This is a genomic window from Nonomuraea sp. NPDC049725, assembly GCF_040674795.1.
GTDB lineage: Bacteria > Actinomycetota > Actinomycetes > Streptosporangiales > Streptosporangiaceae > Nonomuraea > Nonomuraea ceibae.
The window spans coordinates 365300-420971 of sequence record NZ_JBFANJ010000009.1 but is presented as its reverse complement, the minus strand read 5'-3'; the positions used below and the strand labels follow the sequence as shown (position 1 = coordinate 420971).

Annotated in this window: 53 protein-coding genes and 1 tRNA gene (2 of these 54 cut by a window edge); 21 read left to right on the top strand and 33 right to left on the bottom strand. The window is 72.7% G+C overall.

Annotated elements, in window-relative coordinates:
* The 4 genes from AB0J53_RS25345 to AB0J53_RS25330 all read right to left on the bottom strand — a co-directional run.
* Window positions 1-351 carry the start of a type II CAAX endopeptidase family protein gene (locus tag AB0J53_RS25345; protein ID WP_364176438.1) on the bottom strand. Its footprint begins 531 nt before the window's first position, so the window shows 351 of its 882 coding nt (coding positions 1-351); it begins with the start codon at window positions 349-351; its stop codon lies off the left edge, out of view.
* Between the two features lie 89 nt (window positions 352-440).
* A complete protein-coding gene (locus tag AB0J53_RS25340) occupies window positions 441-3410 on the bottom strand; it encodes a LuxR C-terminal-related transcriptional regulator (protein ID WP_364176435.1) in 2970 nt (989 codons plus the stop codon).
* Between the two features lie 979 nt (window positions 3411-4389).
* A complete protein-coding gene (locus AB0J53_RS25335) occupies window positions 4390-5010 on the bottom strand; it encodes a hypothetical protein (RefSeq protein WP_364176432.1) in 621 nt (206 codons plus the stop codon).
* A 118-nt stretch (window positions 5011-5128) separates the two neighbouring features.
* Window positions 5129-5449 carry a hypothetical protein gene (locus tag AB0J53_RS25330; RefSeq protein WP_364176429.1) on the bottom strand — a complete coding sequence of 107 codons (321 nt, stop codon included), beginning with the start codon at window positions 5447-5449 and terminating at the stop codon, window positions 5129-5131.
* Between the two features lie 85 nt (window positions 5450-5534).
* On the opposite strand from AB0J53_RS25330, the gene AB0J53_RS25325 reads away from it, so the two are divergent.
* The gene (locus AB0J53_RS25325) at window positions 5535-5948 is read left to right on the top strand and encodes a hypothetical protein (RefSeq protein ID WP_219503115.1); all 414 of its coding nucleotides are present in this window, start codon (window positions 5535-5537) and stop codon (window positions 5946-5948) included.
* Here AB0J53_RS25325 and AB0J53_RS25320 read toward each other — a convergent pair.
* Both AB0J53_RS25320 and AB0J53_RS25315 read right to left on the bottom strand, forming a co-directional pair.
* Window positions 5935-6201, bottom strand: a complete 267-nt coding sequence (locus tag AB0J53_RS25320) for a hypothetical protein (protein ID WP_364176426.1) — start codon at window positions 6199-6201, stop codon at window positions 5935-5937. The genes AB0J53_RS25325 and AB0J53_RS25320 overlap by 14 nt on opposite strands.
* Window positions 6202-6711: 510 nt before the next feature.
* A tRNA-Lys gene (locus AB0J53_RS25315) sits at window positions 6712-6785 on the bottom strand.
* Between the two features lie 103 nt (window positions 6786-6888).
* On the opposite strand from AB0J53_RS25315, the gene AB0J53_RS25310 reads away from it, so the two are divergent.
* From AB0J53_RS25310 to AB0J53_RS25300, 3 genes are all read left to right on the top strand, one after another.
* Window positions 6889-7728, top strand: a complete 840-nt coding sequence (locus AB0J53_RS25310; protein WP_219515108.1) for a MoxR family ATPase — start codon at window positions 6889-6891, stop codon at window positions 7726-7728.
* The gene (locus AB0J53_RS25305; RefSeq protein ID WP_364176423.1) at window positions 7725-9092 is read left to right on the top strand and encodes a VWA domain-containing protein; all 1368 of its coding nucleotides are present in this window, start codon (window positions 7725-7727) and stop codon (window positions 9090-9092) included. The genes AB0J53_RS25310 and AB0J53_RS25305 overlap by 4 nt, the downstream gene beginning before the upstream one ends.
* A gap of 102 nt (window positions 9093-9194) precedes the next feature.
* Window positions 9195-10214 (top strand): hypothetical protein, encoded by a 1020-nt coding sequence (locus AB0J53_RS25300; protein ID WP_364176420.1) that lies wholly within the window; start codon window positions 9195-9197, stop codon window positions 10212-10214.
* Window positions 10215-10243: 29 nt separating this feature from the next.
* Here the strand turns inward: AB0J53_RS25300 and AB0J53_RS25295 are convergent, their stop codons facing one another.
* Both AB0J53_RS25295 and AB0J53_RS25290 read right to left on the bottom strand, forming a co-directional pair.
* The gene (locus AB0J53_RS25295; RefSeq protein WP_364176417.1) at window positions 10244-10618 is read right to left on the bottom strand and encodes a hypothetical protein; all 375 of its coding nucleotides are present in this window, start codon (window positions 10616-10618) and stop codon (window positions 10244-10246) included.
* 81 nt (window positions 10619-10699) lie between these two features.
* Window positions 10700-11464 (bottom strand): nuclease-related domain-containing protein, encoded by a 765-nt coding sequence (locus tag AB0J53_RS25290; protein WP_364176414.1) that lies wholly within the window; start codon window positions 11462-11464, stop codon window positions 10700-10702.
* A 170-nt stretch (window positions 11465-11634) separates the two neighbouring features.
* On the opposite strand from AB0J53_RS25290, the gene AB0J53_RS25285 reads away from it, so the two are divergent.
* Window positions 11635-12225, top strand: a complete 591-nt coding sequence (locus AB0J53_RS25285; protein WP_219515151.1) for a TetR/AcrR family transcriptional regulator — start codon at window positions 11635-11637, stop codon at window positions 12223-12225.
* On the opposite strand, the gene AB0J53_RS25280 is transcribed toward AB0J53_RS25285, so the two are convergent.
* The 3 genes from AB0J53_RS25280 to AB0J53_RS25270 are packed head-to-tail and all read right to left on the bottom strand — an operon-like array spanning window position 12184 to window position 15625.
* Window positions 12184-13245 (bottom strand): acyl-CoA dehydrogenase family protein, encoded by a 1062-nt coding sequence (locus AB0J53_RS25280; protein WP_364176411.1) that lies wholly within the window; start codon window positions 13243-13245, stop codon window positions 12184-12186. The two genes, AB0J53_RS25285 and AB0J53_RS25280, sit on opposite strands and share 42 nt — an antisense overlap.
* Window positions 13242-14423, bottom strand: a complete 1182-nt coding sequence (locus tag AB0J53_RS25275; RefSeq protein WP_357593692.1) for an acyl-CoA dehydrogenase family protein — start codon at window positions 14421-14423, stop codon at window positions 13242-13244. The genes AB0J53_RS25280 and AB0J53_RS25275 overlap by 4 nt, the downstream gene beginning before the upstream one ends.
* Complete coding sequence (locus AB0J53_RS25270; protein WP_219515066.1) at window positions 14423-15625, bottom strand: acyl-CoA dehydrogenase family protein; 1203 nt, start codon at window positions 15623-15625, stop codon at window positions 14423-14425. Before AB0J53_RS25270 ends, AB0J53_RS25275 begins: the two co-directional genes overlap by 1 nt.
* Before the next feature lie 106 nt (window positions 15626-15731).
* On the opposite strand from AB0J53_RS25270, the gene AB0J53_RS25265 reads away from it, so the two are divergent.
* Window positions 15732-16310, top strand: a complete 579-nt coding sequence (locus AB0J53_RS25265; RefSeq protein WP_364176406.1) for a GNAT family protein — start codon at window positions 15732-15734, stop codon at window positions 16308-16310.
* Window positions 16311-16334: 24 nt separating this feature from the next.
* Entirely contained in the window at window positions 16335-18704 is a 2370-nt protein-coding gene (locus AB0J53_RS25260; protein ID WP_364176403.1) for a hypothetical protein, read from the top strand.
* Here the strand turns inward: AB0J53_RS25260 and AB0J53_RS25255 are convergent.
* The gene (locus AB0J53_RS25255; RefSeq protein ID WP_364176400.1) at window positions 18686-19276 is read right to left on the bottom strand and encodes a TetR/AcrR family transcriptional regulator; all 591 of its coding nucleotides are present in this window, start codon (window positions 19274-19276) and stop codon (window positions 18686-18688) included. The two genes, AB0J53_RS25260 and AB0J53_RS25255, sit on opposite strands and share 19 nt — an antisense overlap.
* A 76-nt stretch (window positions 19277-19352) precedes the next feature.
* Between AB0J53_RS25255 and AB0J53_RS25250 the strand changes: the two genes are divergently transcribed.
* On the top strand, window positions 19353-20510 hold the full coding sequence (locus AB0J53_RS25250) for an FAD-dependent monooxygenase (RefSeq protein ID WP_219519686.1): 1158 nt from the start codon (window positions 19353-19355) through the stop codon (window positions 20508-20510).
* Here AB0J53_RS25250 and AB0J53_RS25245 read toward each other — a convergent pair.
* The 6 genes from AB0J53_RS25245 to AB0J53_RS25220 form a co-directional block, all read right to left on the bottom strand.
* Complete coding sequence (locus tag AB0J53_RS25245) at window positions 20413-21297, bottom strand: DMT family transporter (protein ID WP_364176396.1); 885 nt, start codon at window positions 21295-21297, stop codon at window positions 20413-20415. The genes AB0J53_RS25250 and AB0J53_RS25245 overlap by 98 nt on opposite strands.
* Window positions 21298-21397: 100 nt before the next feature.
* On the bottom strand, window positions 21398-21769 hold the full coding sequence (locus AB0J53_RS25240) for a VOC family protein (protein ID WP_364176393.1): 372 nt from the start codon (window positions 21767-21769) through the stop codon (window positions 21398-21400).
* Window positions 21770-21805: 36 nt separating this feature from the next.
* Window positions 21806-23995 (bottom strand): accessory Sec system translocase SecA2, encoded by a 2190-nt coding sequence (secA2, locus tag AB0J53_RS25235; RefSeq protein WP_219519705.1) that lies wholly within the window; start codon window positions 23993-23995, stop codon window positions 21806-21808.
* A 140-nt stretch (window positions 23996-24135) separates the two neighbouring features.
* Complete coding sequence (locus tag AB0J53_RS25230) at window positions 24136-25017, bottom strand: EamA family transporter (RefSeq protein ID WP_364176390.1); 882 nt, start codon at window positions 25015-25017, stop codon at window positions 24136-24138.
* Window positions 25018-25208: 191 nt separating this feature from the next.
* Complete coding sequence (locus AB0J53_RS25225) at window positions 25209-26024, bottom strand: SAM-dependent methyltransferase (protein ID WP_364176387.1); 816 nt, start codon at window positions 26022-26024, stop codon at window positions 25209-25211.
* Between the two features lie 49 nt (window positions 26025-26073).
* On the bottom strand, window positions 26074-26670 hold the full coding sequence (locus AB0J53_RS25220; protein ID WP_364176384.1) for a nucleotidyltransferase: 597 nt from the start codon (window positions 26668-26670) through the stop codon (window positions 26074-26076).
* Between the two features lie 68 nt (window positions 26671-26738).
* Here AB0J53_RS25220 and AB0J53_RS25215 point away from each other — a divergent pair, with 68 nt between their 5' ends.
* Window positions 26739-27224, top strand: coding sequence for a DUF1360 domain-containing protein (locus AB0J53_RS25215; protein WP_364176381.1), 486 nt, complete (start codon window positions 26739-26741; stop codon window positions 27222-27224).
* Here AB0J53_RS25215 and AB0J53_RS25210 read toward each other — a convergent pair.
* The gene (locus AB0J53_RS25210) at window positions 27221-28177 is read right to left on the bottom strand and encodes a TIGR03557 family F420-dependent LLM class oxidoreductase (RefSeq protein WP_364176378.1); all 957 of its coding nucleotides are present in this window, start codon (window positions 28175-28177) and stop codon (window positions 27221-27223) included. The two genes, AB0J53_RS25215 and AB0J53_RS25210, sit on opposite strands and share 4 nt — an antisense overlap.
* A 70-nt stretch (window positions 28178-28247) precedes the next feature.
* Between AB0J53_RS25210 and AB0J53_RS25205 the strand changes: the two genes are divergently transcribed.
* Window positions 28248-28397, top strand: coding sequence for a GPGG-motif small membrane protein (locus AB0J53_RS25205; protein ID WP_020543887.1), 150 nt, complete (start codon window positions 28248-28250; stop codon window positions 28395-28397).
* 183 nt (window positions 28398-28580) lie between these two features.
* Window positions 28581-30305, top strand: coding sequence for a SpoIIE family protein phosphatase (locus AB0J53_RS25200; RefSeq protein WP_364176375.1), 1725 nt, complete (start codon window positions 28581-28583; stop codon window positions 30303-30305).
* Between the two features lie 11 nt (window positions 30306-30316).
* Here AB0J53_RS25200 and AB0J53_RS25195 read toward each other — a convergent pair whose 3' ends face one another.
* From AB0J53_RS25195 to AB0J53_RS25185, 3 genes are read right to left on the bottom strand one after another with little or no spacing between them, the layout of a single operon-like run.
* Complete coding sequence (locus AB0J53_RS25195; protein WP_219517975.1) at window positions 30317-31039, bottom strand: metallophosphoesterase; 723 nt, start codon at window positions 31037-31039, stop codon at window positions 30317-30319.
* Window positions 31032-31280: a BON domain-containing protein gene (locus AB0J53_RS25190; protein WP_219517977.1), complete on the bottom strand. Its 249-nt coding sequence runs from the start codon at window positions 31278-31280 to the stop codon at window positions 31032-31034. Before AB0J53_RS25190 ends, AB0J53_RS25195 begins: the two co-directional genes overlap by 8 nt.
* 44 nt (window positions 31281-31324) lie before the next feature.
* Entirely contained in the window at window positions 31325-32326 is a 1002-nt protein-coding gene (locus tag AB0J53_RS25185; RefSeq protein WP_364176371.1) for a DNA topoisomerase IB, read from the bottom strand.
* Window positions 32327-32381: 55 nt separating this feature from the next.
* Here AB0J53_RS25185 and AB0J53_RS25180 point away from each other — a divergent pair, with 55 nt between their 5' ends.
* From AB0J53_RS25180 to AB0J53_RS25170, 3 genes are read left to right on the top strand one after another with little or no spacing between them, the layout of a single operon-like run.
* Window positions 32382-32639: a hypothetical protein gene (locus tag AB0J53_RS25180; protein WP_364176368.1), complete on the top strand. Its 258-nt coding sequence runs from the start codon at window positions 32382-32384 to the stop codon at window positions 32637-32639.
* Between the two features lie 8 nt (window positions 32640-32647).
* Window positions 32648-33655, top strand: coding sequence for an SDR family oxidoreductase (locus AB0J53_RS25175; RefSeq protein ID WP_219517982.1), 1008 nt, complete (start codon window positions 32648-32650; stop codon window positions 33653-33655).
* Between the two features lie 45 nt (window positions 33656-33700).
* On the top strand, window positions 33701-35527 hold the full coding sequence (locus tag AB0J53_RS25170; RefSeq protein WP_364176365.1) for a transketolase: 1827 nt from the start codon (window positions 33701-33703) through the stop codon (window positions 35525-35527).
* 72 nt (window positions 35528-35599) lie between these two features.
* On the opposite strand, the gene AB0J53_RS25165 is transcribed toward AB0J53_RS25170, so the two are convergent.
* Window positions 35600-35983 (bottom strand): ChaB family protein, encoded by a 384-nt coding sequence (locus tag AB0J53_RS25165; protein ID WP_219517985.1) that lies wholly within the window; start codon window positions 35981-35983, stop codon window positions 35600-35602.
* A gap of 13 nt (window positions 35984-35996) precedes the next feature.
* Window positions 35997-36278, bottom strand: a complete 282-nt coding sequence (locus AB0J53_RS25160) for a hypothetical protein (protein ID WP_219517986.1) — start codon at window positions 36276-36278, stop codon at window positions 35997-35999.
* Window positions 36279-36337: 59 nt separating this feature from the next.
* Between AB0J53_RS25160 and AB0J53_RS25155 the strand changes: the two genes are divergently transcribed.
* The 3 genes from AB0J53_RS25155 (at window position 36338) to AB0J53_RS25145 (ending at window position 40027) form a co-directional block, all read left to right on the top strand.
* A complete protein-coding gene (locus AB0J53_RS25155; RefSeq protein ID WP_364176361.1) occupies window positions 36338-36826 on the top strand; it encodes a shikimate kinase in 489 nt (162 codons plus the stop codon).
* A gap of 12 nt (window positions 36827-36838) precedes the next feature.
* A complete protein-coding gene (locus AB0J53_RS25150) occupies window positions 36839-37393 on the top strand; it encodes a GNAT family protein (protein WP_364176358.1) in 555 nt (184 codons plus the stop codon).
* Window positions 37394-37501: 108 nt separating this feature from the next.
* Window positions 37502-40027 (top strand): protein kinase, encoded by a 2526-nt coding sequence (locus tag AB0J53_RS25145; RefSeq protein ID WP_364176355.1) that lies wholly within the window; start codon window positions 37502-37504, stop codon window positions 40025-40027.
* On the opposite strand, the gene AB0J53_RS25140 is transcribed toward AB0J53_RS25145, so the two are convergent.
* The gene (locus tag AB0J53_RS25140) at window positions 39993-40901 is read right to left on the bottom strand and encodes a hypothetical protein (protein WP_364176352.1); all 909 of its coding nucleotides are present in this window, start codon (window positions 40899-40901) and stop codon (window positions 39993-39995) included. The two genes, AB0J53_RS25145 and AB0J53_RS25140, sit on opposite strands and share 35 nt — an antisense overlap.
* 110 nt (window positions 40902-41011) lie before the next feature.
* Here AB0J53_RS25140 and AB0J53_RS25135 point away from each other — a divergent pair, with 110 nt between their 5' ends.
* A complete protein-coding gene (locus AB0J53_RS25135) occupies window positions 41012-41668 on the top strand; it encodes a hemerythrin domain-containing protein (RefSeq protein ID WP_364176349.1) in 657 nt (218 codons plus the stop codon).
* Between the two features lies 1 nt (window position 41669).
* On the opposite strand, the gene AB0J53_RS25130 is transcribed toward AB0J53_RS25135, so the two are convergent.
* Complete coding sequence (locus tag AB0J53_RS25130) at window positions 41670-45131, bottom strand: BTAD domain-containing putative transcriptional regulator (protein ID WP_364176346.1); 3462 nt, start codon at window positions 45129-45131, stop codon at window positions 41670-41672.
* A 159-nt stretch (window positions 45132-45290) separates the two neighbouring features.
* On the opposite strand from AB0J53_RS25130, the gene AB0J53_RS25125 reads away from it, so the two are divergent.
* Window positions 45291-46391 (top strand): winged helix DNA-binding domain-containing protein, encoded by a 1101-nt coding sequence (locus AB0J53_RS25125; RefSeq protein ID WP_364176344.1) that lies wholly within the window; start codon window positions 45291-45293, stop codon window positions 46389-46391.
* Here the strand turns inward: AB0J53_RS25125 and AB0J53_RS25120 are convergent.
* The 3 genes from AB0J53_RS25120 to AB0J53_RS25110 are packed head-to-tail and all read right to left on the bottom strand — an operon-like array spanning window position 46362 to window position 49285.
* Window positions 46362-47174: a carbohydrate ABC transporter permease gene (locus tag AB0J53_RS25120; RefSeq protein ID WP_219510542.1), complete on the bottom strand. Its 813-nt coding sequence runs from the start codon at window positions 47172-47174 to the stop codon at window positions 46362-46364. The two genes, AB0J53_RS25125 and AB0J53_RS25120, sit on opposite strands and share 30 nt — an antisense overlap.
* Window positions 47175-48047, bottom strand: a complete 873-nt coding sequence (locus AB0J53_RS25115; protein ID WP_219510543.1) for a sugar ABC transporter permease — start codon at window positions 48045-48047, stop codon at window positions 47175-47177.
* A complete protein-coding gene (locus AB0J53_RS25110) occupies window positions 48044-49285 on the bottom strand; it encodes an extracellular solute-binding protein (RefSeq protein WP_357592823.1) in 1242 nt (413 codons plus the stop codon). The genes AB0J53_RS25115 and AB0J53_RS25110 overlap by 4 nt, the downstream gene beginning before the upstream one ends.
* A gap of 119 nt (window positions 49286-49404) precedes the next feature.
* Between AB0J53_RS25110 and AB0J53_RS25105 the strand changes: the two genes are divergently transcribed.
* Both AB0J53_RS25105 and AB0J53_RS25100 read left to right on the top strand, forming a co-directional pair.
* On the top strand, window positions 49405-50166 hold the full coding sequence (locus AB0J53_RS25105) for an IclR family transcriptional regulator (RefSeq protein WP_357592821.1): 762 nt from the start codon (window positions 49405-49407) through the stop codon (window positions 50164-50166).
* Window positions 50163-51116 (top strand): sugar kinase, encoded by a 954-nt coding sequence (locus AB0J53_RS25100; protein ID WP_364176339.1) that lies wholly within the window; start codon window positions 50163-50165, stop codon window positions 51114-51116. The genes AB0J53_RS25105 and AB0J53_RS25100 overlap by 4 nt, the downstream gene beginning before the upstream one ends.
* Before the next feature lie 3 nt (window positions 51117-51119).
* On the opposite strand, the gene AB0J53_RS25095 is transcribed toward AB0J53_RS25100, so the two are convergent.
* The 4 genes in view from AB0J53_RS25095 to AB0J53_RS25080 are tightly spaced (each overlapping or abutting the next) and all read right to left on the bottom strand, a layout consistent with a single transcriptional unit that may run on beyond the window.
* Window positions 51120-52028, bottom strand: a complete 909-nt coding sequence (locus AB0J53_RS25095) for a dihydrodipicolinate synthase family protein (protein ID WP_219510545.1) — start codon at window positions 52026-52028, stop codon at window positions 51120-51122.
* The gene (locus AB0J53_RS25090) at window positions 52025-53014 is read right to left on the bottom strand and encodes an ABC transporter ATP-binding protein (RefSeq protein ID WP_219510546.1); all 990 of its coding nucleotides are present in this window, start codon (window positions 53012-53014) and stop codon (window positions 52025-52027) included. The genes AB0J53_RS25095 and AB0J53_RS25090 overlap by 4 nt, the downstream gene beginning before the upstream one ends.
* The gene (locus AB0J53_RS25085; protein ID WP_219510547.1) at window positions 53007-54956 is read right to left on the bottom strand and encodes a dipeptide/oligopeptide/nickel ABC transporter permease/ATP-binding protein; all 1950 of its coding nucleotides are present in this window, start codon (window positions 54954-54956) and stop codon (window positions 53007-53009) included. Before AB0J53_RS25085 ends, AB0J53_RS25090 begins: the two co-directional genes overlap by 8 nt.
* Window positions 54953-55672, bottom strand: the 3' portion of a protein-coding gene (locus tag AB0J53_RS25080) for an ABC transporter permease (RefSeq protein ID WP_364176335.1). Its footprint extends 240 nt past the window's final position; 720 of the gene's 960 nt are visible here — the last part of the coding sequence; its start codon lies off the right edge, out of view — the gene reads right to left on this strand; it ends in the stop codon at window positions 54953-54955. The genes AB0J53_RS25085 and AB0J53_RS25080 overlap by 4 nt, the downstream gene beginning before the upstream one ends.

Genomic DNA, 55672 nt, shown 5'->3' with positions numbered 1-55672 from the left:
GATCACCGGCACCGCGAGGACGCCGCCGATCACCAGGACGTACCAGCGCGCCGGCAACCGCCAGGATCGCAGCCCCCGCAGCAGGCTCCGCACCGCGCCCCGGCCCGCGGTGGTGCGCAGCGTCACCAGGGCCGCGACCAGCGGGCCGAACGAGCCCGCGATCACACAGACGTCCAGCAGCCAGCTGTCCTTGCCGATCGGCAGGAGGCCCAGTCCATCGTCGGAGAGCACGATCGGCAGGTAGAGCAGCCAGCTGAAGGCGAAGGCGAGGGCGAAGAACATCCACAGCGCATGCGGTGGCTCGGTGCGTGTGTCGGTGCCATGGGAGGTGGGCGATGGGTTCGAAGTCACCGGAGACAAGGTAGGGATGTGACCAGTGTGCTGCCTCCGGCGATTGCCCTAATACCGCCCGGTAGCCGGCGGGCCGAACATCGGCGCTCCTACCTAACGGGTCCGGGGAGCAGACCCAGGCGGATGGCGCGGGCCACCGCCTGTGGACCGGTGTGGGCGCCGAGTTTGGCATAGACGCGTTCCAGGTGGGACCGCACCGTGCTGGGCGCCAGGCCCAGGCGCTCGCCCACCTGCGGTGCGGACAGTCCTTCGGTCAGCAGGCTCAGCACCTCGATCTCGCGGCTGGTCAGCTCCGGTGCCCCGGGCTTGGCGCCTACGGCGCCGGTGCAGGCCAGGTAGGCCTGGCGGGTGAAGCGTTCCTGGACGGCGAGCTGCCGCGCCTTGCCTGCCGCCTCGGCGAGCAGGGGGGCCAGGTCATCGCCATGCTCGGCGAACGATCTGAGGTACGCGCCCGGCGCCGCCTGCGCGAGCGCTCCGGCGAGGGCCGCCAGTGCCCGGCGCCGATCGCCGGCTGCCTGCCGAGCCAGCGCCGCAACCACCCGCAGCCGCAGGTGGGAGGCGGCGCAGACGACGTCGGCGTGCCGCGTCATCGCCTGGGAGGCGATCGCGTCCGCGGTGGCCCAGTCGCGTCCGGCCAGCGCGATCTGGGCGGCGATCAGTTCCTCGTAGAGGCGCAGCCCCGCCGGAGGTTCGCCGCCGGCCACGGTGATGGCTCGGGCCTGAGTGAGCGTGTGCTCGGCCGCGGCCAGGTGTCCGAACGTCAGCAGCGCGTACGCTCTCCGGGCCGTCGCCGACCGGCGCGCGGCGGCGCCGAAGCCGGGATTGTCCAGGCCCGGCGTTCCAGCGATGTAGTCCGCCATCGCGTCGAATGCGCGGAGCGTTCCCGGCTCATCGCCGCGGGCCAGGCAGAGGTCGGCCGCGGCCCGGTATCCGTGCAGCCGTACTCCGGGATCGTGGTGGTCTGTCGCGGCCTGGAGGTCGGGGGCGTGTGCCATGGCCTCGCCGATCCGGTGACCCTCCAACAGTGCCTCCACCATCACCAGCGGGGCCGCGGCCAGGTGCTCATCGGGCTCGACGCGCCGAGCCGCCGCCAGCGCGGCGGACTCCCGGCAGCTCGCCATCGCCCGCCGTAGGTCGCCGCGGCACAGATGCGCCTGCGCGAGCACCAGCAGTGCGTCCAGGCGGTGCGTCACGTCGTGTTCGGACCGGCTCAGACGGGCGCACTCCTGCTGGGCGCGCCGGACAGGACCTTCCTGGACCCCGTGGCCCAGCGGGTCGGTCAGCCGGAGCACCGTCTGGAGACGCATGCCCGGCTCGGTCAGGTACGGCTCGTTGAGGGCCGCCTGCGCGGCGTCGATCGCCGCCGCGGGTGATCCGTCGAGGAAGAGGCAGTGCGCGAGGATCGTGGCATGGAGGGCGCGCGCCTTCGGCGGCAGGCGGGCGGCGTCCACCCGCGCCAGCCAAGCGGCGGGATCGTCCGTCGCGTACGGATGGGAGCATGCCCCCTCCCGGAGCGACCCGTGGATGAGGGTGAAAGAGACGAGCAGGCACAGCACCGGGTTGTCGGCCGGCGTCGGCTCGGGCAGCCTGCCCAGCCAACGGCTGAGCCGGGCGTGCTCCAGCCAGAGTCCGCCGTCGTGCTCGGCCAGCCTGGCCAGCAGCCGGGCCGCAGCGTGCGGATCGTCTCCGGCAAGGGCGTGCTCGACCGCTTCGCGCAGGTCCCCAGCCGACCCGTGCCAGTCGGCCGCGCGCCGATGCAACTCCGGGAGCAGCTCGGGACGCCGCCGGACCAGGTACCGCCGCACGGCCGCGGCGAACAGCTGGTGGTAGCGGTACCAGTTGCCGCTCGCGTCAAGTGGGACCAGGAACAGGCCGCTGCCGGCGAGCGCGGGCAGGGCTTGAGCGCCGTCGGTCCGGCCGGTCAGCGCGTCACACAATGCGGGAGTCAACCTGGACAGGACACAGGTGGCCAGGACGAACCGCCGGGTTTCGTCAGGCAGTCCGTCCAGCACCTCGGTGACCAGGTAGTCGTCCAGGTCTCCGGTGGCGGCGGCGATCTCGTGCCCGGCGGGCACGCCCCGCCCCAGGGCCAGCGCGGCCAGTTGCAGACCGGCGGGCCAGCCTTCGGTCCGCGCGTGCAGGTCGGCGACGGTCCGGGCGCCGAGGCGCAGGCCCATCGTCTCGCCCAGGAACGCCGCTGTCTCCGTGGTGGTGAAGCGCAAGCGTGCGGCGTCCAGATCGCACATCCGGTGCTTGGCCCGCCAGGCCGCCAACGGCAGGGGTGGAGGGTAGCGGGTCGCGATGATCAGATGAATGCGTGGCGGCAGGCGCTCGACGAGGTGGGCGACGGCATCGTGCAGGTCGGCCGAGCCGATGAGGTGATAGTCGTCCAGCACCAGGACCAGGTCGCCGGGCCGGCCGGCCAGTTCGTTGATCAGGCCGGCGAAGCGGCGGCGCAGGGCCGGGCGGGAGTGGATGGCGGTGGCCGGCATCGTGACGTCGAGCGCGGCGGCGAGTCCCCGGCAGAACGTCACGGGATCGTTGTCGTCGCGGTCCAGGGACAGCCAGGCCACGCGTGCCGACGTGGTCGCCGCCCAGGCCGCCAGCGTCGTCGTCTTCCCGGACCCGGCGGGCGCGCAGACGAGCGCCAGCGGCAGCCTGGCCGCACGGTCCAAGGCGGCGTAGAGCTGTGGCCGGGCCACCGCGCCCGTACGCGCCGGCGGAACACCGACCTTGGTGGCCTCGATCGGCTCGCTGTACGACGCCGCGGCGAGCGCGTGGCCCGCGGCGTCCAGCGCTTTCGCGGTCACCTGATGCGAACCGCCCAGGTAGACCCGCCGCCGGACGCCCAGGACGCGTCGATGGGCCCGCCAGTAGCCCGTGCCGCGTCCATTGCCGGACGTCTCCCGGCGCACGGTGAAGCCTCCCGCCGGATGCTCGACGGCGAACGCGGTGGCTTCGGCCAGCCAGGCGCGCCATTGCGGGGTTCCGACCGCGATCCCGGGCCGGCCTGGCGCGATGCCGAGCAGCCCGTCCCGGATCACCGGCAACTCCGCCATCGCCCACCTTCCGACTCATCGGAACAGTCGTTCCAGGCGCCGTGCCGGTGACTCGAACAGCGGGCCGCCGACAGCGAAATGACTGACGCTGACCAGAACGCCGTCATCACGGAGCACGTGGGTGATCTCAGGGAACAGCAGCGGCCGCGTGAGAGCGTCTGCGTCCCTCTCGACCGGTCAGACACTCCCCCGTTCTCCAACCAGACAAGAGGACGGTGAAATCCGCGGCGTCCGAGGCGCAAGCACCTGTTCGGCCACAGTACCGCGGTCACCGCTGCCGAACATGGCCTACCGGAACCGGTCTCCCCCAACGGGTTCCCGGGGAGCCGAACGAGGACCCGCAGCCGCCAGACCCTCCGCCTCGCTGATCCCGGCAAGCCGGAGGGGCCGGTCAAAGCCGTGCAGCAGGTAACACGGAGGCTACCGGCCGACCGCGTCGACACCCCGTCCTGGTGCTCGGCCGTTACCCGGGCTCTGGTCCGGAACCAGCTCGGTGCCGCCCTGCTCGGCGACCTTGCCGTGCTGCCACCCGGGCACCGTGACCACTCCCGCCGCGGCACCGGCTGCGTGTGGACACCACCCCGCCCATCCTGCCGGTCTCCTCGCTCAACGACTCCCGCCACCTATCGGGTGTTCCCGCTGCAGTTCACGATGGCCGGACAGCGGGTTGCGGGTGGCGACCTCGTGGGCCGGCAGGAAGCCGTACCAGGACCGCACAACGGCCGGATCGCGGGCGACGGTGGCCGTCCCGCCAACGCAGGTAGCTGTTCAGGCCGACCGGCCTGCGTCCCTGCCGTGCTTGCGTCATGCGAGCCACGCCCAAGATCGGCTGACCCGCCACGGCACCCTGCGGAGCTCGATCTTGACGACGATTCGATGACGCCACTGTCCGCCCTGGTCGACGGCCAGAACGTTCCTGCCCGTACTTCGGATCTACAACCTCGACGACTCGGTCGACCGGGCCCGCCACCCCGCTCGCTCAGCGGCACACGTTCCGCAGCTCGCACACCTTCTTCGCCATCCGCTTCGCCCGGCCCGTGACCAGCTTGCCCGGATTGGTGGTGTAAGCCTGATCGGCACTGTAAACGAACAAGGCCGCACCCCGACGCCCGACCGCCCACGAATAGACGGGCTCCCGATCCCGCTTGCCCCTGTAGTAGTCGTACCTCCCCACGAACATGCCCTCGTCCCCGATGCGCACTGTCCTGGCGATCAGGCGGAGGTCCTTTCCAGGGCACCGCTTCACCTCGGCCCGCAGGCCGAGGAAGGTCGCGCGGGCGGCCTTCGCACTCCGATAGAGCACGAGCTGCTCGCCGTCCGACGACGGGGCGCTGGTCAGATGCGTGATCGTCCGCATCGCGACCCGGCCGTCGCGGACAGTGCGCGCCCCTCGGCAAGGGGCGAGCAGGGGACGGTTGGACAGCTTGTCGCTGATCTTCCACCAGTACTCGATGGAGTCCGCCTCATCCCGCGGTGCCCTCGCCTCCTTCTCACTCAGCAGGAAATTCTTCGGAATCCTGCTCGCCTCGGCGTCGGCCACGCCCGTTCCCGCCAATACGGAGCCAACCACCAGGGCGGCAACCATCGCTTTTCTGATCACACATGCATGAGATGTACGGTGCGCCATGGAAGTTGTGCACCGTTTTCGGTCTCAGCTGCCGGCCACCACGACCACGCGGCAGCACCCCTTGCCCTCCCGGGCCGGGTCCCCGGGTGATTCATAGCTGGTCTGGCCCGGCACTGATGAGGCCCAGGCGCACCCGACAGTGGCTGCCCACAGGCAGGTGGATTCCGATTCGGCTCTCGTCATCCGCCGGTCTGCGCGTCGGTGCGGGCGCGGTGGCGGCGGCCTCGTTGTCTGCGAGCAGCAGATCGGTCAGGCGGCCACCGGCCAGGCCGACACCGAACTCGACCACGAGCTGACCACCGCCGTACTGAAGGCGTGCGACGGAAGTACCTAAGCACGGCGGATTCCCCGCCGCCGCCGTCTCCGTATCTTCGTGATCGCCCAGGAACCTGATCACGAAGAAGACGGGCACCCCGATCCACCCCCGGGGGAGCTGCCGAGACAACAGGCTCACCCCCTCCGGCCCCTTACGGCCGGAACTTTGACAGGAGATTTTCATGAAGAAGAAATTGGCCATCACCGCCCTTACCGCCCTTGCCGTCACCACGATGCTGAGCAGCGCCGCCCACGCCGGGACACCGGCGAACGTCTGGGTGAACGGCGAGGCGATCGGCTCAGAGGTCTACGCCGTCGGCGTCGGCGCGGAAGGCCCGGTGGACCGGGTGAAGGTCAACTTCCAGGTGTCCAAGGGCCAGGTCATCACCGGCGTGCGAAACGGCACCGCCCACTGCCAGATCGCCACCTTCGCGGCGACCTGCGAACTGATGTCCGGCTCGTACCCGCAGTTCTTCGAGGTGACGGTACGACGGTACGAGGCCGGGCCCGGACCGTTCAACCTGACGGTCAACGCCATCTCCTCGGCACGCGAGTGGGACTACGCCGACAACTCCACCGTCATCAGAAGCTACTGACGCGACCACCGCTCGCCGCCACGAGCACCCGCGGCGGTGAGCGGCACTCCATGAGGAAGTAGTAGCCCGCCTGACGGAACCGACGCTGCGCTCGGTAGCCAGGTCGGCGTAGCGGCGGCAGCGGCGGATGAAACGGTGAGCGCATTCGGGCAGCTTCGGGCTGCTTGCCCTTGAGCTCGCCGTTCTTCTTCGCGAGGACCATCCTTCCACGGGTGCGCTGGTGCCCGATGTTCGCTTCGAACTCGGCGACCATCGCGAGAGTCTGGGGTGCGTTTGGTTCGGACAAAGCAGAGGCCCAGGACGATGTGAGGAGACACGTCGGTGCAGGGAGTCGACGTGGTGGTGATAGTCGCCGAGTACGGCGCCCCGCCGACCGTCCATCAACTCCTGGAGGGTCGTGGCCGCGAAGATGCCGTACGGCAGGCCGGTCCAGAGGTGCTGACTGAGCGTGGTGGCCGCCATGTGCAGCCAGGCCGGCGCAGGTGGAAGCGGTAGCCCGGAGTGCAGGGCACGTCCCGGTGCCCGCCGGCGCGCGGGCCGGGTCGCAGAGCTGGATGACTGCCCGCCACGAATATGGGTCCGCCTACGTGGCGACACCTGAGCGAGTCGGTCGAGCCGTCCCAGCGACGCAGCCGAGGCCCGTACCCCCACGCACTATGCAGCCATGCGCCGGAACCGTGTCGACGAGCAACCACCGGCGCGACCCGGCCGCCAAAACCAAGAAACCCCAGCTCAGCGAACTGAACCGGGGTTTCTGTCAGGGTGCGCCGCCAGGGACTCGAACCCCGGACCCGCTGATTAAGAGTCAGCTGCTCTAACCAACTGAGCTAGCGGCGCGCCGTGCACGAAGGAATATACCGGCACCAAGCACCCAGGTCGAATCGGCCGAAGCGGCGCCCGTACCGCTAGAATAAAGTTCGGCCTGCAGACAGGAGCATCGATGTTCGACTCGCCCGCCGACGTGACCGAGCGGCTCGCCGCCGTGGACTATCTCTCCGACGACGCCATCTCCACCTCGGTCTTCCTCGCCGCCGCGCTGGGCAAGCCGCTGCTGGTCGAGGGGCCGGCGGGGGTGGGCAAGACGCAGCTCGCCAAGGCCGTGGCGCTGACCACCGACGCCGAGCTGATCCGGCTGCAGTGCTACGAGGGCCTGGACGAGGCGCGGGCGCTGTACGAGTGGAACTACAAGAAGCAGCTCCTGCGCATCCAGGCGACGAGCGCCGACGACGACATCTTCGGCGAGGAGTTCCTGCTGGAGCGGCCGCTGCTCAAGGCGATCCGGTCCGCCGGGCCGGCGGTGCTGCTGATCGACGAGACGGACAAGGCGGACGTGGAGGTCGAGGGGCTGCTGCTGGAGCTGCTGTCCGACTTCCAGGTGACGATTCCGGAGCTGGGCACGATCGAGGCGGTGCGCCGCCCGTTCGTGGTGCTGACGTCGAACGCGACGCGCGAGCTGTCGGAGGCGCTCAAGCGGCGCTGCCTCTACCTGCACATCGAGTATCCGACCCCGGAACGCGAGCGTGACATCGTGCTCAGCCAGGTGCCGACGCTCCGCGCCGATCTGGCCGAGCAGCTGGCCAGGACGGTGGCGACGCTGCGGTCGCTGGAGCTGAAGAAGGCGCCGTCGGTGGCGGAGACCGTCGACTGGGCCAACACGCTGCTGGCGCTGGGCCGCGACGAGCTGGACGAGGCGACGGTCGCGGGCACCCTGGGCGTGGTGCTCAAGCACGCCTCCGACCACGCCCGCGCGGTCAAGGAGCTCGGGCTGGCGACGCCGTGACGCACGCGCCGCACAGCTCGCTCGTCGACAGGCACGTCGGCTTCGTGCACGCGCTGCGCGAGGCCGGGCTGCCCGTGTCGCTGGCGGAAGGGCTCGACGCGGCGCGGGCGCTGCGGGTGATCGAGCTGGCCGACCGCGAGTCGCTGCGCGCCGCCTACGCGGCGACGCTGGTGAAGAAGCCCGCGTACCGGCCGGGCTTCGACGTGCTGTTCGACCTGTGGTTCCCGAGGGCGACGACCGGCTTGTACGGGCCGCGCCCGGATCTGGAGTCGGCGCCGCTGGAGGAGGTGCGCGGCTACCTGGCGGGGCTGCTCACGCAGAGCACGGACGCCGAGATACGGGAGTTCGCCCGGGTCATGGTGGAGCGGTTCGGGCGGCAGGAGGCGGCGGAGGGCCGGCAGAACTGGTTCTCCTACAGCGTCATGCGGGCCCTGTCGCCTGACACGCTGATGGCCCGGATCCTGAACGAGGTCCTGGCCGGGCAGGAGCGCGGCGGGCTGGCCGAGAAGACGGCGCGTCAGCGGGTCGCGGCCAACACGCGGCGGCTGGAGGAGGCGGTGTCGGCGGACGTGCGCCGCCGCATCGCCGAGGACTCCGGCATCGACAAGATCGCGCGCTCGGCGGTGCGCCCGCCGCTCGACCACATCGACTTCCTGCGCATCACCAAGGCCGACCTGGCCAGGCTGCGCCGCGAGGTGCACCCGCTGGCCCGGCGGCTGGCCGCGCGGCTGACGATCAAGCACAGGAAGGGCAGGCGCGGGCGGCTCGACTTCCGCAGGACCATGCGGGCGTCGTTGCAGAGCGGCGGCGTGCCGCTGACCACGCATTTCAAGCCGCCCCGGCCGCACAAGCCGGAGCTCGTCATCCTCTGCGACACCAGCGACTCGGTCTCGTCGTTCGCGCATTTCACGCTGCTGCTCACGTACGCGCTGAGGGAGCAGTTCACCAAGGTGCGGGCGTTCGGGTTCGTGGACACGGTGGACGAGATCACCCGGTTCTTCGTGCCCGGCGCCGACGTGGTGGAGGCCATGACGCGGCTGGCGAACGAGGCCGACATGGTGCGGTTCGGCCGGACCAACTACGGCCACGCGCTGGAGGGGTTCGCCGAGCGCTACGGTGACGCGATCGGGCCGAAGACGTCGCTGCTGATCCTCGGCGACGCCCGCTCCAACTACCAGCAGCCCGCGCTCGACACGCTGAAGTCGCTGACCCGGCGCGCCCGGCACGCGTACTGGCTGAACCCGGAGCCGCGGCAGCAGTGGGACACCGGCGACTCGGTGGCGACCGAGTACGGGACGGTCGTCCCCATGTACGAATGCCGAAATGTCGCCCAGTTGACCGCGTTCATCGAGAGCATCGCCTAGGGCGGTTTCTCGTGGATTGCCGTGCCTGCCGGGAAGGACGGCGTGCGGCCTCCCGCCGATCTACGGTGGCAACCAGCCATCCGATTCCGCGGGAGGAACGCCGTGACATCGAACCGACTCGGCTGCGTGGTCGCGGGGACCGTGCTGTTACTCGCCTCGATCACGGCGATCCCGGCCGCCTCCGCCGCCGACTGTGCCTGGACGCGCGCCCCGCTGCCCGTGCCCGCCGGCACCCGGCAGGCCGAGGTCACCGCGACCGACCACCAGGGCGGCTTCTCCGGCCGCGCCGTGCTCGCCGACGGCGCCTGGCACGGGGTCTCCTGGCGCGGCGGGCAGTTCGTCGACCACGGCACCAAGGTCGACGGTGAGCCGATCGCGGGCCTGCCGGACGAGACCCGCTCGGGCGCCCTGCTGGTGTGGACCGCGATCGCCGCCCCGCCCTACTACGGGCCCAGCCACGCGGTGCTGCTCAGGAACGGCCAGGCGGACCGGCTCGCCCGGCCCGCCGACGGGTTCCTGCGGCCGTTCGCCGTCAACGAGAAGGGCGACGTCACCGGCCGGAACATGGTGTGGACCGGCAGCCGGTACGTGCACCGCCTGCTGCGCTGGCCCGCCGATCGGCCCGGGCAGGTGATCGAGACGGCTCTGCCGGACGGGTACGAGCCCGAGGACGCGGACGAGGACGGCACGGTGCTGCTGCGCACGCCGGACGGCCCGGCCCTGTGGCGGAACGGCGTGATCACGCCCCTGGCCAAAATCGCGGGGGCGGCCGGCACGTTCGCCACCGGGATCTCCAACGGGCGGGTGATCGGCCGGATCAGCTACACCTCGCCCTACCGGACGTACGGGGTGCTGTGGGACACCGACGGCGTGCCGCGCGTGCTGCCGAAGAGCGCCGACACCCGGGCCGTCAACCGTGACGGCCTGATCACCGGCACCACGGACGAGGCCACCGGGGGCGGCGAGGGCGTCTGGCGCCTCGACCACTTCGTCCACGCCCTGCCGAAGTCGCCCACGCACAGCATGTGGCTCACGGTGGCCTCGGACGACGGCGCGGTGGCCGGCAGCACCTACGACGTGAGCGACGGCACGGGCGAGCCGTTCGTCGTGCGCTGCCTCTGAGGCCGGAGTGCCTGGTGACCCGCGCGCGGCTACGGGCAGCTGATCTTCCTGGTGAGGCCGGTCCTGCTGCTGGTGTTGCTGGAGTCGAACCAGATCCGCCATTCGTGCGTGCCGTCGCACGACACCCGCAGCGAGGCGCGCTTGCTGCTGCTGGTGGCCGAGTCCCACGAGTCGTCGACCATGTCCTGCCAGCCGTACCACCGCGACCGCTGCAGCTTCATGGTCATCCGGCCGCAGGAGGAGCCGGTCCACGTGACCACGCCCGCGATCACCTTGTAGCCGTCCTTGTACGGGGTGCCCGGCGAGAGGCTGCACGCGGTATGCACTCCGGCGGCGGCGGGCTGGGCGCCGGTGAGGAGTCCGGCGGCGAGGGCGAGGGCGACGATTCCGCTGGATCTGCGCATGTTCTTTACCGCTCCATCCCTGGTTCTGGCCTGTCGCGAAAGGACGCTAGTGGCCAGCGGTATATCGCAGGTATATCGCCGTCAGGCGCGCTGGAGCTCGCGGGCCGCGGTGCGGGTGAGGAGCTCGATCTGGGCGGCGTCGAGGTGCCCGTTCGCCGTCGACCGGATGCGCCTGGCGACCAGGCGCGGCTTGAGCAGCGTGATGCCCTCGGCCTCCAGCAGCCCGCGGCGCGGCAGCATGCCGCAGTGCACGGCCAGCAGCGGGGTGATCGTGACCTCGATGCCGGTCTCGCGGGTGAGCAGGTCGGCGAACGCCTGGGCGGCGTCGGCCAGCGGCTTGGCGACCTTGGTGCCGTACTTCTCGCCGAAGAAAAGCCGGCCGCCGTAGGTGGCGATCTCGGTGTCGGGGCTCCAGGACTCGTTGTCGACGATCCAGACGCCGCCCGGACCGATCACGAGGTGGTCGATGGACGCCTTGTCCTTGATCGCCCGGCCGTCGAGCACCTGGTAGCCGCGCCTGCCGAGCGAGCGGCGCAGCAGGCGGCCGGTGATGGCCTCGCCGTGCCTGCGCCCGCGCCAGACGGCCGTGGCCTGGAAGCGGCGCCAGTCGAGCCACCAGTCGCCGGCGGCGACGAGCCCGGCCACGACGAGCGCGTAGAAGGCCGTGTAGGTGACGTCGAAGCGGACGCCGAGCGCGAAACCGGCGGCGAACCCGGCCGCCGCCTTGAGGATGCGCGCCCTGCGCCTGCTCTGGGCCTCCTCACGCCAGAACTTCTCGTACCACCACTGGGGGGACGACCCCGTGTACTTCTCGTCCTGCTGCACGTAGATAGAGCCACCGGGCACGGCAAACTCCCCGAATGAGTGTGTCGTCAACAGGATCTGCCACGCCGAAGATCCCTCGCCGGTTAAAGAGATACCCCATCCGAAACCAAGGTGAGCCTAAGGTGACGGAATTGGTACCCCTAGGAGAAGCATCACGCCTCAACCGACCAGTCGGTATGCTGTGATCCGTGATGAAAGAGGAACCGGTACGCCAGAGGCTGCTCGCCGAGGCCACCCGGCTGTTCGCCGAACAGGGCTTCGAGAGCACCTCCGTCCAGGAGATCGTGATGGCCGCCGGCGTCACCAAAGGCGCCATGTATCACTACTTCGACTCCAAGGACGACCTGCTGCACGAGATCTACGGCAGGGTCCTGCGCATGCAGATGGACCGGCTGACGCAGATCGCCGACAGTCCCGGCACGGTCGTCGAGCGGCTGCACCGAGCCGCCGCCGACGTGATCGAGACCACCACCGACAACCTCGACGACTCCAAGATCTTCTTCCGCTCGATGCACCTGCTCGCTCCCGAGACCCGCAAGAGTGTACGGGCCGAGCGCCGGCGCTATCACGAGCGCTTCCGCGACCTGGTGCTGGAGGGCCAGCGCGACGGCGTGTTCAGCGACCGGGTGCCGGCCGACCTGGTCGTCGACTACTTCTTCGGCTCGGTGCACCACCTGGGCACCTGGTTCCACACGGACGGGCCGCTGACCGGCGCCCAGGTGGGCAAGCACTTCGCCGACCTACTGCTGGCCTCCCTCGGGGCCGGGCACCTCGGCGAGTGAGGCGAGCGCCTCGCGATGGTCGCCGGGGGTGCCGAGAGCGATCTCGGTGGCCTTGGCGCGCTTGAGATAGAGATGCACCGGGTGCTCCCAGGTCATCCCGATCCCGCCGTGGAGCTGCACCGCCTCCTCGGCCACGTGCACGGCCACGCCGGCGTTCCACGCCTGGGCCACGGCCGCCGACAGGGGCGAGTCGTCGGCCACCGCGCCCCGCGCCGCCGCCCTGGCCCTGACCACGTCGAGCCACAGGTCGGCCAGCCGGTGCTTGATCGCCTGGAACGACCCGATCGGCCGGGCGAACTGGTGCCGCTCCTTGACGTAGGCGAGCGTCGTGTCGAGGCACCACTGGGCGACCCCGTACTGCTCGGAGGCCAGCAGCCCGGCCCCGTACCGCAGCACGCCCGCCACGTCCACCTCGCCGAGCCGGGTGGCCTCGGCGCCGTCCAGCGTGACGGTGGCGACCGGCCGGGTCAGGTCCAGCGACGGCACGGCGGCGACCTGGGCGCCCTCGACGCGGTAGAGGACGCCCTCGACCGGCACCAGCAGCACGTCCGCGACGTCGGCCCCGGCCACGCCGGTGACCGTGCCCGACAGCCGCCCGTCCGCGAGCCGTACGGAGGAGCCGCGCGACGGGTGGTAGGGCGAGGCCGCGAACGACACCGCGAGCGCGGCGGTCGAGCGGCCGTCGGCGAGCCGTTCGAGCAGGCCGGCGGCCCCGGCCTGGACGAGCGCCCGGGTGGCGAGCACCGCGCTGGTGAAGAACGGCACCGGCGCGACGCCCCGGCCCAGTTCCTCCAGCACGACCGCGACCTCGCTGGCCGTCGCCCCGGCCCCGCCGTGCTCCTCGGGGATGAGCAGTCCGGCCACCCCGATCTCCCCGGCCAGCGTCTTCCACAGGTCCAGGTCGTACGGGTCCGACTCGGCGCGCTTGAGCACGGCGGCGGGCGGGCAGCGGTCGGCGAGCAGGTCGCGCACGGCGGCGCGCAGCTCCTCCTCGACCTCCGAATACAGCAGGCTCGTCATCGCGGCAGGTCCTTCCAGGGCACGTCCTTGTCGACGCGGGGCTCTGAGGGCAGGCCGAGCACCCGCTCGGCGATGATGTTGCGCAGAATCTCGGAGGTGCCGCCCTCGATCGAGTTGCCCTTGGCGCGCAGGTAGCGGTAGCCGGGGCCGCGGCCGTAGAAGTCGACGGTCTCGGAGCGGCGGAAGGTCCAGTCGTCGTAGCCGAGGTCGCGCCGCAGCTCGACGTCCAGGCCGGACAGCGCCTGGTTGAGCCGGGCGAACGACAGCTTCATGCCCGAGCCCTCGGGGCCCGGCTGCCCGGCGGCGAGCTGCTCGCGCAGCCGCGCCCCCGACAGGCGGGTCACCTCGGCCTCCACCCAGAGCGAGAGCAGCCGCTGGTGCAGGTCGTGGGTGCGCAGCTCGGGGTGCTCGCGCCAGTGCTCCAGCACCGCGCCGACCATGCCGCCGCCGCGCCGCACCGGCGCGCCGCCGATGGCGACGCGCTCGTTCATCAGCGTGGTCTGGGCGACCCGCCAGCCGTCGCCGACCGCGCCGAGCCGCAGGTCGTCGGGGAGCCGCACGCCGGTGAGGAACACCTCGTTGAACTCGGCCTCGCCGGTGATCTGCCGCAGCGGGCGCACGTCCACGCCGGGGGCGTGCATGTCGCAGATGAAGTACGTCATGCCGCGGTGCTTGGGCACGTCCGGGTCGGTACGGGTGACGAGGATCGCCCAGCGGGCGTGGTGGGCCCCGGACGTCCACACCTTCTGGCCGTCGACGACCCACTCGTCGCCGTCGCGGACCGCGCGGGTGCCGAGCGTGGCCAGGTCGGACCCGGCGCCGGGCTCGCTGAAGAGCTGGCACCAGATCTCCTCGCCCGTCCACAGCGGGCGCAGGAAGCGGCGCTTCTGCTCCTCGGTGCCGAACGCCAGGATCGTGGGCGCGGCCATGCCGAGCCCGATGCCCTGCACGCCGCCGTCGAGCTGCGGCGTGTGGGCCAGCTCCCGCTCGACCACCTGCTGCAGCTCGCGCGAGACGCCCAGCCCGCCGAGCCCCTCGGGGAACCACACCCAGGCCAGGCCCGCGTCGAACCTGGCCCGCAGGAACTCCAGCCGGTCGCCGTCCGGATCGTTCTCGCTCAGGAACGCGGCGACGCGCTCCTTGAGCCGTGCTTCGTCCACTCCAGCTCCTGTCGTCATCACATGTGCTTCTTCAGCTCGCGGTAGGCCAGGGACCGCTTGTGCACCTCGTCCGGCCCGTCGGCCAGGCGCAGCGAGCGGGCCGCGGCCCAGAGCCCGGCCAGCGGGAAGTCCTGGGAGACGCCGCCGGCGCCGTGCACCTGGATGGCCTTGTCGAGGATCCACTCCACGGTGATCGGGGTGGAGATCTTGATGGCCTGGATCTCGGTGTGGGCGCCCTGGTTGCCGACGGTGTCCATCAGCCAGGCGGTCTTGAGCACGAGCAGCCGCAACTGCTCGATCCTGATGCGGGACTCGGCGATCCAGTCCTGGACCACGCCCTGCTGGGCGACCGGCTTACCGAACGCGGTGCGGGCCAGAGCCCGCTCGCACATCAGCTCGACCGCGCGCTCGGCCATGCCGATCAGGCGCATGCAGTGGTGGATGCGGCCGGGGCCGAGGCGGGCCTGGGCGATGGCGAAGCCGCCGCCCTCCTCGCCGATCAGGTTGTCGGCCGGGACGCGGACGTCCTCGAACAGGATCTCGGCGTGGCCGCCGTGGTCGGCGTCGCTGTAGCCGAAGACGTGCATGCCGCGCTTGATCGTCATGCCGGGGGTGTCGCGCGGCACCAGGATCATGCTCTGCTGGCGGTGCTTGGGCGCGTCCGGGTTCGTCTTGCCCATGACGATGAAGATCTTGCAGTCGGGGTTCATCGCGCCGGAGATGAACCACTTGCGGCCGTTGATGACGTACTCGTCGCCGTCGCGGACGATCGAGGTGGCGATGTTCGTGGCGTCGGAGGAGGCCACGTCGGGCTCGGTCATCGCGAACGCCGAGCGGATCTCGCCGTCGAGCAGCGGCGTCAGCCACTCCTTGCGCTGCCATTCGCTGCCGAACATCGACAGCACTTCCATGTTGCCCGTGTCGGGCGCGGCGCAGTTGGTGGCGACCGGCGCCAGGCTCGGGCTGCGGCCCATGATCTCCGCCAGTGGCGCGTACTGGAGGTTCGTCAGCCCGGCGCCGTGCTCGCCGGGCAGGAACAGGTTCCACAGGCCGCGCTGCCTGGCCTCGTCCTTCAGGTCGTTGACGAGCGGCGGGGCGCTCCAGCCGCTGGTGCGGGCCTGCTCCTCGAAGGCGGACTCGGCGGGATAGACGCATTCGTCCATGAACAGCAGCAGGCGCCGCCGCAGGTCCTCGGTGACGGTGTCGAAGGCGAAGTCCATGCCGCGAGCCTACCGACCGGCCGGTATGAGTGTCGACAGGTGGTTCCCCGCAAAATCGGTCAGGTGGCCCTCAGCGCGCCCGCGAGCCCTGCCTAAGCTGACCGCCATGACCGCGACCTTGCCGGCGCCCGTGGTGCTGGAGAACGACGACGTCCGCCTTGAGCCGCTCACCCTGGCGCACGTGCCCGACCTGTTCGCCGCCGGCGGCGGGGACGACGAGCTGTGGCGGTGGCTGCCCGTGGCGACGCCGCGCACCGAGGAGGAGCTGGCGGCGGTCGCCCGCACGCTGATCGAGGACGACAAGCACGTCCCGCACGCGGTGATCGTGAAGGCGACCGGCAGGGCCGTGGGCTGGACCGCCTACTGCGACGTGCCCGGCTTCGACGAGAGCATCGAGATCGGCTGGACCTGGTACGGCCGGGCCTACTGGCGCTCGGCCGTCAACACCGCGTGCAAGCTGCTGCTGATCGACCACGCCTTCGACAAGCTGGGCCACAACCGGGTGCTGCTCAAGACCGACTGCCTGAACGAGCGGTCCCAGAACGCCATCAGGCGCATCGGCGGCGTCCACGAGGGCACGCTGCGCCGCCACCGCCGCCGCTCCGACGGCACCTGGCGCGACACCGTTTGTTTCGGCATCCTCGTAGAGGAATGGCCGGACCACAGGGCCCGCCTGAACCGCTGACCGGAAGGCGGCATCCAACCTCGCATGGGTGATCGGCTGGGAGGCTACTGGTTGGGCGACCGGCTCGGAGGCGGTGTCCGCGAGGCCTACGACGAGTCGGGGGTCCGCCATGCCCTGCGGGTCCTGCCGCCTGCCGCCGATCCGGAGGCGCTGGCCGCCTGGGTGACGGCGGTCGGCCGGGTCAGCTCGTTACGGGTGGCCCGGCTGGTGGACCACCGGCTCGACGCCGACCCGCCGTACCTCGTCGGGGAGTACGTCGAGGGGGTGAGCGTGCGGGCCGCCGTCGAGCGGCACGGGCCGTACGAGCCGGGCGACCTCTACCGGCTGGCCGCCACCACCGCCACCGCCCTGGCCGCCTTCCACGAGGCGGGCGCCGCGCACGGCGGGCTCGGCCCCGGCACCGTCCTGCTCACGGCCGACGGGCCCCGCCTCACCGCCCCGCGCCCCGGCGGCACCCCGGCCGCCGACGTCCACGCCTGGGGCCGCCTGCTCCGCTTCGCCGCCCACGGCGCCGACGAGCCGGGCAGGCCGGTGCGGGGCACGCCCTCGCCGATGGACCGCCGATTACGCGACCTGGTCGCCGCGGCGCTGCACGACGATCCCGCGCACCGCCCCGGCGCCCGCCAGCTCCTCATGTCGTTGCTCGACGCCCCCCAGTCCCAGCAGGGCCGCCTCTCGCCCCCCGAGCCCGTCGACGACCCGCCGCTCGGCGCCCGGGCCGAGGACGTCTACCAGCGGCTCGCCGTTCCCGACCAGGCCCTGGCCCCCGAGGTGTTCCTGCGGCTCGCGCCCGGCACCGTACGCGCCGACCTGGTCGCCGGCCGCACCCCGGAGCAGGCGGCCGCCATCGACCGGGTGCTCACCGCGTACACCGAGGCGGGGCTGCTGGAGCGGGCGGACGGGCGGGTGACGGTCGCGTGCGGGGCGCTGCCGTCGGCCTGGCCGAGGCTGCGTGCCTGGGTGGAGGCCGAGCGGTCCGGGCTGGCGGTGCAGCGGGAGCTGGCCGGGGCGGCGCGCCGGTGGGAGGAGGGCGGGCGGCGCGGCGCCGACCTGTTCCGCGACGCGGCGCTGGACCGGGCGCTGGCCTGGGCGGCGGGCGACCGGCGGCACGTGACGCTGAACGCGGGCGAGCAGGCGTTCCTGGACGCCGGGCGGGCGGCGGCGCGCAGGCGGGGCCGGCTGCGGCGCGGCGGGCTGGCCGGGGCCGCGGCGCTCGTGCTGGCCGCGGTGCTCGCCTGGCAGGGCGGCGCCGCCGACGGACGGCTGGAGCAGGCGATGGCCAAGGTGGCGGCGTCCCGGGCGGAGGCGGCGCGCGGGGCCGACCCGGTGACGGCGCGCAAGCTGGCGCTGGCCGCGTGGAGCCTGGCGCCGGTGGCCGAGGCCGGGCGGGCGCTGGCGGGGGCGGCGGCGGACCCGGCGGTGGACGGGTTCGCCGACCCGTACGCCACGGACCGGTCGCTGCACGCGCTGTCGGGCGACGGGAGCAGGCTGGCGTCGCTGGCGGGCGGGACGCTGCGGGTGTGGGACGTGACCGGGCGGCGGCTGGTGGCGTCGGCGGCGGGGCCGGAGCGGAACGTGCGGGCGATGGCCTGGGCGCCGGACGGGCGGACGCTGGCGCTGGTCGGCGTGGACCGCTCGTACCTGTGGAACACCGGCTCCGGCCTGGGCGTGGGGCGGCCGTTCGGGCGCGGGCTCGGCGCGCCGGGCGAGCAGGCGGCGTGGTTCAGCCCGGGCGGCGGGCTGCTGTTCGCGGCGGCGCGGCAGTCGGGCGAGCGGTGGGCCTGGGACCTGCGCGGACGGCGGGCCACGCTGGTGGGCGAGTACGCGGTGGCGGGGCCCGGGGACCGGGTGGCGCTGGTGTTCGCCGGCAACCGCTCGCACCTGCGCTACCTGGCGACGGGGGCGACGACCGCGCGGCCGTGGCTGGACCGGATGCCGTGGGAGTACACGGCGTTCGCGCCGGACGGGACGCGGGTGGCGATCGCGGAGGAGGGCGGCGTGCAGGTCTACGGGCTCGACGGGGTGCCGACGCTGCCGTTCCGGCTCCAGCCGTCGCCCGGGCATCCGGTCTTCAGCGCCGACGGGCGGGTCCTGGCCGCGACGGGCGGCGACCGGGTGAGCGCGTGGCGGCTGGCCGACGGCAGGCTGCTGGCCGACCGGCGGGTGCCGTCGCCGGGGACCGACCGCCCGGCGCAGGCCGCTCTCAGCGCGGACGGGAGCCGCCTGCGCGTGCTGGCCGGGCGCGGCACAGTCCTCACGATCGACCTGGCCCGCTCCCCCGTCCCCGGCGATCCCGAGCGGGCCGCCGCGACGGTCTGCGCCCGGTACGGCGGGCTGTCGCGCGCGGAGTGGACCCGCCACCTGCCCGAGGTCCCTTACGTGGACGCCTGCTGACCACGTGGCCCCGATCCGCCGCCGAGCATGCCGGCCAGCAGCTCGCCCACGGCCTCGCGGAGCTCGTCCAGCGACGGTTCGGTCCCGGCCCCGGCGATCGCGTCGAACATGATGCCCTCGCCGAACGCGACGAGGCGGTGGCCGTGCCGTACCGGATCGGCGGACCCGGCGGCGGCGAGCAGGGCCACGGCGGGGTCGCGGAAGCGGCGGCCGGCCCGGTCGTAGATGCGGCGCAGTTCGGGCCGCCGGGTCGCCTCCAGCGCGAGCTCGTAGCGGGCCAGCGTGCGGCGGCGGTCGCGGAGCTGGACCTGGAGCACCCGGGCCAGGAGGTCGGGCAGCTCGGCGGCGGTCGGCGGCCGGCCGACCAGGCCGTCGGCGAACACCTCCGACTCCAGCTCGGTCAGCCGCGACAGCGTCAGCTCCAGCAGCGCGGCGCGGGTGCGGGCCAGGTTGGACGTCGAGCCGGGCGGCAGCCCGGCCGCCTCGTCGACGGCGCGGTGAGTGAGGCCGCGCATGCCCCGCTCGGCCAGCAGGGTGATCGCCGCCTCCGCCACGGCCTCTGAACGCTTCACGAACCGGATACTACAGTTGTAGTCGAGACTACAGCCGTAGTAGCGTGAAACTACAGACGTAGTTGAGGAGTGGGGAATGAAGGCTGTAGTGATCGGCGGCGGCATCGGCGGCCTGGCCGCCGGCATCGCGCTGCACCGCGCGGGCTGGCACGTGGACGTGCTGGAGAAGGCGGCCAAGCTGGAGCCTGTCGGCTCCGGCCTGGCCGTGGCGTCCAACGGGCTGCGCGCGCTCGACGTGCTCGGCCTGGGCGACCGGGTGCGCGAGCTGTCGAGGATGGAAGGCCAGGTGGGCATCCGCCGCCACGACGGCGCCTGGCTCACCCACACCACCGAGGACCGGGCGCGCGAGCTCTACGGCGACTCGATCGTCGTGCTGCTGCGGGCCAGGCTGGTCGAGCTGCTGACCGAGACGCTGGGGCCGGAGCGGCTGCGGCTCGGCACGGCGGTCACGGGCGTCGACGCCGCCACCGGGACCGTGCGCACCGACGCCGGCGAGCTGACCGCCGACCTGGTCGTGGCCGCCGACGGCATCCACTCGCGGGTGCGGGCCGCGCTCTTCCCCCGGCACCCGGAGCCGGTCTACGCGGGCGTGACCACGTGGCGGGGGCTGGCGCCCCGGCCCGACGGGCCGATCCGCAGCTCGGAGAGCTGGGGGCGGGGCACCGTGTTCGGCATCCACGCGCTGGACGACGAGCTGGTCTACTTCTACGCCACCGACCTGTCACCGGCCGGGGCCGCGGGCGGCGACGAGCGGGCGGAGCTGGTGCGCAGGTTCGGGACGTGGCACGCGCCGATCCCCGCCCTGCTGGAAGGCGCCCGGCCGGACCACATCCTGCGCAACGACCTCTACTACCTGCGCGAGCCGCTGCCCGCCATGCACGCGGGCCGGGTGGCGCTGCTCGGCGACGCCGCGCATCCGATGACGCCCAACCTGGGGCAGGGCGCCTGCCAGGCGCTGGAGGACGCGGTCGTGCTCGGCCACCTCGCGGGCGGCGACCTGGCCGCCTACACCGAGGCGCGGCTGCGGCGCACGGCCGACGTCGTGCGCAAGTCGATGGCGATCTGCCGGATCACCAAGGTGCGCAACCCCGTCGCCGTGGCGGTGCGCGACCGGGCGATGTCGCTGGCGAGCCGGTTCAGGCCCGATCTGATGCTGCGCTCAATGGACGAGATTCTGGGATGGCGTCCGCCTGTTTCGACGGGGAGTGATCGGGCGTCAGCCGGCCCAGCGTGATCGTGCCGGCGATGGTCAGCGCCGCCGCCAGCACCGCGGGCACGGCGGTGGCGGGGCTGGTCGGCAGCGGCTCGCCGAGCAGCAGCGCGCCGGCCAGCACCGAGGTGATCGGGTCGACGACCTGCACGCCCGCGTAGGCGATGCCGAAGTAGCCGACCGCGTACGAGCGCTGCAGCAGCACCGTGGCGCAGATCAGCAGCACCGGGACGGCCAGCGTGAACCAGTGGACCAGCCGCCCCAGGTCGCCCTCCATGCCGCCGCCGACCACCCGGACGAACGTGGACACGCTCGCCGTCGCCACGCCCGCGCTGACCGCCAGCAGCAGCGCCTTGTTCGCCCCCTTGGCGCGGATCGCGGCCACCTGCGTGACCAGCACGAGCAGCGCGATCACGCCGATGAACCCGAGCGCCGCCCCGTCACCCAGCCGGGGCGTGACGTGGTGCGACGGCACCAGCATCATCAGCCAGATCAGGCCCACGGCCACCGCGATGGAGCCGAAGATCTCTGCCTTGTACGGTTTGCGGCCGTACATGTACGCGGCCAGCGGCACCGCGAACACCAGCGTGGCCACGCTGATCGGCTGCACCGCCACCAGCGGCGCGAAGCTCAGCGCCACCGCGTGCAGGCACGCGCCGGTCAGGCTGATGATGCCGCCGATCCACCAGCGGGGCCGCCGGGTCAGCCTGAGCGAGGCGCCCTCCGCCACTGCCTCGAACTGTTGCAGCGCCGCGCCGACCGCGTAGCCCAGCGCCCCGGCGAGTGCGATGAGGAGGCCGACCCAGGTCATGGGCGCCCACGCAGGGGCAGAGATCCGTGCAAGAGCATTGCCTCAGCTTAGATGCGCAGCAATGCGCTCGAATCATCCTTTAGGCCAATCTTGGCCTACATCACTTCTCCGGGCAGACGCAGAACAGGTGGCCGTCAGGATCCCGCAGCACGATCCAGCCCACCCCCTCGTCCGTCACGCCCGGCTGGAACTCGGGCTTGGTCGCGCCGATCGCAACGTACTCCTCGACCGCCTTCTCCACGTCCGGGACGCGGAAGTCGAGATGGAACTGCTTGTCGGCGCTCGGCCACTCCACGGGCTTGCGGTCGGGCACCCGGCCGAAGTAGAGCGACGTGGTGCCGTCGCTCACGGCCGCGTACTCGTCCTCCGCGTACGCGATGGGCAGGCCGGTCACCTGGTGGTAGAACTCGGCCGTCTTCCTGGGGTCGTCGCAGTCGATGGTGACCGCGATGAGATTCGCCTTCGTCGTCATGACCGTCAGCCTGCCAACCGTACCTGCCATCTTCTGTCAGGTACGCGAACCGCCTTTGACCCGCTTGAGAATCCGGTCCCACTCGGTGCCGAACGGGTTGTCCTGCACCAGGTAGGTCCAGGTCGCCTGCGGGCGCTTGAGATCGGGCTCGGGCGCCTCGAACGACTCCAGCGACCGGCGCTCCACCTCGGCCAGCAGCCGCTTGTACTCCGCCACCGCCTCCCGCTGATACTCGTCGACGGGGCTCATCCGGCCCAGCGCCCGCAGGTGGATGCCCTCGCGCAGGTCGGTGAGGAACGCCAGGTGCTCGGTCCAGCAGCGGTCGATCGCGTGCAGCACGATCTGCCTGGCCGTCTCCTCCCGGGTGTCCTCGGGCATCGACTCCCAGCGCTCCGGGTCGGCCTCCTTGAGCGCCTTGGCCGCCGCGTCGCCGTGCAGCACCTTGTCGCGCCACTCCAGGATGAGCTCGCGCTGCTGCTCCAGCAGCCGGGTGTAGCGCCAGGTGTTGCGGTGGATCTGCAGGTTGACGCCCTCCGCCACCCGCTGCGCGTGACCCACCAGGTAGGCGCCGCGCCGGTGCCTGACGATGCCGTCGGCGTCGGCCGCCGGCGGCCGCTCGTCCGGCGTGTACTGCGTGATCAGGTCGTCGCCCATGCTGACGAAGAACACCGAGCCGCCCGGGTCGCCCTGGCGGCCCGCCCGGCCGCGCAACTGGTCGTCCAGGCGGCTGCTGGAGTGGCGGCCGGAGCCGATCACGTACAGGCCGCCGAGCTCCGCCACGCCGTCGCCGAGCCGGATGTCGGTGCCCCGGCCCGCCATCTGCGTCGAGACGGTGATCGCGCCGCGCTCGCCCGCCCTGGCGATGATCGCGGCCTCCTCGGCGTCGTTCTTGGCGTTGAGCACCACCGGCTCCAGGTTGCGGCGCTGGAGCAGCATGGCCAGGTTCTCCGACTCGGCCACGTCCAGGGTGCCGATGAGGATCGGCCTGCCGGTCTCGTGCACCGCCTGGATCTCCTCGACCAGCGCCGCGTCCTTGTCGGGCACCGTCGGGTAGATGCGGTCGGGCTCGTCCTTCCTGACGCACGGCCGGTTGGACGGGATCACCGCGACCTTCAGCCCGTAGAACTCGCCGAGCTGCTCGCTCACCGCCACCGCGGTGCCCGTCATGCCGCACACCCTCGGGTAGCGCCTGATCAGGCCCTGCACGGTGATCGAGTCGAGGATCTCGCCCTTCTCGCTCGGCGGCAGCGCCTCCTTGGCCTCCACCGCCGCCTGCAGGCCGGCGGGCCAGCGCTGGAGCACCGCCACCCGGCCGCGCGAGGGGTTGATGAGCTGCACCTTGCCGTCACGCACGATGTAGTCGACGTCGCGGGTCAGCAGCGCGTGGGCGTGCAGGGCCAGGTTGACCTCGATCAGCGTGCCCGGCTCGTGCTCGTCGTAGAGCTCGACGCCCAGCAGGTTCTCCACCGTCTCGGCGCCCTTCGGCGTCAGGTAGACGTTGCGCGCCTGCTCGTCGATCTCGTAGTGGTAGCCCCGGATGAGCTGCCTGACCAGGGCCGCCAGCTCCGGCACCGCGTTGCCCGCGTCGGCCGCCCCCGCCATCACCAGCGGCACCCGCGCCTCGTCGACGAGCACGGAGTCGGCCTCGTCGATCAGCGCCACCTCCGGCTCCGGCACGATGATCTCGTCGGCCGACGTGCGCATCCGGTCACGCAGCACGTCGAAGCCGATCTCGCTCACCGGCCCGTACGTGACGTCCTTCGCGTAGGCGTCGCGCCGCTCCTCCGGGGTGGAGTTCTGGTCGATCCAGCCGACGGTGACGCCCAGGGCCGCGTAGAAAGGGGCCATCCACTCGGCGTCGCGGCGGGCCAGGTAGTCGTTGACCGACATCACGTGCACACGCCTGCCCTGCAGCGCGTAGCCCGCCGCCGCCATCGCCCCGGACAGCGTCTTGCCCTCGCCGGTGGCCATCTCGGCCACCTTGCCGTCGAGGAGCGCGAGCGTCCCGAGCAACTGCACGTCGTACGGCCTGAGCCCGAGCGTGCGGTCGGCGGCCTCACGGGCGACGGCACAGAACTCGGCCAGGTCGCTCATGTCGGGCCTGGGCAGCTCATCCAGTTTGCCGATCCGGTCGGCGCGGGCGTGAGCCGCCTTGACGACCTTCTGGTACGGCGTCAGGGGGGTGCCTCCCGGACGGTCCAGCAGGTTCCTGACAAATCCTGTAATCGAGGCCACAGTTCCTCCAACGCACGCTCCGCCGCCACCGTTCCCCCGTACCGGCCCGTACCGGCGGCCTGGGAGCGGAGCGACGACACGACAGGCGTCGCCGTACGGACCCTAACCCATACGGCGACCCTGCCTCACGCTCACTCCTCCCGTGCCCTCGCCACCGCCGCCACCAGCAGCAGTACGCACCCCGCCCAGGCCGACGGCGACAGCCGCTCCCCGAACACCAGCACGCCCAGCACGGCCGCCCCCGCCGCTTCCCCCAGCGACACGATCGACACCGTCGTCGCCCGCAGCGCCGTCAGCGCGCGGAAGAACAGCAGGTACGCCAGCGCCGTCGGCACCGCCCCCAGATAGGCGAGCAGCGCCACGCTCTGCCACCCGCCCACCGGGACCACCCCGCCGGCCAGCGCGAACGGCGCCAGGCACACCGCTCCCACGACGAACCCGCCCACGGCCATCCCCTGGGAGTCGTCCCGGTGCCGCCGCGAGTACAGCGTCACCCCGGCATACCCGGCGGCCGACAGCAACCCGAGCCCCACCCCGGCCGGCGTCCCCTCCCCGGCCGGCGTGGCGAGCGTCCCGGTGGGGGTGGCCGGGTCGAGGTGGGGGGTCGTGGTGAGGAGGACGAGGCCCGTCAGGGCGGTCAGGAGGGCGGCGAGGCCGGCGCGGCCGAGGCGTTCGCCGAGCAGGAGCCGGCCGCCGAGGGCGGTGAAGACCGGCGTGGCGCCCATCGTGACGACCGTGGCGATCGCGACGCCCGAGTGCGCGATGGCGCCGAAGTAGGCGGTCTGGTAGACGGCCATGCCGGCGCCGACGACGGCGACGCGGCCGTCGAGGCGGAGGCCGCGGGCGAGCGGCAGCAGGAAGATCGCCCCGAGGAGGTAGCGCCAGAAGGACACGTCCAGGGCGTCGAGCCCGCCGCCGGCGAACAGGAGGGCTCCGGCGGCGCCGCCGGTGCCCCAGGCCGCGGCGGCGGTGGCGACGTACAGCGTGGCACGCCGGGTGGTGAGCTGGGTCATGACAGAGGTGCTCCGATGAGGAGTGGTGGATTGGGCCCGGATGCGGGCAGCAACCACCACCGGATCTGTCAGACCCGGAGATTCAGGGAAGGCCGCCCGCTAGCGGGCGGGCGGCGGCGAACAGATGAGGCGTCGCGGCATGCCACCACCCTAGCCGGGCACGGGCCCCGGGCTCATCCCCTTAACCGCGGTCAGGGCTTGCGGGCGACGCCGCCCAGCAGGATCTCCTCCCAGGGGGCGAGCGGGCCGGGGAGCCGGTCGTCGGGGTGCCATTGGGGGAAGTGGACGACGCCGGGTTCGACGAGGTCGAGGCCGGCGAAGAAGCGGGTGATGCTTTCGCGGTCGCGGAAGTGGCCGGTGCCCATGGTGACCTGGAGCATCGTCTCCAGCGCCTGGGCCTTGGGGTTGGGGCCGGACATGAAGTTGGAGGCGGCCAGGTGGCTGCCGGAGGGCAGCGTCGCCATGTAGCGCCGGATGAGCGCGTGCGGGTCGTCCTGGTCGGGGATGAGGTGGAGGAGCCCGATGGCGAGGACGGCGACGGGCTGGTGGAAGTCGATGAGGCGGCGCAGTTCGGGGTGGCCGAGGACGGCGGGGATGTCGCGGACGTCGGCGGTGATGGCGGTGGCGTGGTCGTTGCGGGCCAGGATGGCTCGGGCGTGCGGTTCGACCATCGGGTCGAGGTCGACGTAGACGACGCGGGCGGAGCTGTCGGCGAACTGGGCGACCTCGTGGGTGTTCTCGACGGTGGGCAGCCCGGCGCCGAGGTCGACGAACTGGCGGACCCCGGCCTGGCGGACGAGGTAGTCGACGACGCGGCCGATGAAGGCGCGGTTGCACCAGACCAGGTCGACGACCTCGGGCACGGCGTCCTTGAGGCGGCGGGCCACGGCCCTGTCGGAGGCGAAGTTCTCGGTGCCGCCGAGCAGGGCGTCGTGCACCCGGGCGACACTGGGCCGCTCCGCGTCGACGCCGGGCGGTATCCACTCGTGGCCGGATTGGATGGTCACCTGCGCCCCCCTTCGAGAGGTTGACGCGGATCGTACCCATTGTCCGGGTCTACGGCCAGGTGGGGTCGCCGGCGGGGGTGACGGGGGCGTCGAGCACGTTGAGCCGTTCGAGCAGGGTGAGGAACGTCGAGGCGTACGGCGAGTCCGCCACGACCGCCGCCACCCGGTCCCAGTCGACCTGCTCGCGCAGCGCCCGCACCTGGGGCAGCAGCGCCCCGTAGTCGCAGGCGTGCTCGGAGAGCGGCAGCAGCCAGGAGATCACCAGGTCGGTGGCCTCCAGCACGGGCACGATGACGGCCGACGCCTTCATCGGCTCGGCGCGGGCGAGCAGCGCCGGGGTGACCTCCTGGTCCGACACCCTGAAGATCAGGTCCACCAGCCGGCCCTCGTCGTACGCCTTGACGAGCCAGTCCTCGGGGGGCTTGGCCGTCTCGAAGCCGGCCGAGCGCAGCGCCTCCAGCGCGGCGGGCACGTCGTGCTCGGCGAGCACGAAGTCCACGTCGTGCAGCGACGGCGCGGCTCCCCTGGCGTAGGCCGCGCAGCCGCCGGCCAGCGCGAACCGCACCCCGGCGTCCTTCAACGCGGAGCTGGCTCGCTTCAGCGTGTCGAGGATGGCGTCGGTGACTTCGTGGCCGTGGCTGCTCATGTGTGCGGGCTACCCTCACGATCGCCGAATAGGCGTGATCACGGGCGTTCGGGGTAGCGCGAGGCCCCATGACGCAATTCCTGGAAAGGACCGAGCAGGAGTACCAGGGCGAGCATGATCGCCCGCTCGGCACGTACGTGAGGATCATGGGCACGTACGGGGTGCTGGTCGGCGCGGCGGTGGCCGCGGCGGCGCTGACCGGGCGGCGGGCGCCGGACCGGGTCGGGCTCATGGACCTGGGGCTGATGGCGGCGTGCACGCACAAGGTGGCGCGGCTGCTGGCCAAGGACCCGGTGACGAGCCCGCTGCGGGCGCCGTTCACCCGGTACGAGGGCGTGAGCGGCCCGTCGGAGCTCAAGGAGGAGCCGCGCAACACGGTGGGCGAGCTGCTGAGCTGCCCGTTCTGCATCGCGCAGTGGGCGGCCACCGGTTACGCCATCGGCCTGGTGTTCGCGCCGCGGGTGACGCGGCTGGCGGGGGCGGCGATGACGGCGGTGGCCGCGTCGGACTGGCTGCAGCTGGCCTACGCGAAGCTGATGAAGTCGGCGTCCTAGCCTCTGACCAGCGGCAGCACCTGGCGCTGGTAGAAGTCGAAGAAGGCGTCCTGCTCGGGGCCGATCTGGCTGACGTAGACCTCGTCGAAGCCGGCGTCCACGTACTCGCGCAGGGCGCGGGCGTGGACCTCGGGGTCGGGGCCGCACGGGGTGCCGGCGACCGCCTCGTCCTCGGTGACGGAGGCGGCGAGCTGCTCGAAGTGCCGGGGCAGCGGCAGGATCTGGGACGCCTCGCCCTTGATGCCCTGGGTGGGCCACAGGCGGTGGACGGTCTTGCGCGCGCTCGCCTCGTCGGCGGCGTAGCACGCCTTGAGCCCGCCGAGGGTGGGCTTTCCGGCACCGCCCGCCTGGCGGAACTTCTCCACCGATTCGGCGCTGGGGCCGGTGGAGACGTAGCCGTCGGCGATCCGGCCGGCCAGTTCGATGGACTTGTCCCCGAAGCCCGACATGTAGATGGGCGCGGGCTCGTCGGGCAGCGTGTAGAGCCGGGCGGTGTCCACCTGGTAGTGGCGGCCCCGGTGGGTGACGAGCTTGCCGGTGAACAGCTCCCGCATGAGGCCGACGGCCTCCTCCAGCATCTCCAGCCGTTCGGCGGCGGGCGGCCAGCGGGACTCGATGACGTGCTCGTTCAGCGCCTCCCCGGTGCCCACGCCGAGCCGGAACCGGCCGCCGGTGAGCGCGGCCGTGGTGGCGGTCGCCTGGGCCACGATGACGGGGTGGGTGCGCACGAGCGGGCAGGTCACGGCCGTGGTGATGGGCAGCGTGGTGGCCTCCGCGATCGCGCCGATGACCGTCCAGACGAACGGGGCCTGTCCCTGCTCGTCGAGCCAGGGGTGGAAGTGGTCGGAGATCCACAGTGCCTCGAACCCGGCGCGTTCGGCGGCCTTGGCCTGCCGGACCAGCTCGCGGGGGCCGTGCTCCTCGCAGGACAGGAAGTAGCCGTATGTCGTCATGCGGCTACCCTTCCCGCCGCCGGAACGGAAAACATGTTAAGTGTCGAATCAGCGGGGCAGTTGCTGGCTCATGGCTACTTTGCTCTGGATCATCGCGGTAATCCTCGTCATCGCCGGGATCTATGTGATCCTGGCCCGTCGCGATCTCCTGTGGGGGATCGTCCTTATCGTTCTCGGTTTCCTCGTCGGACCTGGCGGGGTCAGTATCTTCAATGTTTAGGCAGGTCAGCGGTCAGTCCCATCCGCTGGGCCGAACTCCGAGACCGGCCCAGCGGAACTAATGAACAGTTTTTGCTTAAATATCGCCCAACGCCTCACTCAGTGCCACACGTAAGGGCATGGGCGTTGGGTGAGTGATTTGCCGTCGTTCAGCCGTTACGAGACCGGCGCAGCCTCGGCGAGAGTGCGTGAGCAGCTCGCCAGGCTGCGCCGTCATCTGCGCAACGGGGCCGTCATCGACGAGGCCACCGCCCGGCTGGCGACCGGCCTGAACATCCGCCCGGCCGAGGCCGCCGAACGGCTGGCCAGGATGGCCAAGCAGAGCGGGCTCTCCCTGGTCGACGTCGCCCTGGGGGTCGAGCACCCGCCGGAGCCCGAGGTCGTCGCCGCCGAGGTGCCGGGGTGGGTGCGCGGCATGCTGGAGGCGGTGCACGCCTCCGCCATCTACATCACGCCGGTCTGCGACGAGGCCGGGCGCGTGGTCGACTTCCGCATCGTCGCCGCGAACCGGCACGCCACGACGCCCGCCGGACTCACCGAGGACCAGCTCACCGGGCGGCGCCTGCTCACGGCCAGCCCGGGGGTGGCCAGCTCGGGCCTGCTCGACGACTACATCCGCGCGTACGAGAGCGGCGAGCCCGTGCAGCGGGTGCCGCTGGAGTTCGTGGAGGTCGTGGAGCGCCGGGTGTGGCCGGCGACGCTGAGCGTGCGCGCCGCCCGGGTCGACGAAGGGCTGCTGGTCACCTGGCGGACGCTGGACGCCGAGGAACTGCTGGTCACCGGCTGGGAACGCGCCCAGCGGCTGGCCGAGCTGGGCTGGGGCGAGTGGAACCTGGCCACCGAGAACGTCCTGTGGACGTCCGGCCTGTACGAGATGTTCGGCCGCAACCGGGACGATCCCCCGCTGACGCTGGAGGACGTCTCCAGCATGGTGGTGCCGGAGGACCTGCCGCTGGTGGACGACATGATGCGCTCGCTGCTGGAGTACCGCGAGGCGGTCGAGACGTCCTTCCGCGTCCAGCACCGCTACGGGGTGCGGCACCTGAGCGTGTTCAGCGAGCCGATCCTCGACGGCGACGGCGTGCCGGTGAAGGTCCGGTGGCTGGCCCAGGACGTGACGCGCACCCGCCGCAGGGAGCGGGCGCTGGCGGTGGCGCACGAGCAGGCCACCCGGCAGCGGCGGCGGGCCGAGGAGGAACACGACCTCACCGTGCGGCTGCAGGACACGATCATGCCGCTGCGCCGCGGCCTCGTGCACACGCCGGGGCTCGCGGTCGGCGTACGGTATCTGCCGGCGGAGGAGCTGGCGCGGCTCGGCGGCGACTGGTTCAAGTCGCGGGTGCTGCCCGACGGCCGCACGCTGCTGGCGATCGGCGACGCGATGGGCCACGGGCTGACGGCGGCGAGCCTGATGCTGCAGATGCGCTCCGGCCTGGCCGGGCTCGCCTACACGGCGGCGCCCGCCGGGCAGCTCGCCACCTGGCTGAACGACCTGATCCTGCACTCCAACGAGGGCGTCACGGCGACCGGCACGGCGATCATCGGCCACTTCGACCCGTCGGACCACACGTTCTCGTGGACCAGCGCCGGGCATCCCGGCCCGATCCTCGTCAGGAACGGCCGGGCGCGGCTGGTCGAGGCGGCGACGGGCACCATGCTGGGGGCGTTCGGCCCGGTCGAGTACAGCATGTGCGTCACCCCGCTGGAGCCGGGCGACCTGCTGGTGCTCTACACCGACGGCATGGTGGAGCGGCGCGGCCGGGACCTGGACGCCGGGATGGAGGCGCTGGTCCAGGCGGCGCACTTCTGCGTCGGCGACGACCCGGAAGAGGTGATCGACTGCCTGCTGGGACGGCTGGGCGGCGGCTCGGACGACGACATCTGCCTGATGGCCGTGCGCGTCCTCTGAGGAGCCGCCCCTCAGAAGCCGTTGAGGCAGTAGACCGCGTACGCCCGGCCCAGCACCGGCAGGGCCACGTTGCGGACGCGGATGCCGCCCGGCGTCATGCCCTTCTCGCTGCCCTTGTGCGCATGGCCGTGCAGGATGAGGTCGGCCCCGGCCGTGTCGACGGCCTCGGCCAGCAGGTAGCTGCCGAGGAAGGGGTAGATCTCGTGCGGCTCGCCCTCCAGCGTCTCCTTGACGGGCGAGTAGTGCGACAGCACCACGCGCCGGTCGGCCTGGATGTCCTTGAGGGCACGCTGCCACGCCTCGGCGATGTAGCGGGTGTGCGCCACGAAGTCCTTGATCTCCCGCTCGCCGAACTCGCTGGCGCACTTGCCGGCGAACCCGCCGCCGAAGCCCTTGCCGCCGACCACGCCGAGCCGGACCGGGCCGCAGTCGAGGACCGCGCCGTCATCGTCGAGCACGATGATCCCGGCGTCACGCAGCTCGCTCGTGATCTCGTGCTGGAGATCGGAGTGGTAGTCGTGGTTGCCGAGCACGGCGACGACGGGCACCGGCAGGTCGCGCAGCTCGTCGGCCACCAGCCTGCCTTCCTCCAGCGTGCCGTGCCGCGTCAGGTCACCGGCGACCATGAGCACGTCGGCGCGTTCCTCGATGCCTTCCAGGCGCTTGCGGTACTGGCCCCGGACGTCCTCGCCCAGGTGGATGTCTCCTACGGCTGCTATGCGCAATTCAGTCAAGATGCTCTACCTCCCCGGGCTCGGTCACCTCGACGACGTTGATCTCGTTGTGCACGTGCAGGTCGGGGGCGGCCTCCCTGGCCACCTCGGCGAGCCTGTCGCGCTGTTCGGCGCCGCTCACCTGGCCGCGCAGGAACAGCTGGTCGCCGCGCACGTCGACGTGGATGCCGAGCTCGTGCGTACGACCGTCCTGTGCCATCGCCTCCTGGACGCGGGCCGCGACGTACTGCGGAGCTTCCATGGCTTCCTCCTTACTCTGACGCCGCATGCCCCTGGACGAACAGCTCAAACAGCAACGAGAAGGTCGATGACCGCGCGCTCCACGGTCCCGTGCGTGGCGAGCATGCCGTGGTCGACGTCCGCCCCCAGCTCGGTCAGCGCGCCCGCGATCGTCCGGCCGCGCTCGTACGCCTCGATCACGCGCGGATCCACGTACGAGGAGCGGGCGACCGTCGGGGTGTTGCCCAGATACTCCGAGACCTCCCGCATGACCCGGGTGATCGCGCGCTTCCTGGCCGTGGCCGAGTCCGCCTCCTTGGACACCGCGAGGCCGACGGCGGCCAGGACCGTGGCGTGCCAGGTGCGGAAGTCCTTGGCGGTGAAGTCGCCGATGGTGTCGCGCAGGTAGGCGTTGATGTCCTCGCTGCGCACGTCGGCCCAGCCGCCGTCGTCGCGCCGGTAGCGCAGCAGCTCGCCGTCGGCGCGCAGCGCCTTGAGCGACCTGATGACCCGGCAGGCGCCCGCGTCGGCCACCTCCACCTCGCGCGGGATGTCGCCCTTGGCCGGGTAGCAGCAGGTCACGGTGTTGCCGGAGCAGGTGACGTGCTCCATCCTGAGCGTGGCCAGGCCGTAGGTGTCGTAGCTCTCGCCGCCCACGCGGAAGAAGCCCACGTCCAGCAGCCGCGCGGCGGCGGCCAGCACCCGCTGCCGGGTCAGACCGCGCCCGGCGAGCTGGTCGTCCACGGTCTTCCTGAACGCCGGCAGCCGCTCGGCCAGCTCCAGCACCCGGTCGAACTTGGCCTCGTCCTGCTGCCGCCGCCACTCCTCGTGGTAGAGGTACTGCCGTCGGCCCGCGGCGTCGGTTCCGGCCGCCTGCAGATGGCCGTGCCCGGAGGCGCAGATCCACACGTCGGTCCAGGCCGGGGGGATGACGAGCGCCTTGATGCGCTCCAGCGTCGCCGGGTCGCGCACCGGCTCTCCGTCCGGCCCGTGATAGCTGAAGCCGCGCCCGCGGCGGCGCCGCACGATGCCCGGCTCGTTCTGGTCACTGGGATGCAGCTCCGGCACGCCGGCCCGGCTACCCACGACGTTAGGCGGCAAACGGCACGGGCAGGTGGCCCCCATGACTGAAGACCGGAATTGGCAAGAGACCAGGGACGGCCGCGGCCACGCCATGGTCCCCGCCACGCCGCGCGACGTGGTGCACATCCGGGTGGGCTCGTTCCTCCTGGTGTTCCTGTTCGCCTTCGCCGTGCTCGGCGTCATCGCCCGCGCGCCCGTCATCACCGGGTTCGCCGTCGTGGCCGCCGTGGTGGTCGTGATCGACATCGTCATGGCCGTGCGCCGTCAGAAGAACCGCGACACAGGAGAGGCGGGCTGAACTCCCCCATGTCAGCACATCCCCTCCAGGACAAGGTCGTCGTCGTCACCGGCGCCAGCGGCGGCGTCGGCCGCGCGGTCGTGCGCGAGCTCGGCCGCCAGGGCGCCAAGGTGGCGCTGATCGCCCGGGGCACGACCGGGCTCGGCGCCGCCGCCGTGGACGTCGGCGCCGCCGGCGGCGTCGGGCAGGTGTACGAGGCCGACGTCGCCGACTACGACCAGGTACGGCAGGCGGCCGAGCAGGCCGAGGCCGACCTGGGTCCCATCGACGTGTGGATCAACGTCGCCTTCTCCTCGGTGTTCGCCCCGTTCACCGACATCGAACCCGCCGAGTTCGAGCGCACCACCGCCGTCACGTACCTGGGCTACGTCTGGGGCACCAGGGTCGCCCTGGACCTGATGAGGCCGCGCGGGCGCGGCGCGATCGTGCAGGCGGGCTCGGCGCTCTCCTACCGCGGCATCCCCCTGCAGTCGGCCTACTGCGGCGCCAAGCACGCCATCAAGGGCTTCACCGAATCGGTCCGCACCGAACTGCTGGCCGAGCGGAGCGGCATCCACATCACCATGGTGCAGCTGCCGGCCGTCAACACGCCGCAGTTCGACTGGGTGCTGTCGAAGCTGCGCCGCCACCCCCAGCCCGTTCCCCCGATCTACCAGCCGGAGGTCGCGGCCCGGGGCATCGTGCACGCCGCCGCGCATCCCGAGCGCAAGGAGTACTGGGTGGGCTCCATGACCGTGGCCACGCTGCTGGCCCAGCGGATCGCCCCCGCGCTCGTGGATCGCTACCTGGGCAGGACCGGCGTGGACTCCCAGCAGACCGGCGAGAAGCCGCCCAGCGGCGTGGCCAACCTGTGGGAGCCCGCCGACGAGACGGCCGACTACGGCGCGCACGGCAGCTTCGACAGCAAGAGCCACGGCCGCAGCCCGCAGCTCTGGCTCTCCCGCCACCGCGGGGCCGTGACGGCGCTGGCGGGCGCGGCGGCCGGGGCCGTCCTGCTCCGCCGCGTGCTGCGCTGACCCGCTCGCGAGCCCTGCCGTCCAAGCCGACCAGGAGGTGGCCTGATGGCCGACCTAGATCTTCAGTTCCTCGGGGAGCTGGCGGCGCAGTTGCGGGTCGACTCCGTGCGCGCCGCCGCCGCGGCCGGATCCGGCCACCCCACGTCGTCGATGTCCGCGGCCGACCTGATGGCCGTGCTGTTCGCCGGCCATCTGCGCTACGACTTCGCCGATCCCGCCAACCCGGCCAACGACCATCTGATCTTCTCCAAGGGGCACGCGTCACCGCTGCTCTACTCGCTGTACAAGGCCGCCGGGGCGATCAGCGACGAGGAGTTGCTGTCGTTCAGGAAGCGCGGCAGCCGCCTGGAGGGCCACCCGACGCCGCGCCTGCCCTGGGTCGAGGTGGCCACCGGCTCCCTCGGCCAGGGGCTGCCCGTGGGCGTGGGCGTGGCCCTGGCCGGGCGGCTGGAACGCATGCCGTACCAGGTGTGGGTGCTCTGCGGCGACAGCGAGCTCGCCGAGGGCTCGGTGTGGGAGGCCGCCGAGCACGCCGGCAGCGAGGGCCTGTCGAACCTCACGCTCGTCGTGGACGTGAACCGGCTCGGCCAGCGCGGCCCCACCCGGCACGGCTGGGACCTGGGCGCGTACGCGCGGCGGTTCGGCGCGTTCGGCTGGCACACCGTCGAGGTGGACGGGCACGATCCCGGGCAGATCGACTACGCGCTCGGCGACGCCCGCAGCACGCGCAGGCGGCCCACCGTGATCCTGGCCAAGACGCGCAAGGGCGAGGGCGTCCTGGAGGTCGAGAACCGCGAGGGCGCGCACGGCAAGGCGCTCAAGGAGCCGGACCTGGCGGTCGAGGAGCTGGGCGGCCGGCGTGACCTGCGCGTCGAGGTGCGCAAGCCGGACAACGGGGGCGACCCGTACCGCTTCCCCGACGGCGAGCTGCGGCTGCCCGAGTACGAGCTCGGCGCGCGAGTCGCCACCAGGACGGCGTACGGCGAGGCGCTGGCGGCGCTCGGCGCGGCGCGCGGCGACGTGGTCGCGCTCGACGGCGAGGTGGCCGACTCGACCAAGGCCGAGGCGTTCGCCCAGCGGTTCCCCGAGCGGTTCTTCGAGATGTACATCGCCGAGCAGCAGCTCGTCGCCGCCGCCGAGGGCCTGCGCATCCGGGGCTGGATCCCGTACGCGGCCACCTTCGCCGCCTTCCTGACCCGCGCCCACGACTTCATCCGGATGGCCGGGGTGTCCCAGTCGTCGATCCGGCTGGTCGGCTCGCACGCGGGCGTGTCGATCGGCGAGGACGGGCCGTCGCAGATGGGGCTGGAGGACCTGGCCATGATGCGCGCCGTCTACGGCAGCACCGTGCTCTACCCGTGCGACGCCAACCAGACGGCGGCACTGACGGCCGAGATGGCGGACCTGTTCGGCGTCGCCTACCTGCGCACCACGCGGGGGGACACGCCGGTCGTCTACCCGCCCGGCGAGCGGTTCCACGTGGGCGGCTCCCGCGTGCTGCGCCACTCCCCCGCCGACCGGGCCACGATCGTGGCGGCGGGCATCACCGTGCACGAGGCCCTGGCCGCGCACGAAACGCTGGCCGGCGAGGGCATCCACGTGGGCGTGATCGACATGTACTCGGTCAAGCCCGTCGACGCCGCCGCTCTGGTCGAGGCGGCCACCACGACCGGCAACCTGATCACCGTCGAGGACCACCGGCCCGAGGGCGGGCTCGGCGACGCCGTCCTGGACGCGGTCAGCGAGCTCGGCCCGCGCGTCGTCAAACTCGCCGTCCACGGCCTGCCCGGCTCGGCGACCCCGCAGGAACAGCTCGCCGACGCCCGCATCGACCGGGACGCCATCGTCGCGGCGGTCAAACGGCTCATCTGAGGCACACGCGAGTCTGAGGCACACGCGAGAAGACCTCCACCCGGGCTCCGGGTGGAGGTCTTCTTCCCGCGGTCAGCGGGACTTGGCCGTGGCGCGCCGGTTGGCCTTCTTGATGGCGTCCACCAGCTCGGTCTTCTTCATCTTCGACCGGCCCTTGATCCCCAGCCTCGACGCCACCCCCTGCAGGTGATCCTTGCTGGCGTTGGCGTCGACGCCCTCGGCCGTGCGGCCGGACCGGTCCGTGGCCCCCTTGTCGGAAGGCCCCTTCTTCGCCTTCGGCTCCCAGTGGTCGCCGACCTTCTCGAAGGAGTGCTTCAGCGCCGCGAAGGCCGTCATGTGGGCGCGCCGGCCCTCGCCGTACTCCTCGACGGCCGAGTCGTGCGCCTTCATCCACGTGTCCTGCGCCTTCTTGGGCGAACGGCGGATGGTCTGCGGCAGTTCCTGACTGGCTGGCATGTGGCTTCACCTCCTACAGCGGCGGCTCGTCATGGTGCCGACGCTCCTCGTACACCGTGGTCCTGCGTGCCTCGGGCTCCTCGTAGATCTCGTGCCTGTGGACAGGCTGTTCGATCGGGCCCACGGCCCTGCGGGTCACGCTGATCCGGTAGATGCCGAAACCCAGCCCGACCAGCCCACCCAGCATGATGATGACGCCGACGATGTTGATGTCGAGACCGGCGAGGTCGAATTCGACGGCCCAGGTGAGGATCGCACCGAGCATGATGAGGATGATGCTTCCGGCGATGGTCATTTGCTTTACCTCCTTGGCACGAGAGAACCTCTATCCATATGTGGAAAAACAAACCAATCGTGGTGATCGGGCTGATGGGCAGCGGTAAGACGACCGCTGGCCGGCTCCTCGCGGAGTCCCTCGGGCTGCCCTTCAGCGACAGTGATCCGTTCCTGCAAGAGCGTTACGGGCTCAGCGCGGCCCAGATCGCCGCGCGTGACGGCGCCGACGTGCTGCACCGGCACGAGGCCGAGCACGTGCTGCACGAGCTCGCCGACGGGCCCAAGGTGATCGCCGCGGCGGCGAGCACGCTGGAGAGCCCCGAGGTGCGGGCCGCGCTGCGCGATGCCCTGGTCATCTGGCTCGACGCCGACGACGAGGTGCTGACGCAGCGGATGCGCTCCGGCGACCACCGGCCCGACTTCTCCCCCGCGGCGATGCGGGCCAGGCGCGAGCGCTTCTTCACCGAGGTGACGGACCTGAAGTACGACGTGGGGGCGTTGCGGCCGGAGGAGGTGCTGGCGGCGGTCCGCCGCGATATCGGCTTGCCCCCCGCCGAACAGGGCTGATAGCCATGGGCGATGTTCTCTGACAAACCTGTGCTGGTGGGCTCCCGCGTGACGCTGCGGCCGGTCGGCCCCGAACACGCCGAGGGCCTGTTCGAGCTGGTGTCCGACGCCGAGGTGCGGCGGCTCACCGGCTCGCACGGGGAGATCGACCTGGAGGCCGCCCGCCGCTGGTGCGCCACCCGGGGCGACCACGACGACCGCCTCGACCTGGCCATCATGGCCGGTGACAGCTACGTGGGCGAGGTGGTGCTCAACGAGCTCGACCCGGCCAACCGGTCGTGCAACCTGCGGATCGCGCTGCTCGGCTCGCGGGTGTTCGGCAAGGGCTACGGCACCGAGGCGATCGAGCTGGTGCTCGGCCACGCGTTCACCAGGACGCCGCTGCACCGCGTCAGCCTGTGGGTGCACACCTTCAACGAGCGGGCCAGGCACGTGTACAAGAAGGCCGGGTTCGTGGAGGAAGGCGTGCTGCGCGACGCGCTCCACTGGGACGGCGCCTGGCACGACTCGGTCATCATGTCCGTACTGCGGCCGGAATGGCTGGCAGGATCCCGGAGCCTGCAATAATGATCATGACCACGGGCTCCCCGAGGCGCGCGGGGAGCCTGTGGTGTCCTGGCACCAGGCGCAACCAAACGCCGCGGTCGCGCATCTAAGCCTTCGATGATGCGCTCGGTGCCCGGTGACCCCGACAGGCTTGGCGGCTACTGGCCGGCAGGCAGGCTCAGCGCGTCCCGGCGCGGCGTCGTCTACGACGCCTACGACGACGAGGGGCGCAGGTTCGCGGTCCTGGTGCCGCGCGGCGCGCTCCCGCCGATCCGGCCGGTCGCCCACCCGTGCCTGGCCGAGGTGGTCGAGGTCCGGCCCGACGCCGCGCCCGCCTACCTGGTCACCGCCTTCGCCGACGGGCCCTCCCTGCGCGAGGCCGTCGAACGCCACGGCCCCTACTCCGGCGGCGAGCTCCTCACGCTCGCGTCCGCGGTCGCCGCCGCGCTGGCCGCCCTGCACGAGGCGGGCGTCGCCCACCAGGACTTACGGCCCGAGAAAGTGCTGCTGAGCGCCGACGGCCCCAAGGTCGTCGGCATCGGCGGGCCCGGCGCCGTCGCCGGCACCCGCACCTACATGGCGCCCGAGGTCTTCACCGGCGAGCCCGCCGGGCCGCAGGGCGACGTGTTCGCCTGGGGCGCCCTCGTCCTCTACGCGGCCACCGGGCGCGACCCCTTCAGCGGCGCCAGCCTGGGCGAGGTCATGCACCGGCTGCTGTCCGCCGACCCCGACCTGACCGTGCTGCCCGGCACGCTGCGGCCCCTCGTCGGCCGCGCCCTCGCCAAGGACCCCGCCGCCCGCCCGCCCGCCGCCGACCTGCCCGGCCCGCCGCCCGGCGGCCCCGCCGTCGTCCCGGCCCCCGGACTCACCGGCCCGCCGCCGCTCGGCGAGGTGGCCGAGCAGGTGTACGCCACGCTGACCGGCCCGCAGCGCGCCGAGCTGCCGGGGCTGCTGCTGACGCTGCTCGAAGGCGGCCCGGCCCACGACGAGCACGGCACCCTGGCCCGCCTGGAGGAGGCCGGGCTGCTGGTCCGGCCCAGCCTGCGCGTCCCCCCGGTGGAGACGCCCGCGGGCACCCTGGTGGCGATCGGCGGCCACGGCATCGTCCCCGCCAGCGCCGCCCTCTACCGCGCCTGGCCCCGCCTCCGCACCTGGACCGCCCTCCACCCCGACACCGGCCACCCTGCCCCCGACCACCCCGCTCCCGAGGACACCCCCGCGACCGTCCACCCTCCGGCGACCGCCCCTGCGGACGAGCTCCCTCTCACGGGTTCCCCTGCGGGCGACCTGCCTCACGCGGCCTCCCCCACGGGCGGCCTACGTGGGCGGTCCTCTGGGGGTGACCGTCGTGAGCAGCCGCCGGCGGCCCCTTCTGCGGGCGCTCGGCGTTCGGGGCCCGCGCCCAATGCCGGAGGCCGGGTGCGGCGGTTCCGTCCGCCCAGACGCTCCCACGGCCCCGGGGCCCGGTGGCGCCGGCGGAGCGGGGTGGCGGCGCTGGCGGCGGCCGTGGCGCTGCTGGGCGTGGCCGTGGTGACCGTCAAGGAGCGGCCCGAGCAGGTCAGCCGGGACAACGCGCGCCTGGTGGCCGCCAGGGCGGAGGCGCTGCGCACCGAGGACCCGCAGACGGCGATGCGGCTCAGCGTCGCGGCGTGGCGGCTGGCGCCGGTGCGCGAGGCGCGGGCGGCGTTGCAGGCGTCGCTGTCGCAGGAGGAGCTGGGCGTGTTCACCGACCCGGTGCCCACCCGGGGGGCGCGTTACCGGCTGAGCGGCGACAGCCTGGTGCGGTGGGAGGGTGACGCGGTCACCGCGTGGGACGTCCCGACCGGCCGCCGCCTGGCGACCCACCCGCTGCCCCCGGCCACGACGGGCGTGAGCGACGACGGCCGCTACGCCGAGACGGCGGGCGGCACCCCGGTGGCGGTGGCGACGGGGGCGCAGACGGATGCCGCGTTCCTGGTCAGCGTGGGCGGCCGGACGGAGCTCTTCTCGGGCGGCGAGCGGCTGCTGGAGGTGGCGGGCGGCCGGGTGGCGCTCTCGCCCGACGGCCGCCGGGCGGCCGTTTCGAGGCCGGACGGCCGGGTGGAGCTGTGGGACGTGCCGAGGCGCGCGCTGACGCGGGCGATCCGCGTCGCCCCCGAGGAGGGCGCGGCGCCGCTGGCGTTCAGCCCGGACGGCCGCCTGCTGGCGGTCGCGGGCGCGAAGACGTTCCTGATCGGCGCGTCCACCACCCGGACGCTGACCCCCACCTCCGACGCCCCCACCTCCGAGCCCCCCGCTCCCGCCGAAGCCGCATCCGAGGACACCGCTCCCGCCGAAGCCGCGTCCGGGGAGCCCGCCGGGCCGCCCGTGTTCAGCCCCGACGGCCGGTTGCTGGCCGTGGCGAGCGGCGACGCCGTGCGGCTGTGGCGGGTCGGCGACGGGCGGCTGCTGAAGTCGGTCGCCCTGCAGTCACCCGGCCACTCCTACACGTTCTCGGCCGACGGCCGCGCCCTGCACTACCTGAGCGGCCCCGGCACCGTGATCTCGCTCGACGTCCAGGAGACCGGCGAGGCGCGGGCCGACGCGGTGCGGGAGGTGTGCGCCAAGGCCGGCGGGCTGAGCGAGGCCGAGTGGCGCAGGCTCATCCCGGAGACCGGCTACCGGCAGGTGTGCTGAGCGCGTGCCCGCAGCGGCGGGCCGGCCTGGTGCCGCCTGCGGTGAAGTCCGGGTCGAGCTCCACGTCCGTGAGGATGGTGCCCTCGACGGGCCGCCGCACCGTGGTCATCCGGCCGCAGTCGTAGAACACGTACGACCCGGCGTCCTGTCCGAGGACGAGCCACCGTTCGCGGGAGACCGGCTTGCCGTCGCCGTCGCGTACGGCGGCCCACTGGTTGGGGAACCCGGCGAGCTGGAGCACGAGGTTGCCGTTGCCGTTGGCGTGGATGTCCTCGGCGCCGTCGGTCATCCAGCCGACGAGCACGAACCCCAGCCCGATGCCGACGAACGCGCTGGTCAGCACGCGCATCCCGGCCCGTCCGGCGGGCCGGGCGCGCAGCAGCCGGTACGGGACGAGGAAGCCGAGGAGGGCGACGGCCACGACGGTGACCAGCACCGGCGTGCCGGTGACCTCCAGGCCGCTGAGCAGCCCCCAGTAGGCGCAGCCCGACAGCAGCGCGGCCACGGCGGCGGCCAGCCAGGGCTTCTCCCGGGCCCAGGCGATGGCCCGGCCCGCCGCCCCGCGCGTCACCCGGTCGAACAGCCACGCGACGCCCACCACCAGCCCGGCGAGCGGCAGCAGCGCCAAAAACAGCACGACGAGCGTGGTGACGAGGCGGCCCAGGATGCCCGCCTGGTCGAGGCCGGCCTGTTCTGGGGTGATGCCGAAGGTGTCGTAGACGCTCTCGAAGCCCATGTACAGCAGCGCGTACAGCCCGACCGCCACGGGCACGACGACGGTGCCGAGCTTGTCGAACAGGTCCAGCACGCTGCCCCGGTCCACCGGCTCCGCTCCGGTGCGCTCCTCGGTGGGCAGCACCGTTTGATGACTCATGTGACGGCAGTGTGGCTTGTGAATATTGATAACGGATCGACGGGAGATAACCGATTGGGCGGCAAGCCGGCGACCAGAGGGCGGCAAGAGGCGGCGCGCATGCTTCCGGCATGAGCACCGTGAAGCTGAGCACCGTGAAGATCCCGGCGGTCGCGCCCCGCCGGCCGGACGAGCGCGAGCCCGACCTCACCTCGATGTACGTCATCCACCGCGCCATGCTCGCCGACCTGCGCCGCCTCGTCGCGGCCTGCGCGCAGGGAGGGCGGGACGGCCCGGTACGCGCCTACACGGCGGCGCTCCTGACCGAGGTCGACCACCATCACGCGAACGAGGACGACCTGCTGTGGCCGGTCATCGAGCGCACCGCGGGCCATGCCGTGGACCTGTCCCCGTACACCGACGACCACCAGGCGCTCGGCCCGGTCCTGGACCGGTGCCAGGCGGCGCTGGACCGGGACCTCGCGGCGCTGGGACACGCCCTGACCGAGCTGCTGGAGCTGCTCGACGACCACATCGCGGAGGAGGAGTCGGAGCTGTTCCCGATCATCTTCCGGTTCGTCCCGTACGAGGCGTACGCGTGGGTGGAGAAGCAGGTCGGCAAGCGGGCCACGCCGCGTCAGCTGATGTTCACGGCGCCGTGGCTGCTGCGGTACGCCACGCCGGAGGAGGGCGCGCGGCTGCTCACGGCGGCGAGCCCGCCGCTGCGCCTGCTCGTCCCCGCGCTCAGGCGCCGGTACGCGCGCCGCGAGATGCGGACGTTCGGCTGAGTCAGGCGAGCGCCGCGCGGGCCGCCTCGCGCCAGGCCGCGACGCCGGCCCGTTCCGCCACCTCCAGGGCCTGCCGGTAATGGGGCTCGGCAGGGCGTCCCAGGTAGGCGGCGAGGTCGCCGAGCACCTGGGCGGTGGGCCAGACGGCCAGGTAGCCGGTGCCGCCGACCGGCTGCCCGGCGTACGGCAGCAGCTCCTCGTACGCGCAGGCCGCCCGCGCCCGGTCGTCCAGCGCCACCCCGAGCAGGCCGCGCACGGCGGTGAGCAGGTGCCAGAAGTAGTCACGCCGCAGCGGCCCGGCCGGGACGGGCACCAGCGCCCGCGCCTCGGCGGCCCGCCCGGCATGGCAGAGCGCCAGCGCGTACAGCTCGGCCGTCTGGTCCCGCCACGGCTCGTAGGCGGCGAGCGGCTCCAGCCGTGGCAGCAGCGGCGTCAGGTCGCCGCGCAGCAGCCGCATCCCGTACAGGCCGAGCGCGAGCAGCCCGGTCTCGTGCTGCCACATGCCGAGCCGCCCGGCCAGCTCGGCGGCGGCGCGGTAGCGGGCCTCGGCCTCCGCGTCGTCACCGGCCAGCACCGCGCGGAGCCCGTCGTAGAAGCCGGTGACGACCAGGGTCAGCGGCAGGTCGTACCGGGTGGCGAGGTCGCGGGCGGCCGAGGCGTGCGCGTCGGCGGCGGCGAAGTCGGCCTCGCCCGTGGCCGCCTGCATGAGCATGAGCCGGGCCAGCGCCTCGACGGTCACGTCCGAGCCGGACAGGGTGAGCAGTTCGGTCCCGATCGCCTTGCGCTCGGCCAGGCCGTCGTAGCGGAACGACTGGTGGAAGCGGCCGTTGAGCGCGAGCACCAGCAGCGGGCGGTCGCCCAGGCGGCGGGCCATCGCGACGGCCTCGCGGGAGGCCAGGTAGCCGCGCTCGGTCGGCTCGCCTTCGAGCTCGAAGCCCAGCGTGGTGAGCAGCCGGCAGCGGGTGCGGCTGTCGCCCGGCGGCAGCGTGGCCAGCGCCGCCTCCACGGCGTCGATGAGCGCGGTGTCGAGGCCGCCGTACTCGCGGTTGCTCCAGAACGTCGGCACGTCGAACGAGACGATCACCCGGGCGAGCAGGGCCGGGTCGCCGAGCGGGAGCGCGTCGCGGACGGCCCGCTCGCGGTGCGCGCGGGCGGCGACGAGCCTGCCGGAGTTGGCCAGCGACGAGACGAGGCCGAGCGTGAGCTCCAGGCGTTCGCGGGGGTCGCCGGTGAAGGCGTCCAGCGCCTGCTGCCACAGCGCGGCCGCCTCCTGGTGCGCGAAGCGGCGTCCGGCCTGCTCGGCGGCCAGCCGGGAGTAGCGCACGGCCTTGGCCGGGTCCGCGCCGCCCGCCGTGTAGTGGTGGGCGAGCGCGGCCACGTCGCCCGGGTCGTGCTCCTCGATGGCCCGCGCCACCCGCTGGTGCATCCTGGCCCGCCTGATCCGGGACAGGTCGTCGTACAGCGTGTCGCGGATGAGCGCGTGCGCGAACCGCAGGCGGCCCGCCCGCGGCTCGGTCAGCAGGCCCGTGACCAGCCCGGCCTCGACGGCGTCGAGCACGCTCTCCTCGTCCGCGCCGCTGACGGCGGCCAGCACGTCCACGTCGCTCTCCCGGCCGATGACCGCGCCGTGCCGCAGGATCGTCGCCGCCTGCGCGGGCAGCCGGGCGACGCGGCGGCGCAGCACCTCCCGCACCCCCGCCGGGATCGCCGCCGGGCCCTCGGCGTCGAGCAGGCGCGCGGTCTCGCGGACGAAGAACGGGTTCCCGCCGGTCCGCTCGGCGATCTCCGCCACCGTGCCGGGCGGGGCCGGGCGGCCCGTGGTGGCGCGGATCAGCTCGGCCACCTCACCGGCGGCCAGGCCGCCGAGCTCGATCCTGGCGGGCCCGTGCGCGGCCAGCGCCGCCAGCGCGTCCGCCAGCGGCTCGCTGGGCTCGGTGTGCCGGTACGAGCCGACCACCAGCACCGGCAGCCCGGCGGTCTCCTCCACCACGTGTACGAGGATCGCCAGGGTCTCGGCGTCGGCCCGGTGCAGGTCGTCCAGGACGAGCAGCAGCGGCTCCCCCACGCCCGACACGAACGCGCTCACCGCCCGGCGCAACCGGAACCTCGCCGTGGCCACGTCGCCCCGCACCGGCGCGTCGAGCAGCAGCGGCGCCAGCGGCGCGGCGTCGGCGGGCGGGAAGCGGGCGGCCAGCTCGCGCAGCAGCTCCGCCCACGCCCACCCGGCGGGCGCCCCCTCGTGCTCCGGGCACCGCCCCCACGCCGCCACCCACCCGGCGCCCGCCAGCCTCGCGCGCACCTGCTCCATGAACGCCGTCTTCCCCACCCCCGGCTCCCCGCTCACCAACACCACCCCACCCCGAGCCTCCCCACCCCCGGGAAACCCGCCCGCCCCCACACCCCCCGGGGCAGCCGGAACCCCCGGAGCGGACGAAACCCCCGGGGCAGCCGAAGCGCCGCCCGGAACCGCCGACGCGGCCGGGCCCCCCGAAGGCCCCGGAGCGACCGGTCCGGCCGGAGCCCCCGGAGCGCCGCCCGGAGCGGGCGGAACCTCCGGGGTGGCCGGGAATCCCGCAGCATCGGGGACCGGCGGGGTCCCTGGGGTGGGCGGGTAGCTCGGGTGGGTGGTGAGGGTGAGGACGGTGGTGAGTTCGGCGTGGCGGCCTATGTACGGGCCGGCGGGGGCCGTGGGGGCGGAGGGCCGGGCGGGAGGCGGGGCGGGGTCGCTGAGGTGGGGGGCTTGGGCGAGGATGTCCTGTTCGAGGCGCCGCAGTTCGGGCCCGGGGTCGACGCCGAGTTCGTCGGCCAGGACGGCGCGGGCGCGGCGGATCGCGCCGAGGGCGTCGCCCTGGCGGCCGCACCGGTAGAGGGCCCGGGCCAGCAGCGCCCAGGCGCCTTCGCGCAGCGGGTGTTCGCCGGCCAGCCGTTCCAGGTCGGGGATGACGCGGGCCGCCCCGCCGAGCCGGATGACGGCGCCGGCGTGCCGTTCCCTGGCGGTCAGCCGCAGCTCCTCCAGCCGGGCGGCTTCCGCGTCGGCCCAGTGGGAGCCGGCGAATTCCTGGTAGGCGGGCCCGTGCCACAGGGCGAGCGCCTCGGCGAGCGGTTCGGGTCCGGCCTCCGGGTCGGCGACGAGGGCTTCGAACCGCCAGGCGTCGACCGCTTCGGCGGGGAGCCGCAGCGCGTAGCCGGGGGGCTGGGTGACGAGCACCTGGGCGGGGGAGCGGGGCGGGCGGCCGGGTTCGAGGGCCCGGCGCAGGTTGGACACGTACGACTGGACGGCGGCGAGCGCCTTGGGCGGCGCCTCCTCGGCGTAGAGGTCGTCGATGAGCCGTTCGACCGGCACCACCTGGCCGCCCGCCGCGAGCAGGCGGCCGAGCACCGAGCGCTGCCGGGGCCTGCCCAGCGCGACCGGCTCGCCGCCGAGGCGGGCGGCGAGCGGTCCCAGGACCTGGAATGTCAGCACTGGTCCTACTTTTCCAGGTTGCCGGGGAGCCTGGAAGCCGGGCGGGTTCGGGCGCATACTCCCGTTGGGGAGGGCAGACCACAGCCCGGCGTCTCCCGCCGGTTCCGCTGGGGCTATCGCGGCACGGGACCTGCCGCGATAGCCCCTACCGTGGTGCGCATGAACCCTCTCCTCACCAGCAGGGCGCTCAACCGGGCCACCCTCGACCGCCAGCTTCTCCTGTCCCGCGCCGAGCTGCCGGTGACGGACGTCGTGGAGCGGGTGGGCGGCTTGCAGGCGCAGACGCCGCACACCTGGTACACCGGCCTGTGGAACCGGATCGAGGGGTTCCGGGCGGCGGAGGCGTCGGCGTTGCTGGAGTCGCGCGCGCTGGTCCGGCTGGCGTTGCAGCGTTCGACGATCCACCTGGTGACGGCCCGCGACTGCCTGGCGATGCGGCCGCTGCTCCAGGTGGTGACCGAGCGGATGACCAGGACGACGTTCGTCAGGAAGCTCGGCGACGTGGACCTGGCCGAGCTGGCCGCGTACGGGCGGGAGCTGGTGGAGGCGGAGCCGATGACGTTCGCGGCGCTGGGCAGGGCGCTGGCGGAGCGGTGGCCGGGTGAGGATCCGCACGCGCTGGGCCAGGTGGTGCGCTGGCTGGTGCCGCTGGTGCAGGTGCCGCCGCGCGGCCTGTGGGGCAGGAGCGGCCCGATCGCGCACACGAGCGCGGAGTCGTGGCTCGGCTTCGAGGCGCCGGCGATGACGCCCGCCGAGCTGGTCAGGCGCTATCTGCGGGCGTTCGGCCCGGCGACGGTGATGGACGCGCAGACGTGGTCGGGCCTGACGCGGCTGGGCGAGGTGGTGGAGTCGATGGATCTCGTACGGTTCCGTGACGAGCAGGGCCGGACCCTGTACGACCTGCCGGACGCCGAACGCCCGTCGCCGGAGGTTCCGGCGCCGGTGCGGTTGATGTACGACTTCGACAACCTGTTCCTGTCGCATGCCGACCGGTCCCGGGTCATCACGGAGGCGGGGTTCGCCGCGCTGGGCGGTTTCATGGGCACGAACGTGATGCCCCGGGTCATCCTGGTCGACGGCGTCACCGCCGGGGACTGGACGGTGACCAGGGCCGGGAAGGTGTCCACGCTGGGTGTCCACCAGTGGACGCCGATCAAGGACCTGGACGCGGTGGCCGAGGAGGGCTTGCGGCTGCTGGAGTTCCTGGCCCCCGGCGACAAGCATGAAATTTCAGTCTTTGATGGCCCCTCCAAGTCCTGACACCAGCTTCCGCTGCACCCCCACGAAGAAGATCAGCACCGGGATCGTCATCAGCGTCGAGGCCGCCATGATCCCGCCCCAGTCGTTCTCGTCCGGCTTGAAGAAGACGAGCAGCGCGGCGGGCAGGGTCTGGCTGTCCTTGGCCGAGATGATGAACGTCCTGGCGAAGATGAAGTCGTTCCAGGCGGTGATGAAGGAGAACACGCTGGTCGCCACCAGCCCGGGCGCGACCAGCGGGAACAGCACCCGCCACAGGATCGTGGCGCGCCCGGCCCCGTCGATCATCGCCGCCTCCTCCAGCGCCTCCGGCACGGCGGCGACGAACCCGCGCATCATCCAGATCGCGAACGGCAGCGAGAACGCCAGGTGCACCAGCACCAGCGAGCCCAGCGTGTTGAGCAGCCCCAGGTCCCGCACGACGAAGAACAGCGGGATCGTCAGCGCCTCGACGGGCACCATCTGGGCGATCAGGAACATGATCAGCACGGTGGTCCGGAACCGGAAGTGGAACCGGGTCACGGCCACGGCCGCCAGGAACGCCACGAGCGCCGACAGCACGACGACCGAGAGCGCGACGATGGCGCTGTTGACGAAGTAGCGGCCGAACCCCTCCCCGGTGATCACCCGGGTGAAGTGCTCGAGGGTCGGGTTGAGCGTCCACGGCTTGACGTCGAGCGACTGGATCTCCCCGGCGGGCTTGAGCGCCGAGACGACCATCCAGTAGAGCGGGAACGCCGTCAGGAACGCCACGACCAGCGCCACGGTGTTGGCCACGTGTCGCATCTACAGCCTCTCCCCCGTGCGATAGAGCGCGCGGATGTAGAACAGGGTGATCACCAGCAGGATCAGCGTCATGATCACGCCGATCGCCGAGCCGAGCCCGTACTCCGACGACCCGAAGGCGGTCTGGTAGGCGTAGACGTTGAGCACCGAGTTCTGCCCGGCGATGCCGCCGCCGTTCGTCATCACGTAGATCTGGGTGAAGATCTTGAAGTCCCAGATGATCGACTGGATGACCACGATGGTGATGAGGGGCCGCAGCATCGGCACCATCACCCGCCAGAACGCGTGCCACGCCGAGGCCCCGTCGAGCGAGGCCGCCTCCAGCACCGAGCCGGGGATGGCCTGGATGCCCGCGTAGAGGGTCAGCATGACCAGCGGGAAGGAGTGCCACACGACGGTGGCGCCGACGACGCCGAACGTCACCCACTTGTCGTAGAACCAGTTGAACCCTTCGATGCCGAGCGTCTGGTTGACCAGCCCGAGGTCGGCGTCGAACAGGAACATCCACACCGTGGACCCGGTCATCGCCGGGGCCGCCCACGCCCCGAGCGCCGCCAGCGACAGCGCCGCCCGGGGGATCGGCGAGACGCGGGTGAGCAGCACGGCGAGCGCCGCGCCCACTGCCAGCGTGGCGACGACGAGCGCCGCGGCGAACCCCACGGTCTGCAGCAGCACCTGCCAGAACCGGGGGTCGCCAAGCACGTCCGCGTAGTTCCCGGCCCCGACGAACGTGGTCGGCTGCCCGCCGCTGACCTGGGCCTGGCGGTAGTCGAACACCGACAGCAGCCCCAGCATGTAGACGGGGTAGCCGAACAGCGGGACGAGCACCGCCGCGGCGGGCAGCAGGTAGAGCCAGGGCCGTGCGCGCCTCACGAGCGGCCGAACGCTGCCTTGACCGCGGTGGCGGCCTCGGTGGTCGCCTCGTCCACGCTGGACTGGCCTGTCGCGACCTTCTGCAGCATCGTCGGGATGACCTTGCCGTTGTCGATCTTCACCCAGGCCGGGTCGATGGGCACGAACTTCGTCCCCGCCGCGACCGTGTCCAGGAACGGCTTGAGGAACGGCTCCTTGCCCGCCACCTCGGTACGGGCCGAGGTCAGCGTCGGCAGGTTGCCCATCGCCTCGTACATCTTGACCTGGTACGCCTTGCCGCCCAGCAGCTTGACGAAGTCGACGGCCAGCGAGCGGTGCTTGGCGTTCTTGAGCACGCCGAGGTTGTTGCCGCCGGCGAACGCGGGCGCGAGCGAGCCCTTGTCGAAGCCGGGCAGCGGCACGACCGCGTACTTGCCGGCGGCGGCGCCCGCGTCGACGGCCGAGCGGTTGAAGTTGCCGAGGATGCCCATCGCGGCCTTGCCGCTGGCGAACAGCTCGACGGTCTTGCCGCCGGTGAGCGAGGCGCACGCCTGCGGCGGGCAGACGTCGTCGGACAGCAGGTCGGTGTACGCCTTGACGCCCTTGCGCGCTTCGGGGCCGTCGAGGCTGGTGATGTCGCCGCCCGCGGCCCACACGAACGGGAGGGCGCCGAAGGTGTACTCACCGCCGACCGCGATGCCGTACAGGTCGGGCTTCTTCTTGCGGATGGTGCGGGCGGCGGCCGTGAGCTCCTCGATGGAGGTGGGCGGCTGGAGGCCGAGCTCGCTGAAGACGTCGGTGCGGTAGTAGAGGGAGCGGATGCCGATGAACCACGGCAGCCCGTACTGCTTGCCGTCGACCGACGCCGACTGGAGCAGCTCGGCGGTCATGTCCTGGCCCTGCAGGTCGGCGGTCAGGTCGGTGAAGCCGCCGGCGGCGGCGTACTCGGCCAGGTCGGTGTTGCCGTACTCGGCCACGTCGGGCGCGCTGGCGGGGTCGTTGAAGGCGCCCTTGAACTTCTCGTGCCGGGCGGGCGTGGTGGGGATGTAGGTGATCTCGACCTGGACGCCGTCATGGGCGGCGGTGAACTCCTTGACCGCCTCCTGGACGACCTTGTCCTTGGGGGCGCGGTTCGGCTCGTCGAACAGCCACACGCGCAGGGTTCCGGTCTTCTCGTCGCCGCCGCCGGTCGCCGGCGCCGTGGACGGCGCGCAGGCCGTCAGCACCACGAGGGCGGCAGCACAGTAAAGAAACCTCACTATTACCTCCTCGCCGTGACAGTAGGAAGGCGGCGGGTAGCTGGGAAGTGACTGTCGGAGTTGTTCTGCATTGCACAACGCTGTGTTGCAAAACCGAAACCTGTCGTAGGCTGGCGCGTGTGCCCGAACGCAACCAGTCCGCCTCGCTCAGACGCGCCCTGGTGGTGCTGGAGCACGTGCGTGACCACAGCGGGCTCACGCTGACCCAGCTCGCCGAGGCCGTCGGCCTGCCCAAGAGCACCGTGCTGCGGCTGGCCGCGCCGCTCGTCGACGCCCGCCTGCTGGAGCGCGACAGGAAGACCGGCGCCTACCGGCTCGGCCACGGCTCGCTCCGGCTCGGCCAGTCCTACCTGTCGTCGCTCGACCTGCGCGCCGTCGCCGCCGAGGAGTCCCACCGGCTCATGAGCGAGGTGCGCGAGACCGTCCACCTGGTCGTCTACGACCCGCCGCACGTCGTCTACATCGACAAGGTGGAGAACCAGGCCAACGTCCGCATGGCCTCCCGCATCGGCAGCCGCGGCCCGCTCCACTCCACCGCCGTCGGCAAGGCGATCCTGGCCTGGCAGCCCGAGGAGACCGTCGAGGAGGTCGTCGCCGCCGGCCTGCCCGGGGCCACCCCGCACACGATCACCGACCCGGCCCGGCTGCGCGCCGAGCTGGCGAACGTGCGCAGGCGCGGTTACTCCGTCGACGATCGGGAGAACGAACCAGAGGTGCGCTGCGTCGGCGCGCCGATCTTCAACCACCACGACGCCGTCACCGCCGCCATCTCCGTCTCCGGCCTCACCTCGCGGATCACCGCCGCGCGGGTGCGCGAGCTGGGGCCGCTGGTGGCGGGGGCGGCGGCGCGCATCTCGAGAAAGCTGGGCTCCACGCGATGACCGGACTGGTGACCTTCGGCGAGACCATGGCGCTGTTCGCGGCCCGCCGCACGGGGCCGCTGCGCTTCGCCCGGGACTTCGACCTGGGACTGGGCGGGGCCGAGTCCAACGTGGCGATCGGCGTGGCGCGGCTGGGCCATCCGGCCTGCTGGATCGGGCGCGTCGGCGCCGACGAGTTCGGCGACCTGATCCGCTCGACCTTGGCCGGCGAGGGCGTCGACGTGCGCGCCGTCCCCGACCCCGGCGCGCCGACCGGGCTGATGATCAAGGGCAGGCGCACCGCCGACCACATCGACGTCAGCTACTACCGGACCGGCAGCGCCGGGTCCCGCCTCTCCCCCGACGACCTCGACCCGTCGCTCGTCCGGGCCGCCCGGGTGCTGCACGTCTCCGCGATCACCCCCGCCCTGTCCGCGACCGCCCGCGAGACCGTACGCCACGCCGTCAAGCTGGCGCGGGACGCCGGGGTGACGGTGTCGCTGGACGTCAACTACCGCCGCGCGCTGTGGACCCCGCAGGAGGCCGGGGCCTGGCTGCGCGAGACCGTCGGCGACGTGGACGTGCTGTTCGCCACCGAGGCCGAGGGCCGCCTGGTCACCGGCCCCGACACCGCGGGCGGCCCCGAGGAGCTGGCCTGGGCGCTGGCCGCGCTCGGCCCCGCGCACGTGCTCGTCAAGCTCGGCGCGCGCGGGGCGCTGGAGCTGTCCGGCGGCGTGCTGCGCCGGGCCGAGCCGTACCGGGTCACCGAGGTCGACCCGGTCGGCGCCGGCGACGGGTTCGCCGCCGGATGGCTGGCCGGGCTGCTCGACGACGCCCCGCCGGACCGGCGCCTCGACATGGCGTGCGCCGCCGGCGCGTTCGCCGTCACCTCGCAGGGCGACTGGGAGAGCCTGCCCCGCCGCGACGACCTGCGCCTGCTGACCGGGCAGGGCGACGGCGTCAGCAGATAGCCCCTACAGCAGACCGGCCGCCGCCAGGTGCTTGCCGATCCGGCCGGTCTCGTCCTCGTTCAGCGGCACCTGCGGGACCGCCGTGGCCGGGTGGTCGATGATGCCGCGCAGGTGCAGGGCCGCCTTGAACGCGCCCAGCCCCGCCGAGCTGCCGCCCATCCGCGAGCCGCCCACCTGGACGATCTCGAACAGCCTGACCAGGCGCTCCTGTTCCCGCCTGGCCGCCTCCCAGTCGCCCTGCCCGGCCGCGCGGACCAGGTTCACGTAGCCGTGCGGGTCCACGTTGCCCAGGCCGGGCACCACGCCGTCGGCGCCCATCCACAGCGCGCTGTCCACGGTCAGCTCCGACCCGGTGAGCACGCTGAACGGCGGCCGCCTGCCGAGGATCAGCCGCCGCAGCCCGCCGTCGTCGCCGCTGGAGTCCTTGACCCCGGCCAGCGACCCGTCGGCGGCCAGCTCCAGCAGCAGCTCGGCGCTCAGCTTGGTGTGCACCGACACGGGCAGGTCGTAGGCGTACACCGGCAGCCCGCCGCGCGCCGCGAGCGTGCGGAAGTGCGTGGCGATCTCCACCGGATGCGTGCGCGTGTAGAACGGCGCCGTCGCCACCAGCCCGGACGCCCCGGCCGCGGCCGCGACGGCGGCGTGCTCCAGCACCCGGGGCGTGGTCATGTCGATCACCCCGGCCAGCACCGGCACCTGGCCGCCCACGTGCCCGATCACCGTGTCGAGCACCACCCGGCGCTGCGCGTCGGTCAGGTAGGCCACCTCGGAGGACGACCCCAGCACGAACAGCGCGTCCACGCCGCCCTCCAGCAGATGGTCCACCAGCCGCGTCAGCGACCGGGCGTCCACCTCACCCCCGGGGGTCAACGGTGTGCAAACCGGGGGAATCACTCCGGTGAGGGGGGTCATACACGCTCCTGAATCAGTTCGAGGTCGGTGGCGCCGGCCGCCACCGGGTGGTGGCAGTGGTAGAGGTGGTCGGCGTCGGTGACGGCGGCCGGCCAGGCGGCCGCGCACGCGTCGTCGGCCCGCCAGCAGCGGGTCCGGAACGGGCAGCCGCTCGGCGGCCTGGTCGCCGACGGCACCGCGCCGACCAGCGGGATCGGGTTGATCGGCGAGATCAGGCCCGGCGTGGCCGAGAACAGGGCCCGGGTGTACGGGTGCCGCGCGCCGAGAGGGAGCGCCTCGGCGGGCGTCTGCTCGACGATGCGGCCCAGATACATGGTGACGACGCGGTCGCTCATCCGGCGGACCGTCTGGATGTCGTGCGAGACGAACACCAGGGCCAGCCCCAGCCGCTCCTTCAGGTCGAGCAGCAGGTTGAGGATCTGCGCCCGCACCGACACGTCGAGCGCGCTGGTCGGCTCGTCGGCGACGATCAGCTCCGGCTCCAGGGCGAGCGCGCGGGCGACGGCCACCCGCTGCCGCTGCCCGCCGGAGAGCTGGCTGGGCAGCGCGTCGGCGGCGCCGGAGGGCAGCCCGACGAGCTGCAGCAGCTCGCGCACGCGGGCGTCACGCTGGGCCGGGGTGCCGCGCCGGTGCACGTTGAGCGGGTCGCGCAGCACCTGGCGGACCGGCAGCCGCCGGTTCAGCGCGGTGGACGGGTCCTGGAAGACCATGCCGACGCCGGTGCCGATGAGCGAGCGGCGTTCGGACTCCTTCAGCCCCCACAGGTCGCGGCCCCGGAACGACACCGTCCCGGAGGTCGGCCGTTGCAGCCCGACCAGCACCTTGGCCAGCGTGGACTTGCCGCAGCCGGACTCGCCCACGACACCGACGGTCTCGCCCGCGCCGACCACGAGGTCCGCGCCGGTGAGGGCGTGGACCCGGTCGCGCGAGAACAGGCCGCCCGAGCGGGCCTTGTGCACGACGTGCACGTCCTTCAGCTCAAGCATGCTGCTCGCTCCCCTGCTGGCTTCCGGTGAGGACCACGGCCGGGTGATGGCAGGCCACCGTGTGCCTGCGGTCGTCGCCCGTCAGCACGGGCGCGTCCGTACGGCACACCTCGGAGGCCATCGGGCACCGGTCGGCGAACCGGCAGCCCGCCGGGAAGTCGGCGGGCGAGGGCACCACGCCGCGGATCTGCGTGAGCCGTTCGGCCCCCGACTCCAGCGACAGCACCGAGCCGAGGAGTCCGCGGGCGTAGTGGTGGGCCGGCGCTCCGACGAGTTCGGCGGTGACGCCGGTCTCCACGATCTGGCCGCCGTACATGACGACCACCCGGTCGGTGACGTCGGCGACCAGCGCCAGGTCGTGGGAGACGAGGATGAGCGCGAACCCGAGCTCCTCGCGCAGCTTCAGCAGCAGCTCGATGACCTGCGCCTGGACGGTCACGTCGAGCGCGGTGGTGGGCTCGTCGGCGACGATCAGTTTGGGCTCGCGCGACAGCGCCATCGCGATCAGCACCCGCTGCCGCTGCCCGCCGGACAGCTCGTGCGGGTAGGACGTCAGCGTGCGGCGCGCGTCCAGGCCGACGAGTTCCAGCAGCTCGGCGGGGGTGCGCCGGCCGCCGCGCCGGCAGACCTGCTTGAGCTGGGCCTTGATGGTCATGGCCGGGTTCAGCGAGGAGAGCGCGTCCTGGTAGATCATCGCCATGTCGTGGCCGAGCAGCTTCCTGCGTGCCTTGCGCGGCATCGTCAGCAGGTGCTGCCCGTCGAAGACGATCTCGCCGCTGACGCGGGCGTTCGCCGGTTGCAGGCCCATGACGGTCAGCGCCGTCAGCGACTTGCCGCAGCCCGACTCGCCGACCAGGCCCAGGACCTCGCCGGGCCGTACGTCGAAGGAGATGCCGTCGACGATGTCCACTCCGGCGTCGAAGCCGATGCGCAGGTCGGTGACCGACAGGATCGGCGGGCCGGCCGGCAGCGGGCGGGCCCGTTCGGCGAGCCGGCGCGCGGCCTCGGCCAGGCCGGGCAGTTCGACGATCTCGCCGGAGCCGGGCCGGGCCTGCTCGAAGGCGTCGTCGTCCTTGCGGACGGCGCTCTTGCGGGCGGCCGGGGCGGCCCAGGCGTCGGAGATGCCTTCGGACAGGATGTTCAGCGCCAGCACGGTGATCAGGATGAGCAGGCCGGGGAAGACCGTGGCCCACCAGCCGCCGAGCAGCACCAGGTTCTTGCCGTCGGCGATGACGCTGCCCCACGACGGGTCGGGCGGGCGCACGCCGGCGCCGATGAACGACAGCGACGCCTCGAACACGATCGCGTCGGCCACCATCACCGTGCAGAAGACCAGCACCGGGGCGGCGCAGTTGATCGCGACGTGCTTGATGATGATGTGCGGGGTGCGCGCGCCGATGATGCGTTCGGCGGCGACGTAGTCCTCGCCGTACTGGGCCAGCACGTTGGCGCGCACGACCCGGGCCACGGACGGCATGTAGAGGAACGCCATGGCCATGACCAGCACCGGGATGCTGCCGCCGAACACCGCCACCAGCACCGCGGCCAGCGCGATGCCGGGGAAGGCCATGATGACGTCGAGCAGCCGCATGATGGTCTCGTCGACGGCCCGGCGGGAGGTGGCCGCGACCGCGCCGATCACGGCCCCGGCGACCAGCGCCAGGCCGGTCGCGCCCAGGCCGATGATCAGCGACCAGCGGGCCCCGTACAGCAGTCTGGACAGGATGTCGCGGTTGGCGCTGTCGAGCCCCATCCAGTGCTCGGCCGACGGGCCGCCGCCGGTGGTGGCCTGGAAGTACGGCGAGTACGGGGCGAGGAGCGGCGCGAACAGCGCCGCCAGCACGACGACGACCACGATGCCGACGGCCAGCCACGACAGCGGCGGCAGCCTCCTGAATCCCACGCCCGGCCTCGACAGGCGTTCCGCCAGTCCTCGTCTCATGCGGCACTCCTGAGCCGGGGGTTGACCAGCAGGTAGAGGACGTCGACCACGAGGTTGACGACCATGAAGCCGACCGCGATCGTCAGCACCACGCCCTGCACCACGGCGGGGTCGCCGTCACGCACCGCGTTGATCATGAGCTGGCCCATGCCGGGCAGCCCGTAGATCGTCTCGATGACGACGGTGCCGCCGATCAGGTAGCCGATGCGCAGGCCGAGCACGGTCAGCGGGTTGATGAGCGCGTTGCGCAGCACGTTGCGGCCGACGACGACGATCGGCGGCAGGCCGCTGCCGATCGCGGTGCGGACGTAGTCGCGGTCCAGCTCCTCCACCATCGAGGTGCGGATGATGCGGATGAGCTGGGCGGCGATCGGCAGCGACAGTGACAGGGCGGGCAGCGTCATCGAGCGCAGCCAGCCGCCGAAGGAGTCGGCCGGGTTGATGTAGCCGCCTGTCGGGAACAGGCCCTCCCCCACCGCCAGCCACTGGATCATGAGCAGCGCCAGCCAGAACGACGGGGCCGCCACGCCGACCAGCGACACCATGCGGATCACCTGGTCCGGCCAGCGGTCGCGGAACAGCGCGCCGGCGACTCCGAACACCAGCGACAGCACGATCCCGACCGCCAGGCCCAGGAACGTGAGCTGGAGCGTCAGCGGCAGCGCCGTGGCGATCGACTCGATCACCGGCTTCTTGGTGAGCACGCTGGTGCCCAT

Coding starts and splice junctions, on each gene's coding strand:
- AB0J53_RS25340 (WP_364176435.1), bottom strand. CDS start 3,410: ATGGCGGAGTTGCCGGTGATCCGGGACGGGCTGCTCGGCATCGCGCCA.
- AB0J53_RS25325 (WP_219503115.1), top strand. CDS start 5,535: ATGAAGAAGAAATTGGCCATCACCGCCCTTACCGCCCTTGCCGTCACC.
- AB0J53_RS25320 (WP_364176426.1), bottom strand. CDS start 6,201: ATGGTCGCCGAGTTCGAAGCGAACATCGGGCACCAGCGCACCCGTGGA.
- AB0J53_RS25310 (WP_219515108.1), top strand. CDS start 6,889: ATGTTCGACTCGCCCGCCGACGTGACCGAGCGGCTCGCCGCCGTGGAC.
- AB0J53_RS25295 (WP_364176417.1), bottom strand. CDS start 10,618: ATGCGCAGATCCAGCGGAATCGTCGCCCTCGCCCTCGCCGCCGGACTC.
- AB0J53_RS25285 (WP_219515151.1), top strand. CDS start 11,635: ATGAAAGAGGAACCGGTACGCCAGAGGCTGCTCGCCGAGGCCACCCGG.
- AB0J53_RS25280 (WP_364176411.1), bottom strand. CDS start 13,245: ATGACGAGCCTGCTGTATTCGGAGGTCGAGGAGGAGCTGCGCGCCGCC.
- AB0J53_RS25275 (WP_357593692.1), bottom strand. CDS start 14,423: ATGACGACAGGAGCTGGAGTGGACGAAGCACGGCTCAAGGAGCGCGTC.
- AB0J53_RS25270 (WP_219515066.1), bottom strand. CDS start 15,625: ATGGACTTCGCCTTCGACACCGTCACCGAGGACCTGCGGCGGCGCCTG.
- AB0J53_RS25265 (WP_364176406.1), top strand. CDS start 15,732: ATGACCGCGACCTTGCCGGCGCCCGTGGTGCTGGAGAACGACGACGTC.
- AB0J53_RS25260 (WP_364176403.1), top strand. CDS start 16,335: ATGGGTGATCGGCTGGGAGGCTACTGGTTGGGCGACCGGCTCGGAGGC.
- AB0J53_RS25250 (WP_219519686.1), top strand. CDS start 19,353: ATGAAGGCTGTAGTGATCGGCGGCGGCATCGGCGGCCTGGCCGCCGGC.
- AB0J53_RS25245 (WP_364176396.1), bottom strand. CDS start 21,297: ATGACCTGGGTCGGCCTCCTCATCGCACTCGCCGGGGCGCTGGGCTAC.
- AB0J53_RS25240 (WP_364176393.1), bottom strand. CDS start 21,769: ATGACGACGAAGGCGAATCTCATCGCGGTCACCATCGACTGCGACGAC.
- AB0J53_RS25230 (WP_364176390.1), bottom strand. CDS start 25,017: ATGACCCAGCTCACCACCCGGCGTGCCACGCTGTACGTCGCCACCGCC.
- AB0J53_RS25220 (WP_364176384.1), bottom strand. CDS start 26,670: ATGAGCAGCCACGGCCACGAAGTCACCGACGCCATCCTCGACACGCTG.
- AB0J53_RS25215 (WP_364176381.1), top strand. CDS start 26,739: ATGACGCAATTCCTGGAAAGGACCGAGCAGGAGTACCAGGGCGAGCAT.
- AB0J53_RS25210 (WP_364176378.1), bottom strand. CDS start 28,177: ATGACGACATACGGCTACTTCCTGTCCTGCGAGGAGCACGGCCCCCGC.
- AB0J53_RS25205 (WP_020543887.1), top strand. CDS start 28,248: ATGGCTACTTTGCTCTGGATCATCGCGGTAATCCTCGTCATCGCCGGG.
- AB0J53_RS25190 (WP_219517977.1), bottom strand. CDS start 31,280: ATGGAAGCTCCGCAGTACGTCGCGGCCCGCGTCCAGGAGGCGATGGCA.
- AB0J53_RS25180 (WP_364176368.1), top strand. CDS start 32,382: ATGACTGAAGACCGGAATTGGCAAGAGACCAGGGACGGCCGCGGCCAC.
- AB0J53_RS25175 (WP_219517982.1), top strand. CDS start 32,648: ATGTCAGCACATCCCCTCCAGGACAAGGTCGTCGTCGTCACCGGCGCC.
- AB0J53_RS25170 (WP_364176365.1), top strand. CDS start 33,701: ATGGCCGACCTAGATCTTCAGTTCCTCGGGGAGCTGGCGGCGCAGTTG.
- AB0J53_RS25165 (WP_219517985.1), bottom strand. CDS start 35,983: ATGCCAGCCAGTCAGGAACTGCCGCAGACCATCCGCCGTTCGCCCAAG.
- AB0J53_RS25160 (WP_219517986.1), bottom strand. CDS start 36,278: ATGACCATCGCCGGAAGCATCATCCTCATCATGCTCGGTGCGATCCTC.
- AB0J53_RS25150 (WP_364176358.1), top strand. CDS start 36,839: ATGTTCTCTGACAAACCTGTGCTGGTGGGCTCCCGCGTGACGCTGCGG.
- AB0J53_RS25140 (WP_364176352.1), bottom strand. CDS start 40,901: ATGAGTCATCAAACGGTGCTGCCCACCGAGGAGCGCACCGGAGCGGAG.
- AB0J53_RS25135 (WP_364176349.1), top strand. CDS start 41,012: ATGAGCACCGTGAAGCTGAGCACCGTGAAGATCCCGGCGGTCGCGCCC.
- AB0J53_RS25125 (WP_364176344.1), top strand. CDS start 45,291: ATGAACCCTCTCCTCACCAGCAGGGCGCTCAACCGGGCCACCCTCGAC.
- AB0J53_RS25120 (WP_219510542.1), bottom strand. CDS start 47,174: ATGCGACACGTGGCCAACACCGTGGCGCTGGTCGTGGCGTTCCTGACG.
- AB0J53_RS25100 (WP_364176339.1), top strand. CDS start 50,163: ATGACCGGACTGGTGACCTTCGGCGAGACCATGGCGCTGTTCGCGGCC.
- AB0J53_RS25095 (WP_219510545.1), bottom strand. CDS start 52,028: ATGACCCCCCTCACCGGAGTGATTCCCCCGGTTTGCACACCGTTGACC.
- AB0J53_RS25090 (WP_219510546.1), bottom strand. CDS start 53,014: ATGCTTGAGCTGAAGGACGTGCACGTCGTGCACAAGGCCCGCTCGGGC.
- AB0J53_RS25085 (WP_219510547.1), bottom strand. CDS start 54,956: ATGAGACGAGGACTGGCGGAACGCCTGTCGAGGCCGGGCGTGGGATTC.